Source organism: Roseibium hamelinense, from assembly GCF_007830545.1.
Taxonomy (GTDB): domain Bacteria; phylum Pseudomonadota; class Alphaproteobacteria; order Rhizobiales; family Stappiaceae; genus Roseibium; species Roseibium hamelinense.
In genome coordinates this window covers 55,349-110,728 of the sequence record NZ_VLLF01000012.1, presented here as the reverse complement: position 1 = coordinate 110,728, position 55,380 = coordinate 55,349, and the positions used below count along the sequence as shown (strand labels likewise).

56 protein-coding genes, 1 tRNA gene and 2 pseudogenes (2 of these 59 only partly in view) are annotated in these 55,380 nt (G+C 56.3%); 38 read left to right on the top strand and 21 right to left on the bottom strand.

Going from position 1 to position 55,380, the window contains the following annotated elements; genetic code table 11:
• Together JM93_RS20340 and JM93_RS20335 are read left to right on the top strand one after the other, a co-directional pair.
• A protein-coding gene (locus tag JM93_RS20340; RefSeq protein WP_145347287.1) for an HAD-IA family hydrolase crosses the window boundary here: on the top strand, positions 1–16 show its 3' portion. The gene continues 665 nt to the left of window position 1, outside the view; only the last 16 of its 681 coding nucleotides appear in the window; the start codon falls outside the window, past its left edge; the stop codon is at positions 14–16.
• Positions 16–789, top strand: coding sequence for an ATP12 family chaperone protein (locus JM93_RS20335; protein ID WP_145347285.1), 774 nt, complete (start codon positions 16–18; stop codon positions 787–789). Before JM93_RS20340 ends, JM93_RS20335 begins: the two co-directional genes overlap by 1 nt.
• Positions 790–798: 9 nt before the next feature.
• Here the strand turns inward: JM93_RS20335 and mgtE (JM93_RS20330) are convergent, their stop codons facing one another.
• The 5 genes from mgtE (JM93_RS20330) to JM93_RS20310 form a co-directional block, all read right to left on the bottom strand.
• Positions 799–2,214 (bottom strand): magnesium transporter, encoded by a 1,416-nt coding sequence (gene mgtE, locus JM93_RS20330; protein WP_145347283.1) that lies wholly within the window; start codon positions 2,212–2,214, stop codon positions 799–801.
• Between the two features lie 65 nt (positions 2,215–2,279).
• Positions 2,280–3,011 (bottom strand): proteasome-type protease, encoded by a 732-nt coding sequence (locus tag JM93_RS20325; RefSeq protein WP_145347281.1) that lies wholly within the window; start codon positions 3,009–3,011, stop codon positions 2,280–2,282.
• A gap of 72 nt (positions 3,012–3,083) precedes the next feature.
• On the bottom strand, positions 3,084–3,920 hold the full coding sequence (locus tag JM93_RS20320; protein WP_145347279.1) for a transglutaminase family protein: 837 nt from the start codon (positions 3,918–3,920) through the stop codon (positions 3,084–3,086).
• Between the two features lie 26 nt (positions 3,921–3,946).
• The gene (locus tag JM93_RS20315) at positions 3,947–4,897 is read right to left on the bottom strand and encodes an alpha-E domain-containing protein (RefSeq protein WP_145347277.1); all 951 of its coding nucleotides are present in this window, start codon (positions 4,895–4,897) and stop codon (positions 3,947–3,949) included.
• Between the two features lie 8 nt (positions 4,898–4,905).
• Positions 4,906–6,330, bottom strand: a complete 1,425-nt coding sequence (locus JM93_RS20310; protein WP_145347275.1) for a circularly permuted type 2 ATP-grasp protein — start codon at positions 6,328–6,330, stop codon at positions 4,906–4,908.
• A 199-nt stretch (positions 6,331–6,529) separates the two neighbouring features.
• Between JM93_RS20310 and JM93_RS20305 the strand changes: the two genes are divergently transcribed.
• Positions 6,530–8,062, top strand: a complete 1,533-nt coding sequence (locus JM93_RS20305; protein ID WP_145347273.1) for an acyl-CoA carboxylase subunit beta — start codon at positions 6,530–6,532, stop codon at positions 8,060–8,062.
• 66 nt (positions 8,063–8,128) lie between these two features.
• Here the strand turns inward: JM93_RS20305 and JM93_RS20300 are convergent, their stop codons facing one another.
• Together JM93_RS20300 and JM93_RS20295 are read right to left on the bottom strand one after the other, a co-directional pair.
• Positions 8,129–8,455 carry a hypothetical protein gene (locus JM93_RS20300; RefSeq protein WP_145347270.1) on the bottom strand — a complete coding sequence of 109 codons (327 nt, stop codon included), beginning with the start codon at positions 8,453–8,455 and terminating at the stop codon, positions 8,129–8,131.
• A gap of 81 nt (positions 8,456–8,536) precedes the next feature.
• Positions 8,537–9,001 carry a hypothetical protein gene (locus JM93_RS20295; RefSeq protein ID WP_145347268.1) on the bottom strand — a complete coding sequence of 155 codons (465 nt, stop codon included), beginning with the start codon at positions 8,999–9,001 and terminating at the stop codon, positions 8,537–8,539.
• A gap of 226 nt (positions 9,002–9,227) precedes the next feature.
• Here JM93_RS20295 and JM93_RS20290 point away from each other — a divergent pair, with 226 nt between their 5' ends.
• Positions 9,228–11,240: an acetyl-CoA carboxylase biotin carboxylase subunit gene (locus tag JM93_RS20290; RefSeq protein WP_145347266.1), complete on the top strand. Its 2,013-nt coding sequence runs from the start codon at positions 9,228–9,230 to the stop codon at positions 11,238–11,240.
• Between the two features lie 84 nt (positions 11,241–11,324).
• Here the strand turns inward: JM93_RS20290 and JM93_RS20285 are convergent, their stop codons facing one another.
• Entirely contained in the window at positions 11,325–12,206 is an 882-nt protein-coding gene (locus JM93_RS20285) for an alpha/beta fold hydrolase (RefSeq protein WP_145347264.1), read from the bottom strand.
• Positions 12,207–12,385: 179 nt separating this feature from the next.
• Here JM93_RS20285 and JM93_RS20280 point away from each other — a divergent pair, with 179 nt between their 5' ends.
• The 5 genes from JM93_RS20280 to JM93_RS20260 all read left to right on the top strand — a co-directional run bounded on the left by JM93_RS20280 (position 12,386) and on the right by JM93_RS20260 (position 16,482).
• Positions 12,386–13,039, top strand: a complete 654-nt coding sequence (locus JM93_RS20280) for an HAD hydrolase-like protein (RefSeq protein ID WP_145347262.1) — start codon at positions 12,386–12,388, stop codon at positions 13,037–13,039.
• A gap of 68 nt (positions 13,040–13,107) precedes the next feature.
• Entirely contained in the window at positions 13,108–13,392 is a 285-nt protein-coding gene (locus JM93_RS20275; protein ID WP_145347260.1) for an acylphosphatase, read from the top strand.
• Between the two features lie 145 nt (positions 13,393–13,537).
• Entirely contained in the window at positions 13,538–14,758 is a 1,221-nt protein-coding gene (locus JM93_RS20270) for an NAD-dependent epimerase/dehydratase family protein (protein ID WP_145347258.1), read from the top strand.
• Positions 14,759–14,761: 3 nt separating this feature from the next.
• A complete protein-coding gene (locus JM93_RS20265) occupies positions 14,762–15,622 on the top strand; it encodes a glycosyltransferase (RefSeq protein ID WP_145347255.1) in 861 nt (286 codons plus the stop codon).
• Positions 15,622–16,482 (top strand): NAD-dependent epimerase/dehydratase family protein, encoded by an 861-nt coding sequence (locus JM93_RS20260; RefSeq protein WP_145347253.1) that lies wholly within the window; start codon positions 15,622–15,624, stop codon positions 16,480–16,482. The genes JM93_RS20265 and JM93_RS20260 overlap by 1 nt, the downstream gene beginning before the upstream one ends.
• Before the next feature lie 16 nt (positions 16,483–16,498).
• Here the strand turns inward: JM93_RS20260 and lipB are convergent, their stop codons facing one another.
• The gene (gene lipB, locus JM93_RS20255) at positions 16,499–17,206 is read right to left on the bottom strand and encodes a lipoyl(octanoyl) transferase LipB (RefSeq protein ID WP_145347251.1); all 708 of its coding nucleotides are present in this window, start codon (positions 17,204–17,206) and stop codon (positions 16,499–16,501) included.
• Between the two features lie 114 nt (positions 17,207–17,320).
• Between lipB and JM93_RS20250 the strand changes: the two genes are divergently transcribed.
• From JM93_RS20250 to JM93_RS20240, 3 genes are all read left to right on the top strand, one after another.
• Positions 17,321–17,596, top strand: coding sequence for a FliM/FliN family flagellar motor switch protein (locus JM93_RS20250; RefSeq protein ID WP_145347249.1), 276 nt, complete (start codon positions 17,321–17,323; stop codon positions 17,594–17,596).
• Between the two features lie 125 nt (positions 17,597–17,721).
• A tRNA-Leu gene (locus JM93_RS20245) sits at positions 17,722–17,808 on the top strand.
• Between the two features lie 183 nt (positions 17,809–17,991).
• Entirely contained in the window at positions 17,992–18,795 is an 804-nt protein-coding gene (locus JM93_RS20240) for a matrixin family metalloprotease (RefSeq protein WP_145347247.1), read from the top strand.
• Positions 18,796–18,837: 42 nt separating this feature from the next.
• Here the strand turns inward: JM93_RS20240 and JM93_RS20235 are convergent, their stop codons facing one another.
• A complete protein-coding gene (locus JM93_RS20235) occupies positions 18,838–21,249 on the bottom strand; it encodes a putative bifunctional diguanylate cyclase/phosphodiesterase (RefSeq protein WP_145347245.1) in 2,412 nt (803 codons plus the stop codon).
• A 497-nt stretch (positions 21,250–21,746) separates the two neighbouring features.
• On the opposite strand from JM93_RS20235, the gene mgtE (JM93_RS20230) reads away from it, so the two are divergent.
• The gene (mgtE, locus tag JM93_RS20230; RefSeq protein WP_145347243.1) at positions 21,747–23,162 is read left to right on the top strand and encodes a magnesium transporter; all 1,416 of its coding nucleotides are present in this window, start codon (positions 21,747–21,749) and stop codon (positions 23,160–23,162) included.
• Between the two features lie 202 nt (positions 23,163–23,364).
• Positions 23,365–24,429 carry an ABC transporter substrate-binding protein gene (locus JM93_RS20225; protein ID WP_208995364.1) on the top strand — a complete coding sequence of 355 codons (1,065 nt, stop codon included), beginning with the start codon at positions 23,365–23,367 and terminating at the stop codon, positions 24,427–24,429.
• A gap of 143 nt (positions 24,430–24,572) precedes the next feature.
• Here the strand turns inward: JM93_RS20225 and JM93_RS22220 are convergent, their stop codons facing one another.
• On the bottom strand, positions 24,573–25,208 hold the full coding sequence (locus tag JM93_RS22220; RefSeq protein WP_145347241.1) for a MarR family winged helix-turn-helix transcriptional regulator: 636 nt from the start codon (positions 25,206–25,208) through the stop codon (positions 24,573–24,575).
• A gap of 130 nt (positions 25,209–25,338) precedes the next feature.
• Here JM93_RS22220 and JM93_RS20215 point away from each other — a divergent pair, with 130 nt between their 5' ends.
• A complete protein-coding gene (locus tag JM93_RS20215) occupies positions 25,339–25,764 on the top strand; it encodes an organic hydroperoxide resistance protein (protein WP_145347239.1) in 426 nt (141 codons plus the stop codon).
• Positions 25,765–25,926: 162 nt separating this feature from the next.
• On the opposite strand, the gene JM93_RS20210 is transcribed toward JM93_RS20215, so the two are convergent.
• Positions 25,927–27,828, bottom strand: a complete 1,902-nt coding sequence (locus tag JM93_RS20210; RefSeq protein WP_145347237.1) for a tetratricopeptide repeat protein — start codon at positions 27,826–27,828, stop codon at positions 25,927–25,929.
• A gap of 144 nt (positions 27,829–27,972) precedes the next feature.
• On the opposite strand from JM93_RS20210, the gene JM93_RS20205 reads away from it, so the two are divergent.
• The 9 genes from JM93_RS20205 to JM93_RS20165 all read left to right on the top strand — a co-directional run bounded on the left by JM93_RS20205 (position 27,973) and on the right by JM93_RS20165 (position 33,864).
• A complete protein-coding gene (locus JM93_RS20205; protein WP_145347235.1) occupies positions 27,973–28,401 on the top strand; it encodes a VOC family protein in 429 nt (142 codons plus the stop codon).
• Between the two features lie 40 nt (positions 28,402–28,441).
• Positions 28,442–29,161, top strand: a complete 720-nt coding sequence (locus JM93_RS20200; RefSeq protein WP_155197590.1) for a glycoside hydrolase family 25 protein — start codon at positions 28,442–28,444, stop codon at positions 29,159–29,161.
• 80 nt (positions 29,162–29,241) lie between these two features.
• On the top strand, positions 29,242–29,655 hold the full coding sequence (locus tag JM93_RS20195; protein ID WP_145347233.1) for a MerR family transcriptional regulator: 414 nt from the start codon (positions 29,242–29,244) through the stop codon (positions 29,653–29,655).
• Positions 29,652–30,095 carry a PaaI family thioesterase gene (locus tag JM93_RS20190; protein ID WP_145347231.1) on the top strand — a complete coding sequence of 148 codons (444 nt, stop codon included), beginning with the start codon at positions 29,652–29,654 and terminating at the stop codon, positions 30,093–30,095. Before JM93_RS20195 ends, JM93_RS20190 begins: the two co-directional genes overlap by 4 nt.
• Before the next feature lie 5 nt (positions 30,096–30,100).
• Positions 30,101–30,559: a GNAT family N-acetyltransferase gene (locus tag JM93_RS20185; protein ID WP_145347229.1), complete on the top strand. Its 459-nt coding sequence runs from the start codon at positions 30,101–30,103 to the stop codon at positions 30,557–30,559.
• Positions 30,556–31,728 (top strand): isovaleryl-CoA dehydrogenase, encoded by a 1,173-nt coding sequence (locus JM93_RS20180; protein ID WP_145347227.1) that lies wholly within the window; start codon positions 30,556–30,558, stop codon positions 31,726–31,728. Before JM93_RS20185 ends, JM93_RS20180 begins: the two co-directional genes overlap by 4 nt.
• An 8-nt stretch (positions 31,729–31,736) precedes the next feature.
• Positions 31,737–32,147 carry an ACT domain-containing protein gene (locus JM93_RS20175; protein WP_145347225.1) on the top strand — a complete coding sequence of 137 codons (411 nt, stop codon included), beginning with the start codon at positions 31,737–31,739 and terminating at the stop codon, positions 32,145–32,147.
• 96 nt (positions 32,148–32,243) lie between these two features.
• Positions 32,244–33,095: an adenylate/guanylate cyclase domain-containing protein gene (locus JM93_RS20170; protein WP_145347223.1), complete on the top strand. Its 852-nt coding sequence runs from the start codon at positions 32,244–32,246 to the stop codon at positions 33,093–33,095.
• Between the two features lie 154 nt (positions 33,096–33,249).
• Positions 33,250–33,864 (top strand): ATP-dependent Clp protease proteolytic subunit, encoded by a 615-nt coding sequence (locus tag JM93_RS20165; protein ID WP_145347221.1) that lies wholly within the window; start codon positions 33,250–33,252, stop codon positions 33,862–33,864.
• A 106-nt stretch (positions 33,865–33,970) separates the two neighbouring features.
• On the opposite strand, the pseudogene JM93_RS20155 reads toward JM93_RS20165, so the two are convergent.
• Positions 33,971–34,837, bottom strand: a pseudogene (locus JM93_RS20155) (GGDEF domain-containing protein).
• 64 nt (positions 34,838–34,901) lie between these two features.
• The gene (locus JM93_RS20150) at positions 34,902–35,327 is read right to left on the bottom strand and encodes a methanogen output domain 1-containing protein (protein ID WP_208995363.1); all 426 of its coding nucleotides are present in this window, start codon (positions 35,325–35,327) and stop codon (positions 34,902–34,904) included.
• Positions 35,328–35,777: 450 nt separating this feature from the next.
• Between JM93_RS20150 and JM93_RS20145 the strand changes: the two genes are divergently transcribed.
• The gene (locus JM93_RS20145) at positions 35,778–36,584 is read left to right on the top strand and encodes a YdcF family protein (RefSeq protein ID WP_145347215.1); all 807 of its coding nucleotides are present in this window, start codon (positions 35,778–35,780) and stop codon (positions 36,582–36,584) included.
• Positions 36,585–36,685: 101 nt separating this feature from the next.
• Positions 36,686–37,774, top strand: a pseudogene (locus tag JM93_RS22355) (adenylate/guanylate cyclase domain-containing protein); the annotation flags it as partial.
• Positions 37,775–37,812: 38 nt separating this feature from the next.
• Here the strand turns inward: JM93_RS22355 and JM93_RS20135 are convergent.
• Positions 37,813–38,592 (bottom strand): DUF599 domain-containing protein, encoded by a 780-nt coding sequence (locus JM93_RS20135; RefSeq protein ID WP_145347213.1) that lies wholly within the window; start codon positions 38,590–38,592, stop codon positions 37,813–37,815.
• 256 nt (positions 38,593–38,848) lie between these two features.
• On the opposite strand from JM93_RS20135, the gene JM93_RS22310 reads away from it, so the two are divergent.
• Entirely contained in the window at positions 38,849–38,983 is a 135-nt protein-coding gene (locus JM93_RS22310) for a hypothetical protein (protein ID WP_280114800.1), read from the top strand.
• A gap of 71 nt (positions 38,984–39,054) precedes the next feature.
• On the opposite strand, the gene JM93_RS20130 is transcribed toward JM93_RS22310, so the two are convergent.
• Positions 39,055–39,939 (bottom strand): NAD-dependent epimerase/dehydratase family protein, encoded by an 885-nt coding sequence (locus JM93_RS20130; protein ID WP_145347211.1) that lies wholly within the window; start codon positions 39,937–39,939, stop codon positions 39,055–39,057.
• Positions 39,940–40,059: 120 nt separating this feature from the next.
• Here JM93_RS20130 and JM93_RS20125 point away from each other — a divergent pair, with 120 nt between their 5' ends.
• The 3 genes from JM93_RS20125 to JM93_RS20115 all read left to right on the top strand — a co-directional run bounded on the left by JM93_RS20125 (position 40,060) and on the right by JM93_RS20115 (position 42,089).
• Positions 40,060–40,494: a DUF1489 family protein gene (locus JM93_RS20125; protein ID WP_145347209.1), complete on the top strand. Its 435-nt coding sequence runs from the start codon at positions 40,060–40,062 to the stop codon at positions 40,492–40,494.
• An 82-nt stretch (positions 40,495–40,576) separates the two neighbouring features.
• Complete coding sequence (locus JM93_RS20120) at positions 40,577–41,368, top strand: VWA domain-containing protein (RefSeq protein ID WP_425280839.1); 792 nt, start codon at positions 40,577–40,579, stop codon at positions 41,366–41,368.
• A 4-nt stretch (positions 41,369–41,372) separates the two neighbouring features.
• Positions 41,373–42,089, top strand: a complete 717-nt coding sequence (locus JM93_RS20115) for a DnaJ domain-containing protein (RefSeq protein WP_145347207.1) — start codon at positions 41,373–41,375, stop codon at positions 42,087–42,089.
• Positions 42,090–42,105: 16 nt separating this feature from the next.
• Here JM93_RS20115 and JM93_RS20110 read toward each other — a convergent pair whose 3' ends face one another.
• Positions 42,106–43,521 carry a D-alanyl-D-alanine carboxypeptidase gene (locus tag JM93_RS20110; protein WP_145347205.1) on the bottom strand — a complete coding sequence of 472 codons (1,416 nt, stop codon included), beginning with the start codon at positions 43,519–43,521 and terminating at the stop codon, positions 42,106–42,108.
• Between the two features lie 591 nt (positions 43,522–44,112).
• Here JM93_RS20110 and JM93_RS20105 point away from each other — a divergent pair.
• The 3 genes from JM93_RS20105 (at position 44,113) to clpA (ending at position 47,683) form a co-directional block, all read left to right on the top strand.
• The gene (locus tag JM93_RS20105) at positions 44,113–44,445 is read left to right on the top strand and encodes a phasin family protein (protein WP_145347203.1); all 333 of its coding nucleotides are present in this window, start codon (positions 44,113–44,115) and stop codon (positions 44,443–44,445) included.
• 439 nt (positions 44,446–44,884) lie between these two features.
• Positions 44,885–45,217 carry an ATP-dependent Clp protease adapter ClpS gene (gene clpS, locus JM93_RS20100; RefSeq protein ID WP_145347201.1) on the top strand — a complete coding sequence of 111 codons (333 nt, stop codon included), beginning with the start codon at positions 44,885–44,887 and terminating at the stop codon, positions 45,215–45,217.
• 12 nt (positions 45,218–45,229) lie between these two features.
• The gene (clpA, locus tag JM93_RS20095) at positions 45,230–47,683 is read left to right on the top strand and encodes an ATP-dependent Clp protease ATP-binding subunit ClpA (RefSeq protein ID WP_145347199.1); all 2,454 of its coding nucleotides are present in this window, start codon (positions 45,230–45,232) and stop codon (positions 47,681–47,683) included.
• 115 nt (positions 47,684–47,798) lie between these two features.
• On the opposite strand, the gene JM93_RS20090 is transcribed toward clpA, so the two are convergent.
• The 3 genes from JM93_RS20090 to JM93_RS20080 all read right to left on the bottom strand — a co-directional run bounded on the left by JM93_RS20090 (position 47,799) and on the right by JM93_RS20080 (position 51,530).
• Complete coding sequence (locus JM93_RS20090) at positions 47,799–48,719, bottom strand: substrate-binding domain-containing protein (RefSeq protein WP_145347197.1); 921 nt, start codon at positions 48,717–48,719, stop codon at positions 47,799–47,801.
• Positions 48,720–48,906: 187 nt separating this feature from the next.
• Complete coding sequence (locus JM93_RS20085) at positions 48,907–50,469, bottom strand: cation:proton antiporter family protein (RefSeq protein WP_145347195.1); 1,563 nt, start codon at positions 50,467–50,469, stop codon at positions 48,907–48,909.
• A 155-nt stretch (positions 50,470–50,624) separates the two neighbouring features.
• Positions 50,625–51,530 (bottom strand): LysR substrate-binding domain-containing protein, encoded by a 906-nt coding sequence (locus JM93_RS20080; RefSeq protein ID WP_145347193.1) that lies wholly within the window; start codon positions 51,528–51,530, stop codon positions 50,625–50,627.
• Between the two features lie 108 nt (positions 51,531–51,638).
• Between JM93_RS20080 and JM93_RS20075 the strand changes: the two genes are divergently transcribed.
• The 4 genes from JM93_RS20075 (at position 51,639) to JM93_RS20060 (ending at position 54,264) form a co-directional block, all read left to right on the top strand.
• Positions 51,639–52,343, top strand: a complete 705-nt coding sequence (locus tag JM93_RS20075) for an SDR family oxidoreductase (protein WP_145347191.1) — start codon at positions 51,639–51,641, stop codon at positions 52,341–52,343.
• 89 nt (positions 52,344–52,432) lie between these two features.
• On the top strand, positions 52,433–53,191 hold the full coding sequence (locus JM93_RS20070; protein ID WP_244300963.1) for an AzlC family ABC transporter permease: 759 nt from the start codon (positions 52,433–52,435) through the stop codon (positions 53,189–53,191).
• A complete protein-coding gene (locus JM93_RS20065; RefSeq protein ID WP_145347189.1) occupies positions 53,188–53,544 on the top strand; it encodes an AzlD domain-containing protein in 357 nt (118 codons plus the stop codon). Before JM93_RS20070 ends, JM93_RS20065 begins: the two co-directional genes overlap by 4 nt.
• 72 nt (positions 53,545–53,616) lie before the next feature.
• Positions 53,617–54,264: a glutathione S-transferase family protein gene (locus tag JM93_RS20060; RefSeq protein ID WP_145347187.1), complete on the top strand. Its 648-nt coding sequence runs from the start codon at positions 53,617–53,619 to the stop codon at positions 54,262–54,264.
• A gap of 68 nt (positions 54,265–54,332) precedes the next feature.
• Here JM93_RS20060 and JM93_RS20055 read toward each other — a convergent pair whose 3' ends face one another.
• Complete coding sequence (locus tag JM93_RS20055; RefSeq protein ID WP_145347185.1) at positions 54,333–54,761, bottom strand: HIT family protein; 429 nt, start codon at positions 54,759–54,761, stop codon at positions 54,333–54,335.
• A gap of 160 nt (positions 54,762–54,921) precedes the next feature.
• Between JM93_RS20055 and lhpI the strand changes: the two genes are divergently transcribed.
• Positions 54,922–55,380: the 5' end (the start) of a cis-3-hydroxy-L-proline dehydratase gene (gene lhpI / locus JM93_RS20050; RefSeq protein WP_145347183.1), read on the top strand. 1,230 nt of this gene lie beyond the right edge of the window; 459 of the gene's 1,689 nt are visible here — the first part of the coding sequence; its start codon is at positions 54,922–54,924; the stop codon falls past the right edge of the window.

Here is a 55,380-nt window from a genome sequence, read left to right as displayed (position 1 = left end):
CAGGGAGCCGGCCTGATGCGGGACTTTCTCGAGACACTGCAGGATGAAGCTGCCAAAGACCCGGAACAGCGGGCGCGCGAACTTTCGCGCCGGGAGCTGCCCAAACGGTTTTACAAACAGGCTTTTCATGAAGAAGGTGAGGGCGGTTTTGTCATCAAGCTCGATGGGCGCCCCGTCAAAACACCTTCCAAAAAGCTCCTGCTCCTGCCCAATTCGGAATTGGCCGCGGCTGTGGCGGCCGAATGGGACGCGCAGGAAAAGGAAATCAACCCGGCAGCCATGCCGCTGACCCGGATATCCAACTCCGCGATTGACGCGGTTGCCGAGCGGTTTGCCGAAGTGGCCGACGATCTGGCCAAGTATGCCGGAACCGACGCGCTTTGCTACCGGGCGGATGGTCCGGAGACGCTGGTCGAGCGGCAGAACACTCATTGGGAGCCGGTGCTGCAATGGGCCGAGCAGCGCCTTGGTGGCCGGTTCGTCCGGATTGAAGGACTGATCCACAGCGCTCAGCCGGACAGCCTCCTGTCAGCATATCGCGGTGAACTGGATCAATTGAGCGCACTTCGCCTTGCAGGCCTTCACACGGTGACGACACTGACCGGATCTGCGGTGCTTGCGCTGGCTCTGCTTCACGGTTTGCGCACGCCGGATGAGATCTGGTCGGCCGCGCACCTGGAGGAAGACTGGAATATTGAACAGTGGGGTGAAGACGCCGAGGCAGCCGAAATCCGCGCCTACAAGCGCCGGGAATTCGACGCTGCAGTCCTCATCCTTAAGGCGATCTGAGCCCGCCCGTCAGCCTAGATAAAACGTCGTGGCCATCACGAAGAAGATCAGCACCCCAAGCACGTCGTTCGAGGTGGTGATGAACACGCCGATGGCCATGGCCGGGTCTATGCCGATCCTGTCGAGCAGGAGCGGCATCGTTGCCCCGACCATTGCAGCCAATGTGCACACGCATAAAAGAGACATCGAGGTGGCAAGGGCCAGCCGGAGCGGGTCTTCGATTACGACGACCGTCGATGCGGTCATTACGAGGCAAGCCAGAATTGCGCCTGCCGCCGCGCCGTTTATCATCGCTGCGGCGAGTTCCTTGAGCAGCCGGTAGACAATGTCTCCGGACCACAGCGCACCGGTCGCAAGGCCTTGCACCGCCACGGCAGAGGCCTGCAATCCGGCATTGCCGGCAAGCGACATCGTTACCGGAATAAAGGCGGCGAGAATCGCAGCCTCGGCCAGCTGGTCTTCGTAGGAACCAACCACGGTTGCCGCGATGCTCGAGCCGATAAGTCCTGCCAAGAGCCAGGGCAATCGACCGCGAACAATCCTTGTCACGGTGTCGTCCGCCTTGGCTTCTGCCGACAAACCGCTCATCAGCAGCATGTCCTCATTCGCTTCTTCCGAGGCAATCCAGGTGAGCTGTTTCGGTGTGACACGCCCGACGAGTTTGCCTTCCGCATCGATCACAGGCACCGTGCGCATGTCGCGCTTGCGGGCAATGCGCAGGACCTCTTCCTGGTCCATATCCGCGGAAACCGCGACGACGTCCTTGTTCATGATTTTGCCAAGCTGGTCATTGGCCGGCGCAAGCAACAGTTTACCCACTTCCACCGTGCCGGTCAGCTTGCCGTTGGCATCGACAACATAGACCGTGAAAATCTTCCTGATCCGTGCCGCCTCCGAGCGGATCTGGGTGATGGCAGCGCTGACCAGGCAGGTCTCCGGCAGGGCGACAAACTTGCGCGCCATGATCCTGCCCGCACTGTCGTCGGCAAAGGTCTGCCGGAAGGAAACGTCCTCGACGTCCGGCAAACGCCGTGCAATTTCTTCGGCCACATCCTCGGGAAACTCGTTGAGGATCTCGTTGGCATCTTCCGGGTCCAGTCCGGCCAATATATCGCGGAGCTGCTCGATGGTCGCCTCTTCCATGAGAATGGACCGATATTCGGGCTTGAGCGCTGCAATCACTTTGATGGACGGATTGGCGGGCAACCAGCGGAACAGTTTGCGCGCATGTTTCAGGCGCAAGCGGGTCAGAAGCTGCATGGCATCGACCGGGTCCCAGCGGCGCATAAGCTCGATGAGCTCGTTCTTCTGGCCTGCCTTGATCATGTCGCGGATCAGCACCAGGGTATCGTCGTTTTCCGGCAGAGGCTCGTTGGACGGTTCGCGATGCCAGACGAGATTTGGAGCTTCTGCAGATTTTGTCATGCGTTGCGTTCCTTATGTGCCCATTGGCTTTTAGAGCGCACACATGACAGCAAAACTAACCGGTTTCAAACATCTAGCTCATCGAGGTCGCTGAACGCCTCGCGCAGTTTTTGAGACCAACCATCTGAAAGCTTCCGGAAATAGGCGTCGTTTTGCTCGATCCGCATATGCCGGTCAGTGCTGAAGCTGTCTTTGGTGTAGAGCATCAAGTCGATGGGCATACCAACCGACAAGTTCGAGCGCAGTGTCGAATCAAAAGACAAAAGAACCATTTTGGCGGCTTCTCCGAGCCGCATATCCGCGCGTGTGACCCGATCGAGAATCGGTTTGCCGTATTTGTGTTCGCCGATCTGCAGGAACGGCGTGTCATCGGAGACCTCGATGAAATTCCCGGCAGCATAAATCTGAAACAGCCGTGGCTCTTCCCCCTTGATCTGCCCGCCCATAATGAAGGTGACGAAAAAATTGTCGGCATTTGCGGCGAGGGCTTCACCATCGATGTCTTTCACCTGACGCACGGCGCTGCCGACAAGCCGCGCAACCTGAAACATGGTTTCGGCGTTCATCAGGGTGGTTTTGTTCTCTCCGGTGCCGCTCATGTGTTCCGACAACAGGGAAACGACCGCCTGAGTAACGGCCAGATTTCCGGCTGAGAGCAGGGTGATGACCCGGTCGTCGGCCTTTTCCCAGACATGTAGCTTTTTGAAGACCGCGACGTTGTCGAGACCGGCATTGGTTCGCGTGTCCGCCGCAAATACAAGTCCGCGGTCCAGCTTCAGCGCAACACAATATGTCATCGGACCGATCTCATCTGCAGGTTCACCCGTTTGTCGGGGACCATGACTACATCAGCCTACCAGCGTACCGCATCAGCTGTTAAGCGATTGTTGCTGCTGTTGCTGTTGCATGGCCCCTTGCGCGACATTCACCTCGACATCCAGGTTTTCTTCCCGGCCGCCAAAACGAATTCCGCGTATGGGAGCAGCGGAACGCGAATCCAAGCCCGTGGTCAAGCGAATGTACCGGTCTGTCGGGCATATTTCATTGGATATGTCGAAGGCGACCCATCCAAGGTCCTCTATGAAGACTTCTGCCCAGGCATGGTGCGCCTCTGCGACCTGCTCATCTTCCAAAAGCATGTATCCAGAAACGTAGCGTGCCGGGACACCGATCGAACGCGCTGCCGCAATGAAAATATGCGCATGGTCCTGGCAAACGCCCTCTCCAGCCGCAAGCGCGGATGCTGCGGTTTCATGGGTTTCGGTGACCCCGGTCTTGTAAGCCACCTTTTCCCGGATCGAATGCATCAGCTCATGAAATGCGGGGATCTGGTCTTGCTTTTCTGCAATGGATCCGAGGCGCCGGATCGCCTGGTTCGGTTTCGTGAGTGGAGTAATGCGGGTGTAGATCCGCCGCGGCGGTGCGTACTTGTCCCGTCCTGTGACGCCGTTCGTGTCGACAACATCCAGGGTGCCGTGTGCGGTGATTTCCACGTCGTCGATCACCTCCTGGGTGGACACCATGTGAACCAGGTTGCCGAAAGCGTCGCGGTAGGTCGTCGAGCGGAGAATGCCCGGGGCGTCAATTGTCCAGTCGACGATCTTCTGGGCCTGGTTATTCGGCGGTGTCAGCCGCAATTGCTGCATCGCGTTGGCAATTGGGCTTTCGTATTTGTAGCGGGTCGTGTGTTGGACTGTTAATCGCATGAAGCTAAAGCTCGGTTTTTAATGGATCAGGCGAAGTTGTAGTCTTTCGACAGCTGTGCTGCGAACGCATTGTTCCGGCCGATGAAATCGGTCAGAAAATCATGCAGGCCTGTCTGATAGACTTCTCTCATTTCTGTTTCACGCAGGTCACGCCAGATCCCTGCCGCCATATCAATGCTGGGTTCACGCGAACCGTAAAACTGGGCGAGATCTTCCGTTACGTCGTCGATCCAGTCGTAGCAATGAGCAAGCGAGCGCGGCATTTCTTTTCGCAGGATCAAGAACTCCGCGATGTTGAAGGCTTTCAGTTTGGCGTGCGGATAGGCAAAGCGGTAGCTGCGGTGGCCTGACAGGGCGCGAAGGATGCCCGACCATTGATGCCGCTCCATGGAGCCGTCGCCAATAACGTCATTGTCCGGCAACAACACCCAATATTGGGTATCGAGTACGCGGGCAGTGTTGTCGGCGCGTTCCACGAAGTTGCCGAGCTGGCTGAAATAATAGCCGTCATCGCGTAGAACCGTGTTCAGCAAGGCGCCGCGGAACAGGTGGGCCCGCTGGCTGATCCATGCGAGAAAATCCGGCAGGCGATCCTGGGTGATCGATTGCGGTGAGACATCATTGAACTCTATGAAGGTTGTATTGATGGCTTCCCACAGTTCTGCGGTAATGCCTGTTCGCACCGCACGGGCATTGTTGCGGGCTGTCTCGAGGCAGGTGCGGACCGAAGACGGATTGTCCTTGTCGAAGACCATGTAGGTGATCACCCCTCGCGGGGTGGCTTCACCATGTTTTTCCGAATACCCGAATTCGCACCCGGAACTGGCAAGTGCGAACCGCCAATCCCCCATGTCGTTCTGTCCCGAATGGGGCACCATAGCGGTCCGGTAGGCGACTTCGAGAAGTTTGGCGATGTTTTGGGCACGCTCGTGATAGCGCGACATCCAGAAAAGCGAGGAGGCTGTTCTTCCAAGCATGCTTTTTATTAGTCCTCCAATACCCAAGTGTCTTTCGTGCCGCCGCCCTGGCTGGAGTTCACCACCAGTGACCCCTTCTTCAAAGCGACGCGAGTGAGGCCTCCCGGCGTAATCCGGACCTGATCGCCGATCAGGACGAAGGGACGCAGATCAACGTGGCGTGGGGCGACACCCGAGGCCACGTGGGTCGGGCAGGCCGAAAGGGACAGCGTGGGCTGAGCGATGTAGTTGGACGGGTTCGCAGTCAAAATTTTCCGGAAATCCGCGATTTGGCGTTTTGTTGCCGTCGGGCCAATCAGCATGCCGTAGCCGCCGGATCCGTGAACCTCTTTGACAACGATATCTTCCAGATTGTCGAGCACGTAAGCCAGATCGTCTTCGCGTGAGCAGTTCCAAGTCGGGACGTTGTTCAAGATCGGTTTTTGACCTGTGTAAAACTCAATAATATCAGGCACATAAGCGTAGATCGCCTTGTCGTCGGCAATGCCGGTGCCTGGCGCATTACAGATGGTCACGTTGCCCGCCCGGTAGGCATCAAAAAGGCCGGGTACACCAAGCATGGAGTCCGGATTGAATGTCAGGGGGTCGAGAAATGCATCGTCGATGCGGCGGTAAATGACATCCACTTGCTTGGGTTCGCGTGTGGTGCGCATGAACACTTTGCCTTCGTCGACAAAGAGATCGGGCCCCTCAACAAGCTCGACGCCCATGGAATCCGCGAGAAAGGCATGTTCGAAATAGGCCGAGTTGTAAATACCCGGCGTCAAGACACAGACCGTGACGTCGGAACGCGATTGGTCCGGAGAGACGCTTTCCAAAGTCTGGCGCAACAGTTCTGGATATTGCTCGACCGGGGCCACGCGGTGCGCCTGAAACAGTTCCGGGAACATGCGCATCATGGTCTCACGGTTTTCCATCATGTAGGAAACGCCGGACGGTGTGCGCGTGTTGTCCTCAAGGACGTAGAATTCATTCTCCGACACCCGCACCAAATCAGTGCCGATGATGTGTGAATAGACTTTCCGGGCAGGGGAGTAGCCGACCATCTCAGGCAGGAAGGCGTCGTTTTGGATAATCAGGTCTGCCGGGATGCGGCCGGCTTTGATGATCTCTTGGCGATGGTAGATATCATGCAGGAACGCATTGAGGGCCCGCACGCGTTGGTCGATGCCTGCTGACAATTTGCGCCATTCGGCTGCGGATATTATGCGGGGTATTGGATCAAAAGGTATTAACCGTTCCGTAGCCTCGTCTGCACCGTATACGGCAAATGTAATACCAAGGCGTCGAAATATAGTTTCCGCTTCCCGACTTTTCCGGCTAAGAAAATTCAGTGGTTTATCTTCGAGCCAGCGTGATAAATTTGCGTAGGCGGGCCGGGGATTTCCTGCCTCATCTAGCATTTCATTAAAAAATTTTCTTTCCCCTTGCATAACCTCCCCTTGCGTTTGCTTGGTTGTCCGATCGAAGCATGACAAAAACCAATTTGCAACTGAAGCGCATAGTACAGGCGGTCTTGCCTGTTTCTTGGGCAGTTCCATGCAGCGCAGGCTGATGTTCGCCATTGTGCTGACTTTGACTCGCCAAAGCCTCATGCTACGACCACAGCGGAATTATCTAGCGGAGGCACCCATGAAGGAAATCCTTGCCGAACTTGAAACCCGGCGTGAAACGGCACGGCTGGGCGGAGGCGAGCGGCGGATCGAAGCGCAGCATAACCGCGGCAAGCTGACCGCGCGCGAGCGGATCGAAATCCTTCTGGACGAGGGCTCTTTTGAAGAGTTCGACATGTTCAAGAAGCATCGCTGTACCGATTTTGGCATGGATGAACAGCATATTCCGGGCGATGGTGTCGTCACGGGCTGGGGAACGGTCAACGGCCGCACGATCTACGTGTTTTCGAAGGACTTTACCGTGTTCGGCGGGTCGCTGTCGGAGACCCATGCGGAAAAGATGATCAAAATACAGGATATGGCATTGCGCAACCGAGCGCCGATTATCGGGCTTTTCGATGCGGGCGGCGCGCGGATTCAAGAGGGTGTTGCCGCGCTGGGCGGATATGGTGAGGTGTTCACCCGCAATGTGCTTGCGTCGGGCGTCATTCCGCAAATTTCCCTGATCATGGGACCATGCGCCGGTGGCGATGTCTATTCCCCGGCCATGACAGACTTTATTTTCATGGTTCGCGACACGTCCTACATGTTCGTCACCGGCCCGGATGTCGTGAAAACCGTGACGAACGAAACCGTGACGGCGGAACAGCTCGGTGGTGCCTCGATCCACACGACAAAGTCCTCAATTGCAGATGGTGCTTTCGACAATGATGTCGAAGCCCTTCAAGAGATGCGGCGGCTGATCGACTTCCTGCCGGCAAACAACCAGGCAGATCTTCCGGAAATCTCCTCGCAGGATGACGTTGACCGGTTGGATGACAGCTTGGATACCTTGATCCCGGACAATCCGAACAAGCCCTACGATATGAAGGAGCTGATTCAAAAGACGGTCGATGAAGGCGACTTTTACGAGCTTCAGCCCAGCTTCGCCGCCAATATCATCACCGGTTTTGCGCGGATGGAAGGACGCACCGTTGGCATCGTGGCCAACCAGCCAATGGTCCTTGCCGGGGTTCTCGATTCGGATGCGAGCCGCAAGGCCGCCCGTTTTGTTCGCTTCTGCGATTGCTTCAACATTCCGATTGTGACCTTTGTGGATGTTCCAGGGTTCCTGCCAGGTACCGCTCAGGAATATGGCGGTCTGATCAAGCATGGCGCAAAACTGCTGTTCGCCTTCACCGAGGCCACCGTTCCCAAGGTCACAGTCATTACACGGAAAGCCTATGGTGGAGCCTATGACGTGATGAGCTCCAAACACATCCGCGGCGACATCAATTACGCATGGCCGACGGCGGAAATCGCCGTCATGGGTGCTAAGGGGGCTACGGAGATCCTGTACCGGTCCGAGCTGGGTGACCCGCAGAAGATCGCAAAACGGACCAAGGATTATGAAGACCGGTTTGCAAACCCCTTCGTGGCGGCAGAGCGTGGCTATATTGACGAAGTGATCATGCCGCATTCGACGCGAAAGCGGGTATCAAGAGCCTTGGCGCTTTTGCGCTCGAAAGAAGAAGAGATGCCGTGGAAAAAGCACGACAACATCCCGCTGTAGCGGGGTGAGGAAAATCAAACCGACAGCCCGGCCTGTGTGCCGGGCTTTTTTGTCCCGGCGGATCGTTCAGTTCCAGCGGTTGAACAAATTGCTTTCAAAAAGCGGCTCTTCGCATTTGAAAGCAACCGGACACCTGGGATTGTCTTTTGTCGGACCGTATTGCCGGAAAAGTTGCTGACGCGGATCACAGTAGCTCAGGTTCGAAACAAACTGGGAGTAGGTATACTGCCCGGTGGTGAACACCACAGCGCCCTGTTGGCGCACCATTTGCTGGGCCTGGGCGCAGGTCATTTGCCGAAGATCCGGCCGTGCGAGCACGGTTGTGGCGCTTGCGGACAACGCGGCAATGGCAAGAACCGTCTTGGCAACACTGCTCCTTTTGAAAAAAGTCATGTCTTGGTCTCCGGTCTGTCAGCCTGATCAAGTATCTGCCGGATTTCCGGCAGCAAGATGACGAACAGGAAAACCGCAGACCTACTGCTTGTCAAAGTCTGCCGGGCATGCAATGCCGGGCAGCGCATCCTTGGCGCCGTTCAGCGAAAAACTCGCATAACGCTCGTCCTTGAATTTCACCGCAAGGCCGAAGGAGGATCGCAGCTCGTGCCACAGGATCCTGAAACTGTCAGCTCCAGTGGCTGTGTCGGTCAGTATGTAGCCGCGGCTGTCGGCGGGCAGCTGTACCATGTCCTTGTCGACAATAATGCGCACGCGGCTGTTTGCCGGCGCCCGCTGCCCGTCGATGTGAATATCGACCAGCGTGCCGGAAACTGGCCGGCTCGGATGGCACCAAATGATGAATTTGGCTCCATCATGGTTGTCTACCCAGAATTTGGTGAAGCCATCCACGGTGCTGCTGCGCCAGGACTTGACATCAACGGACAAGGCGGGCGCACACAGAATTGCAAAACAAACCATAAAGGCCGCAAACCGACGCAACATCCCGTCACCGTTGGATAAGATCAAATACACCGGTCAATTATACGTAGATATCTTAAATAAATATTTCGGTATTCCTAAAGTGTTGTACGCGATCCGGGGCTTAGCCATGAGTTTACGTTCGTGACATCACGGACCAGACGTTAGGTTGTCATCCTTTGGCTATATTGCGCCTGCGCCAGCCACCGCCTACAACTCGACAAACAATATTTGTGCGGATGGGAAGTGGATGTTTTCAAAGATTCTGATCGCGAACCGCGGCGAGATTGCATGCCGGGTCATCAAGACCGCGAAACGTATGGGCATAAAGACAGTTGCGGTCTACTCCGATGCCGACCGCGAATCCTTGCATGTCGAGATGGCTGACGAGTCCGTCCATATTGGTCCGGCTACAGCGGCAGAATCCTATTTGGTGGCCGAGAAGATCATTGCTGCCTGCAAGGAGACGGGGGCGGAAGCGGTCCACCCCGGCTATGGCTTCTTGTCCGAGCGCTCCAGCTTTCCCGAGGCTTTGGCGAAAGAGGGGATTGTCTGGATCGGGCCCAATCCACGCGCGATCGAGGCAATGGGTGACAAGATTGAGTCAAAGAAATTCGCCAATGAAGCCAAGGTCAGCACTGTCCCCGGACATTTGGGGGTGATCGAATCATCCGAGGATGCCGTAAAGATCGCGCAAGACATCGGTTATCCGGTAATGATCAAGGCGTCCGCCGGCGGCGGCGGCAAGGGCATGCGGATTGCCTGGAACGATGAGGAAGTACGCGATGGTTATACGCGGTCCAAATCTGAAGCGGCCTCCTCTTTCGGCGACGACCGCGTGTTTATTGAAAAGTTCATCGAAAATCCCCGGCATATTGAAATTCAGGTCCTTGGCGATAAGCACGGCAACGCGATCTATCTCGGAGAACGTGAATGCTCGATCCAAAGGCGGAACCAAAAGGTCATCGAAGAAGCGCCATCCCCGCTTCTTGATGAGGATACCCGCCGCAAGATGGGGGAGCAGGCCGTCGCGCTTGCCAAGGCTGTAGACTATGATTCTGCAGGTACGGTGGAGTTCGTCGCCGGCCAGGACAAGAGCTTCTATTTTCTTGAGATGAACACGCGGCTTCAGGTGGAGCATCCGGTAACGGAAATGATCACCGGGGTCGATCTGGTCGAGCAGATGATCCGGGTTGCCTATGGCGAGAAACTCTCGCTTTCGCAAGCAGATGTGAAACTTGACGGCTGGTCGGTCGAGAGCCGGATCTATGCCGAGGACCCGTACCGCAACTTCCTGCCATCAATCGGCCGCCTGGTGCGGTATCGCGCTCCCGAAGAAAGTTCGGTCGAAGGCGTCGTGGTTCGCAACGATACGGGCGTTGTGGAAGGCTCCGAAATCTCGATGTTCTATGACCCGATGATCTCAAAACTGATTACGCATGCGCCGACACGCGAACAGGCTATCGACGCGATGAGCGATGCGCTTGATGCCTATTATGTCGACGGCATTCAACACAACGTGCCGTTCCTGACAGCCTTGATGAATCACCCGCGCTGGCGGTCGGGCGACCTGTCGACCGGCTTTATCGCCGAAGAGTATCCGGATGGTTTCGCGCCGGCTGAGCCCAGCGAAGAGGCCTATGCGCTGCTGGGCACGGTCGCATTGTCGATGGGTGCGCTGCAAAGGGAGCGCCTTGATCATCTGACAGGCCGTTTGCGGCCTCATAGCGGCGCAATTCGCGAGGATTGGGTCGTCAAACTCGACAAGACCTATCTACCGATCCGCTTGGCTGCAGGCTATCCGGGACACCCGATCGAAATCGACGTCGCGGTAAAGAACGGCCCCATCGTTGCTGTTGAAGCGGATTGGAAACCCGGCGATCTATTGTGGTCCGGCGCAGTTGGCGGCAAGCCGATGACGGTTCAGGTCCGGCCCGTTCTTGGTGGATACCGGCTGGACTGGCAGGGGTACTCGGTCGTGGCAAAGGTTATGACACCGCGCGTTGCCGAACTCGACGCCCTGATGCCCGAAAAGCTGCCGCCGGACACCTCCAAGATGCTGTTGTGCCCAATGCCTGGTCTTGTGGTGTCCATTGCGGTGGAAGAAGGCCAGGAGGTCAAGGCCGGGGAACAATTGGCAATCGTTGAAGCCATGAAGATGGAAAACGTGCTGCGTGCCGAACGCGACTGTACTGTCACAGCCATCAAGGCCCAGGCCGGCGACAGTCTCGCAGTCGATGCGGTGATCATGGAATTCTCATAGGCCTCGGCGATTTTTATCTCTTGGCTGCAAAGGTGCCCCGGACCAAACAGGCCCGGGGTTTGCGTTTGAACGGACCACAAGCATCTACTCAGCCTGTGCGATGAGACCGGCCAGGACCTCGTTGAACCTGTCCGGATACTCCCAAAACATCATATGGCCGCCAAATACGTGAACAGCACTGTTCGGCGTGTGTTTGGCCAAATACGGCTTTGCCTTGTCCGCCCAGTGGCTTGCGACCACAAATGCCGACGGCAATTCCCGGTCGATCTGTTTGGCTGTGTCCATATAGTCGCTGAAATTGCCGGCAGCCCAATAGGCGGCTGCCGCCCATGGCGGAGAGCTGGTCGACTGGTCAATGATCCATTTCGACAGCTCCGGGGTGTAGTCCTGTTCGATCATGATCTCGTCGGCGTACCAGTTGACCACGTCACGGTGACCGGAGGCCGACTGGACCCCGTGATAGAGGCTCGAGATATCCGGTATTGAGCCCTCGACCCAGTCTTCGGCCTGTCCGGTCATGGGGGTCGGCGGAAGATCGATACACATGTGGGCTGCTGCGGCTGAAGTCGACTGGGTCCGGATGAACTCCCAAGTCGTCAGACATCCAAACGACCAGCCAACCAAGACCGGGTTTTTTACCTCCAGATGTTCAAGCAGACGGACAAGGTCCGCCCCTTGCGTGACATAGTTGTTGCCCTCAAGGGTGTCGGTAGACCGTCCATGGCTTCGTGGATCGAAGGTGATGACCCGGTGTTTTTGCGAAAATGCCGGGATCTGATTCTCGAAAACTTCCGTGGTGAATGTCCAGCCGGGGACCAGAACCAGAGGTTTTCCCGCACCGTGGTCCTCGTAGTAGATATCAACTCCGGGTTCGACCTCAAAATATCCGCCGGCAGCTTGAACGGGAATTGGTGATATGGTCATGGCTGCCGCGAACAGGGCGGCGAAATTATGGTGTTTTGTCATGATGCTCTCCTGTTGTTGCTCTTTGCCAATTGAAGGCAAGGGGCAACAACAGGATAGAAAATATAAACTTAAAGTATATATATATAATATATACAACCTTTAAATATCATATTGTGATGGATTGCAAGGCTTAAACTTGATAGCGCTTTCCAGCACAGGATGTACTCGAGGCTGGGCCGATGTTCACGCACGTGTTTTTTGATCTCGACGGGACGTTAATCGATCCGTTTGTCGGGATCACGAGATCAATCCAGCATGCTCTTGAGCGGATGGGTGCTGATGTGCCTCCTGCGGAAGACCTGCGTTGGTGCATTGGACCGCCGCTATGGGGCAGTTTTGAGGTGTTGCTGCAGACCACGGACCGGTCCGTTCAGGACGCAGCGGTGGCTTACTACCGCGAACGGTTTACGGTGAACGGGCTTTATGAATACACCTTGATCGAGGGTGTTTCGGCGCTTGCCCAGAACCTCAAGCAGCGGGGCAAGACCTTGTGTGTGGTCACATCCAAACCGCACGCCTATGCAGGCAAGATCGTTGCTCACGCCGGGCTCATGCCGTTTTTCAAAACCGTTTATGGGTCGGAGCTTGACGGTACGCGGTCCGACAAGTCGGATCTCATCGCGTATGTCCTGGAGTCGGAAGCGGCCAAGGCGTCCTCGTGTGTGATGGTAGGTGATCGGAGACACGATCTGGTCGGCGCGCATGCGAACGGGGTCGCAGGCATCGGAGTGGGCTGGGGCTACGGAAGTCATGAGGAGCTTTTGGGGGAGCAGCCGGCGCTTTTGGCGAAACGCCCCAAAGACATTTTAGACTGGTTTTCTAACGTTGCGTGAGACGTTAGAATTGCGAACAGAATCACCCCAGATCGGGACGGCGGGGTCCCGGTCGTGAGGAGCGGCCTATGGCAGAAGAAAGAGCTGTCCACATAATGGTCATGGGCCGCGTGCAGGGCGTTGGCTATCGAAAGTGGCTTGCGAAGCGGGCTTCTTCGCTCGGTCTTTCCGGCTGGGCTCGCAACTTGAGCGATGGAGCTGTTGAAGCGGTATTGAGCGGGCCGAGTGCCACCGTGAAGGCGCTTTTGATCGCGGCTCGGGAAGGGCCTCCGAATGCTCTGGTTCAAGAGGTCAAGGTGATCGATGAAGTGCCTCTTGTTTATGGATCTTTTGAGGTTCGGGAAACGGTCTGAGCGGACACTTAGATCGTTTCTCCTGTATCAATTGCATTTCAAGTCTTGAAACTGTCACGCTTTTCGGATGCAACTCTCCTTCGACGACTAAATCAATCTGGTGGCGCGGCGTTCAGTTCCGTGCCGAAGCGATGGAGAGATTGCAGTGAAAATCGCTGTTTTGGGCGGAGACGGGTTTGTTGGCTGGCCAACATCCTTGCACTTGTCGGATCTTGGTCATGAGGTTCACATTATCGACAACCTCAGCCGGCGCTGGATCGATGCGGAATTGGGTGTGCAATCCCTGACGCCGATGGATTCCATCCAGGAGCGGACACGCATCTGGAAGCAGGAAACCGGCAACACGATCCATTTCCACCTGATTGACATCGCTGAGGACTATCAGGTTTTCAAGAACTGGCTGTCGGCGAACCGCCCCGACGCGATCATCCATTTTGCGGAACAGCGGGCCGCGCCGTATTCGATGAAATCGGATCAGCACAAGAATTACACGGTCAATAACAACGTAAACGGCACTCACCACCTGCTGAACGCAATGGTCGAGCTCGATTTGGATGCCCATTTGGTGCATTTGGGCACCATGGGTGTCTATGGCTACTCAACCGTTGGTGCGGCCATTCCTGAAGGTTATCTCAATGTCGGCATCGATACTATGGCCGGAGAAACCGTGCGGCAGGAAATTTTGTATCCTGCCAATCCGGGATCCATCTACCATATGACGAAGTGCCTGGATCAGCTGCTGTTCCAGTTCTATGCCAAGAATGACGCGCTGCGGATCACGGATCTCCACCAGGGAATTGTCTGGGGCACGCACACAGATCAGACCCGGCGCCATGACCAGTTGATCAACCGGTTCGATTATGATGGTGACTATGGAACGGTGCTCAACCGGTTTTTGATCCAGGCGGCAATTGACTATCCGCTGACAGTACATGGCACCGGCGGTCAGACCCGCGCATTCATCCATATTCAAGATTCGGTGCGGTGCATCGAATTGGCGCTGAAATCTGCTCCGAAACGCGGCGACCGGGTGAAAGTCTTCAATCAGATGACCGAGACCCACCGGGTCCGCGATCTGGCCGAGATGATTTCGAAAATGACCGGCGCGAAAATCGCCTGGCTGCCCAATCCGCGCAAAGAAGCTCCGGAAAACGATCTGGTGGTGGAAAACAAGCAGTTCCTCGATCTGGGGCTCAATCCAACTACACTTGAAGAAGGGCTGTTGTCCGAGGTTGTCGATGTGGCGAAGAAATTCGCCTACCGCGTCGATCGCAGCCGTGTCCCGGCTGTTTCTGCCTGGACAAAGGACATTGCCGAGGGCGTGGAGCGCGATCCGGAACATCCGCGGCTGCGTTCGGTGTCTTGAAGCATGTCTCGTTTGTCCGATGGCCCGCAACTCGATGGCAGCGCGGGCCACGAAAACGCATATGTCACGCTGGTAACCAATCCGGACTATGTGACCGGAGCAGTCGCGCTTTTGCGCTCGCTCCGCCGCACGCGCCCGCAAGCGGATGTGGTTGTCATGCATCCGACCGCATTGAGCGTTGAAGAACTTGAGCGCTTGGCTGCGTTTTCACCCAGGCTGGCCAGATGTGAGTTGCTTCCGACCTCTGATGCATTCAACGAACGCCATGAGCGCGGCCGCCTGCATGCGGCGGCCCCGTTCACAAAAGGCGGCAAACCCGCATTCCACACGCCGCTCAACAACTTCGTCAAGTTGCGGCTTTGGCAGCTTACCGACTACCGGAATGTCGTCTTTATCGATGCGGATGCCTTGGTGCTGCAAAATTGCGACCGGTTGTTCGCCTATCCGGAGTTCTGCGCAGCCCCCAATGTCTACGAAACGGTGGCAGACTTTCACCGGCTCAACAGCGGTGTCTTCACAGCAAAACCAAACGAGCGGACATTCGCCGACATGCTTGACAAGCTGGATGGGGGGAACGTGTTCTGGCGCCGCACAGATCAGACGTTTCTCGAAACCTATTTTCCGGACTGGCACGGACTGCCGGTCTTTTACAACATGCTGCAGTACGTCTGGTTCAACCTGCCCGGCCTTTGGAATTGGAACGACATCAAGATCCTGCATTTTCAATACGAAAAGCCGTGGGAGACGGGGCACGCCAAGTCCGGAGAGCTTCGGCCGCTGATCGATTTGTGGCAGGCGTTTTACACCGGCGAAGGATTAGAAGATCAGCTTGGCCGTCTTGCCGGTCCGCAAGACGCCGGGTGATGCGTGTCCTGATAACCGGCGGAACCGGGCAGGTCGGCCGGTTCATTGCGCGCGGACTGACGGAAAGCGGCCATAACCTTTTTTACCTCGGACGGCAGCGTCCCTTTGACGACGGCGCACCCGTTGAGCCGTTTGATTTGCTCTCTCCGCCGGCAACGCTGCCCGAAGCCGACGTGCTGGTGCATTGCGCGCTGTTGCATGCTCCGGGGCGTTATAGAGGGGGGGAGGGCGATGATCCGGAGCAATTCTGGGCAGCAAACGCCATCGGAACTGAACGCTTGTTTGAAGCCGCCAAGGCATCCGGTATCAGGTGTGTCGTGTTCCTGTCGAGCCGCGCGGTTTACGGGGACGCATACCGAAACCGGCAGCTAGCCGAGGATATGGATGCCAAGCCGGATACGCTTTATGGTCGCGTGAAGTTGGCGGGCGAACAGGCCTTGGCGTCTCTTGCTGACCACCGAATGCATGGTGTCAGCTTGCGGGCAACGGGTGTTTATGGGTGCTCGCCGGGGCTTGCTGGTCACAAATGGTCCGATTTATTCCGCTCTTTCGAAAATGGCGAGCCGATCGCCTCACGGTGCGGGACCGAGGTGCACGGCGAGGATCTGGCTTCCGCAGTTCGTCTGGTGCTTGAGAAAGCCGAGGATCTTCCTGCGTTTAGCGCGTTCAACGTGTCCGATATCATGCTCGATCGACACGATCTTCTCGCACGGTTTGCCCAAGGGCGATCGTTGCGTGCCCGTCCGCCGCAACCGGTACAAGGCGATTATCCGGCTGTGATGGACTGTTCCCGGCTGCGCGCGCTGGGCTGGTCACCCGGCGGGTTCGAAAAGCTGGCGAGCTTCCTGCAAAACCTCTGACAACGGCGTGGTGGGCTCAAACAAGGTGAGTCGGGCCGAATATTTTTTCGAACTCTGCCCGCATCACGCTGTCGTTTTCGGCCATGGTTACCGGCAAACCCAAGTCGACCAGGCTGGTCACGCCGTGAGCTGTGACACCACACGGAACAATTCCGCCAAAATGATCCAGGTCCGGTTCAACATTGAAGCTGATGCCGTGAAAGGTAACCCACTTGCGCAGCCGGATGCCGATCGCTGCGATCTTGTCCTCCACTTCAGGCCCCTTGTCAGGGCGGCGAACCCAAACGCCGACCCGATCCTCCCGGCGCTCTCCACGCACGTGGTAGTGCCAGAGCGTATTGATGGTCCAGGCTTCCAGCGCCGCGACGAAGGCGCGGACATCCTGCTGACGGCGTTTTAAATCCAGCATGACATAGGCGACCCGCTGGCCCGGGCCATGATAGGTGTGTTGTCCGCCGCGCCCGGTCCTGTAAACCGGGAAGCGGTTGGCATCGATCAAATCTGAATCACTCGCACTGGTTCCAGCGGTGTAGAGCGGCGGGTGCTCCAGCAGCCAGATCCGCTCATGGGCCGTGCCTGCGCTGATTGCAGCGACATGGCGTTCCATCTCTTCAATTGAGTTCTCATAGTCGACGGGTTCATCCGAAATCCGCCATTCGACAGGTGGGGCCGAAACATGGGGATGAAAATCAATGGCAAGGGCTTCGCGATCGGTGGCGGACATGCTTGTTAGTCTTTTGTTAACCATTTGGGTTGCGTATGGTTGTGTAAGGGTTTGTTAACCGGCTTGCGCCGACGGCGCATGGACAAGCGCCTTCACTACAGGCAGAATGAAGATATGACCACCTTTGACGATATCAATGTCGATATTTCAGTTGTGCTGGGCGAATCCGAAATGCCGGTGCACCAGCTTCTGAGAATGGGCCGGGGTGCGGTGATCGACCTTGACGTGAGCGAAGACGACGATGTGCGCATTTTGGCGAACAACACGCTCGTCGCAAAAGGGCAGGTTGTCATGTTGGGAGAGCGTATTGGGATTTCGATCACTGAAGTTCTCATGAGGCCACCTGAGACCCGTCCGATGCGGACAGAGGGGCCGCTTCAGCGCACCTGAACAGGCTGCGTTCGCGCCGCTTGGGGACAGCCCAAATAAGTTTAAAACGCCTCTTGCCACCCCGAATCCGATTTGCTAAATGGGGCGCCTCGACGCTGAGAGGCGCCGGGATCACAACAGAATATGCGGTCGTGGCGGAATTGGTAGACGCGCAGCGTTGAGGTCGCTGTGGGGTAAAACCCGTGGAAGTTCGAGTCTTCTCGACCGCACCATTTTGTTGAGCACGAAAAGAACTGGCCCATGGCCGGTTTTTTTTGTGCGTGGATTCGTCTGCATCGCGCGGCCAGCCTGTCCGAAATTTCCCGCTATAGTCACATTTTGATGATTTGCTACCCCTGAGCGATGCGTGATCCCGATTCGATCGCACGCCTGGAATGTTTGCGAGGCTCAAAGATATGACTGAAAACGATAGTGCAGCCCGTGGGAGTGAGGTCACTTCGACCGGACCCTTATGCTTTTGTCCTGCGGATAAGACGGCTGCAAAGAAAGCGCCGCATATTCACATCTATGGCCCTGCGAAAGCTGTTTGCGACACGGAAAAACGCGGTTTTAAAACACCAGGCAACAGATCACCACTCGAGCTGGTGCTGCATGCCGGGGACGGTTTCGTTCCGCTCTGGGCAGAAGGCGTCACCTTGCACTGGCGGTTTCAGGAACGCTCCCTATTGGCCTTTGAAGACCCGGATGCAGCCCGAGCACGGATCCGGAGCCTGATGGCGAAGGGCCTTGCGCTGTGGGGCGACGCAGTTCCTGTCCGGTTTTCGGAACACAACGACCTTTTGGACTTTGAAGTGGTCGTGCGTGACCAAAGCCGGTGCTCGGCGAATGGCTGTGTCCTGGCTTCCGCGTTCTTTCCAGACGCAGGCCAGCACGAACTGGTGCTGTATCCAACCTTGTTCGAGCAGATTGAAACTGAGCAAATCGAAACCCTGGCCCACGAGTTTGGCCATATATTCGGGCTAAGGCATTTTTTCGCGCAAATCTCCGAGACGGAGTGGGCCAGCGAGACCTTCGGAGAGCAGTGCCGCTTTACCATCATGAATTACGGACCGGAAAGCGTTCTGACCGAAAACGACAGACGCGACTTGAAGACGCTTTATCGGCTTGTCTGGGGCGGGGAGTTGAAAGAGATCAATGGAACACCGGTTCGGCTTGTACAGCCCTTCAGCGCCGCGACAACCGTGCCGCACGTGGCTTGACCCGGTTTTCGGGTGCAGGTGGTCTGGCTTTCTCGCGGAAGCCTAGTGCGCGTTTTGTGGCAGTGCTTCGGCGACCAGAAAAGCGCTCAGATCCTGCGCGCACATGGGTTTTGAAAAGTAGTAGCCCTGGAGAATGTTGCAGCCCAGATCGGCGAGAATCTTTGCGTGAAGCGGGGTTTCAACACCCTCTGCAATCACATTTATGCCGAGAGCCTTGCCAATATCGATGGTCGCGGCAACCAGTTTTTTCGTGCGCGGGTCCGATCCAAGCGGAAGAACGATGCTACGGTCTATCTTCAGCGCGTTCGGCCGGACCTGCATCACACTTTTGATCGATGCGTGGCCGGAGCCAAAGTCGTCTATTTCCAGATCGAAACCCAATTCCCGAAGGCCCTCGATTGCGAACGGGATGATTTGGTCCTCTTCCTCCAGAGAGACGGATTCGAGGATCTCGAAGGAAATCGGCTGCTTGGCCCTGCGATAAAGATCGCTTGCGACCCCGAGAAATGCCGGGTCGGAAAGGGTCTTGGCACTGACGTTGAAAGACGTTTTGGGAACCCGGAAACCGGCGGCCATGAGAACGTCGAGTTCACCCATGGCCTTTGACATTATCGCCGTGTCGATGTCGCCATCGAGTTTCATTTGCTGAGCCGTGTTTAAAAATGCACCCGGGGCAAGCACGCCGAATTCCGGATGCGCCCACCGCGCCAGAACCTCTATTCCGGTGATTGCGTGTGTCTTGGCGTCATGCTGGGTCTGGTAATAGGGAACCAGTTCTCCAGCAGAGATTGCGCGGATCAGGTCATCCGATATTTTGCGGTCTTGCGCGATCCTTTCCTCCATCTCGCGCGAAAAGACCTTGAGATCCCCGCGTCCGGCGGCCTTTGCCTCATAGAGGGCTGCATCGGCATTTTGGAGGATTTCATGGGGGTTGTCCGCCGACACCTCCTTGACTGCAAGGCCGAGGCTGGCACTGAAAACGCAGGGCCTACCTTCGTAGAGAACCGGTTCCAGGGTCGTTGCCAACAAGCGCTGGCCAATTTCGTTGGCGCTGTCAAGATCGGTCCCTTGCGCGCACAGGACGACGAATTCGTCGCCGCCAACACGGGCGACCATATCTGTATCGCGCGTTGCCAATTCCAGCCTGCGGGCAACTGTTTTAAGAACGTGATCACCGGCATCGTGGCCGAGCATATCGTTCACCCGTTTGAAACGGTCGAGGTCAATCCGAATGATAGCGCGCGGTCCCGTGCCAACAGCCGCCCTCAGCGCTTCGTCAAGACACCGGCGATTGGCAATTTCTGTCATCGGGTCTTCCAAAGACCGCTTGCGGTAGCGGGTCTTCGCCGATTCAAGCCGCTGCGTGAGTTCCTGCAGCTTGCGATTTGCCTGGACATAAGACGTTACGTCGGTGCGGATGACAACCTTGTCGCCAACCGCGCTTTCAGTCAGTTTTTCCTGAACATGACGGTCTCCGACGATTTCGAGTCTAATATCGGCGTCCCCCTCTGCAAGCCGTTGAATATGTTGTTGAATAAAGTCGGACCGTTCTTCTTTGGGGATCGCGACATAAAAGCCGTGAGACATGGCATCCCGAATGATGTCTTCTACCGTCATGCCAACTTCCACACGGTCGGGATTTGGATGGGCAAGGCGCCGGTAGGTTTCGTTGCACATCACCAGGCGCCGGTCCTTGTCGAAAAGGGCAAATCCGTCGGACATGCCTTCCATGGCAATACCGAACCGTTGATTGATTTCCTTCAGCCTCTCGCTTGAAGACAAAAGCCGGGTCCAGACCTTCTCCAGTTCTTTCAAGAGAAAGGTCATCACAATCAACATTGCGAAGCTGACAAAGGTCGTGCCGCCGATCACCACGTTGCTCAGTCTGCTTTGTATCAGATCAACTTGCGGCTGAAACGCGACGCTTGCTTCCATCATCTGTTCGATGATTGCGCGTACTTCAAGCGCTCTGGCAAAAGGGCTTTGAGCCGGGTCGCGCATATTCGCGTCCTGTGACTTCATTCTTGCCAGCAATTGCAGGACCATGTCCGCACGGTCCACATCTTCGCGGCACAGGGTAAAGGCGCGGGAAGCCCCGATTTGCTCGATAAGCGCATATTCGACAGCGTTCAGATTGTCCGTACACCATATGGCTTTGGCCCGTGCGGTCTCGATATGGCTCCTGACCTGTTCGATCTGAGGTGCCCGCAATATCGGGCTTTCGATCACGATGTCGCGGGCCGCTTTCGTCTCAACAAGGTGCATAAAGTTCCGCTGGCGATACTCCCCGGAAAGATTGAAATAGTGGTAGCCCAGAAAAGCGACGCCGGTCAGGATGAGCAACAGGATAATGGCAAAGATCGAGGCGCGCGTGTCGGCGCGCAGTTTTCCGCTGGCTGCGAGTCCGCGATCTGTCGCGGTGTTGTGTTTCGGGACCTCAAGAAGATGTTTCATTCCCGGTGCGCAGGCTCCCGTCCTTCGGTATCTTCTATCAAATCTTCCGCTACGAAAAGTTGCATTAATTTGATAATAATTGGTATCTACCCACGGTAAATTATTTAGGTGTAAAAGCACGCATACGGCGAAGTGTTAAGGTGAAACACCGTCGGGCAGCGCTGGTGTATGGCGCTTCTTGTGACATCCCAGCGCTCGTTTGAAGTTGGTTGAACGGAAATAGATCTGGGTCTGCGGCCCATGAGTGACAAAACTCTTTTGACAGGCTGTCTCAAGTGGTTGGATCTTCGCATTCCCTTGACGCGATGCAGGACAATAGACCGCGTTCGGTTTGCGTGATGTCAGCAGCGTGAATAATTGAAAATGCCAGTGGCGTTCGCCAGCTATTCATCTAAATAAACTATTCAGAAATAACGCCTTGTGGTGTGACAACGCGGGCGGAATGGCTTATACAAGTGCGCAATATGTGCGCTTTTTACCGGGGTTGGAGATCTTAAATGGGGCAAGCTGAGAAGGTCGAAATTTTTGAGCATGTCCTCGATGACCTTCCAGTGCGCGATGAAGAAGAGCGGCTCAATCCTGAGTTTATTGCTGCTGTCGAGCAAGCAATCACCGATAACAGCGCCGAGCGGCTGAAGGAACTGGCTGGCAACCTCCATGAAGCCGATACAGGCGACCTGATTGAGGCTTTGGAAGAGGAGGAGCGGGCGCCGTTCGTCCGCCTGCTTGGGGAAGAGTTTGACTACACGGCTTTAACGGAGACCGATGAGGGGATCCGGCTAAAGCTGCTTGAGGAGCTCTCCAACGAGGACATTGCTGAAGGTCTGGGCGAACTCGATTCCGACGATGTCGTTTATATCCTTGAAGATCTCGACGAGGTGGATCAGGCCGAAATCCTTGGCGAAATGCCCTATGCGGACCGGGCCCAGCTGCAAAAAGCGCTGGACTATCCCGAGGACAGCGCCGGCCGGCGCATGCAATCGGAGTTCATCGCCGTTGCACCTTTCTGGACGGTTGGTCAGACAATCGACTACATGCGCGAAGCCAGGGATCTGCCTGATAGCTTTTACCAGATTTACGTCGTCGATCCCGCGTTCAAGCTGCTTGGATCCGTGCACCTCGACAAGATCCTGCGCACCAAACGCCAGGAGAAAGTCACCTCTATCATGGAGGAAACCCGCCAGTCGGTGCTGGCCACGGAGGACCAGGAGGAAGTTGCGCGCCGGTTTGAGCGCTATAACCTGGTGTCGGCCGCGGTTGTTGATGAAAACGAGCGTCTCGTCGGGGTCTTGACGGTCGACGACATCGTTGACGTCATCCAGGAAGAGGCGGAAGAGGATCTCAGGGCGCTTGCCGGCGTTGGCGATGAAGAGATCTCCGACAGTGTGCTCACCATTGCCCGCTCCCGGCTGACCTGGCTGGTGGTCAATCTGGGAACTGCTGTGCTGGCCTCCGTCGTGATCGCGCTGTTTGAAGACACGATCGAGGCGATGGTTGCGCTTGCCGTCTTGATGCCCATCGTGGCGTCCATGGGCGGCAATGCGGGCACCCAAACGATGACGGTTGCTGTGCGCGGCCTGGCGACACAAGAACTGGGGGCCCGCAATATGATGCGGATCTTGAATCGTGAAGTCATAGTCAGTCTCTTAAATGGTGTCGCCTTGGCGGTACTGATTGGCTTGACCGCATGGCTTTGGTTTCAAAGCGCCGGGCTGGGGATCGTCATAGCGGCCGCAATCATCATCAACATGCTTTTTGCCGGGTTGTCCGGTCTGTTGATCCCAATTGCGCTCGATAAGCTGAAAGTTGACCCGGCAATCGCGTCGAGCGTGTTTGTGACCACGGTGACGGATGTCGTCGGGTTTTTCGCCTTTTTGGGAATTGCCGCCTTTTGGTTTGGTTTGCCGCTTTAGCAAGCGTGCGATTTGAAATGCCCCGTGTTCGCGAGATTGCGTTACGCCGGCCGCCCAGTTATTTTGCCGTAATGGTCACTTTGGATTTCAAACAAAATTCATGATGTTTTTGTTTCCCTCCGGGAACGGCGCGGGCGTTATCGATCCTTTATAATGGCGCGATACAGAACTGGCATCTGACTATGATCCCGGGGTGTTGATCATGATGAAGTTTCTCGTTCCTCTCGTCGCCTGCTTCGGTGCGACCTTCGCGCAAGCTGCCGAACCGATAAACGTTTTCACCTGGGACGGTTATGTTCAACCTGAAGAAGTGTCGGCGGTGAATGCGTTGCTGAAAGAGCAGGGATACGACTACGAAATCAAGCTGCTCGAAACACCCGCTGAAGGTCCGGAGCAGATGTTCAACATGCTGAGATCCGGAAAGGTCGACATTTCTTTTTTGACCTTAAACTATATAACGATGGAGAGCGCGTTTTCCGCTCAACTGCTGCAGCCGATTGACACCAGTTCACCGCGTCTGGGCAACTATCAGTTCCTCAACAAAAGCCTCACAAACATCCCGATGGGCATGCAAGGCAACGACGTGCTCTATGTTCCCTGGGGTGGCGGTGCTTATGGGATCTGGGCGGACAAGGATAAGGTCTCGGACCTGCCCAAATCAGTGAATGATTTGTTTGATCCCAAATGGACGGGAAAGTTGTCGCTCTCCAAAGGGCAAATCGAGCCGAATATCGCGATCGCGCTTTTGGCCTTGGACAAGCCGCCATTCCACATCAATGACATTTCTGGTGACAGAGCAACGCTGGCTGCCGCCTCGGCGGCCGATGGAGAAATCCAGCAAAAGCTTACCCAACTGTATGGCCAGGTCGCGGCTTTTTGGGAAGCCGGTCCCGAATTTAGCGACGATCTTCTGTTGGTGGCCTCATACGGGCCGGGGGCTGCTGCTCACAATGCTGCGGGTGGAAATTGGGAACTTGTGCAGTTTGACGAAGGCAACACGGTGTGGCTCGACACAATCAACTTTTCCAAGGGCCTCAGCGGGAAAAAACTGGAAGCTGCTGAGATTTTTGCCAATTATTTCATAGGCAAAGAGGTCCAGGATCGCGTGGTGAATGGACTGGGCATGGTTGCTGCCTCGTCGCTTGCCGGTTCCAACCCTTTGATCGAGCAAAACCCGGATTTTTTTGCTGAAGCCATGTTCTGGCCGCCATACACAAAAACGGCGAGCAATGTGATGCAAAAACTCTCTAAGGCGGCGATGAAGTAAAGTCGGTCTGTTGTCCGGCTGGGATCCGTGAGGATCGGGCTTTAAACGCAAGAACAGGCTGTATCAGCGGCATCATGGGGTGTGCCGGCCGATGACATGGGAAAACGCCGCCTAGCGGGGTTTTGCCAAGATTTTGCGTAACGTTAGTGCCCGGCGGCCCTGAGCTGATCTCTTAAGGTCATGATCCGGCTTTGAAGGTCGATGATTTCCTCCATTTCCAAGCCTGTCGCGGCCATGACGCAGCCAGCGAAATGCGCGCATTTTTGGCGCAGATTTTTACCCCGCCGGGTCAACTTGACTGTCACCTGCCGCTCGTCTTTCTGACTTCGTGTGCGTGTCAGCAAATCCATGCTTTCAAGGCGTTTGAGAAGCGGGGTGACTGTGTTCGTCTCCAGTTGCAGCCGGTCCGTCAATGAATTGACGGGAACATTGTCTTTTTCCCAAAGCGCGACCATCGCGAGATACTGCGGGTAGGTCAGTCCGATTTCCTGAAGCAAGGGTTTGTAGACCCGGTGCATGGCGTGCGTGGCCGAATAGAGCGAAAAGCATAAAAACTGGTCCAGCGTAACAACGTTGCCATCGGCAGCTGTTTTCGGTTCCCGGCGCTTGGGAGCTGACTTTTTTGCCTTGGGCGTTTTACGGTCCGTTTTGTTGGTTCTTTCCGCCTTCTTGACCGAGCGCGCGCTGCCGGGATCTTCAGGTTTTGTCTTTTCTTTTGGTGTCTCTGCATCGACGCCCAACGGGCCCAGCAGGGACATCTGGTGCGGTTGTTTGCTCATCAGCGCTCTATAAATCGCACGCGATAGAATCGCAAGCAGTTGACGGTTGCCGGGCAAACAGATATCTACAACCAAATTATATCGCGCGCGATATAATTTGGTGATTGAGACCTAGATTTGGGAACTGAACATGAGCGTTGATGTAGTTTATTCCACCAAAGCGAAAGCGACCGGCGGCCGTGATGGTCAGGCGGAAACTTTGTCCGGAAGCTTCAAAGTCAAACTGACAACACCAAAAGAGCTGGGTGGTGCCGGTGGTGAAGGAAACAACCCCGAGGAACTCTTTGCGGCCGGCTATGCGGCTTGCTTTATTGGCGCGATGAAGTTCGTCGCCGCTCAGGACAAGGCGGTGCTTCCGGCTGACACCAGCATCACATCAACTGTGGGTATCGGGCCGCAGTCCGAGGGCGGGTTCGGACTTGAGGTTGCTCTTGAAGTGTCCGTCCCAGGAATGGAAAAAGACGCCGCAGAAACGCTTGTTGCCAAGGCGCACGAGGTGTGCCCGTATTCCAACGCAACGCGTGGCAACATCGACGTGAAATTGTCCGTCGTCTGATCTTCGCTGCCGGCCCGCCAAACTCCGGCGGGCCGGCACAGATCCGCATGCAGGGGTTAAAACGGATACCGGGCCCGGCGTGATATCTCGCTGGCCACTGGGAAGATCAGCCAAACATCCTAAAAATCTCTGCCCGGACGCAGTCATTGCCCTTTCGTGTTTCTACGAACCAAAAAGCCGCTCTTTCCGGGTTTGCGGAAATGTCTCCGCAATTTTGGACCGCATCTGCTTGGTGATTTCGGACACCATGTGCGCCGCCGGATATCTTTCGTCAATTTTGATGAATGAGACGCACGGCGACCAGGGCACGTAGTCCTTGCCGAACGTCACCGGCGTCGAACCATTTCCGAAGCGGACACACGGAACGCCCAAAGCCCCTGCCTGCTCAGCGATGCTGGTATTTGCAGAGACAACAACATCGCAGGCCGCTATCAGTGACGCAGTGGACCAAAGATCATCATACAAATCCACGTCATCAAACGTGAGAAAAGGCCTTTGGGACTTTTGGGCCAAAAGGTCTTTTTCGCTTTGTGTGTATTTTGTCTGGAGGTTCACGTAGATCGCGTCATGCGCGTCGAGAATTTCAACGGCTTCATCGGCCGTGAGATAGTAACGCGCTCGGTAGACAGACATATTGTTCGAGCGCCAGCACACTCCGATGATCGGTTTGTTTTCAGGATTTTCGATTTTCGACAAGAATGTCAGCGACTTTTCGCGTTCGAAAGCAAAGGGAGTTGGCACAGCTTCATCGAAGCTCTGCAGGTTTGGCCTGAGATGCCGGGCAATATCCGTGATGTTGCAGCTGAAGTCGAATGACTCGCCCGCTGCGCCCTGTTGCGCATTATTTTCTTGTGTGTCACCCCATGCGCGGCACTTGATGTGCGGGAAAGACTTGGCGAAATAAGCGACAAATCGTTCGTCGACCTCGAGCGTGATGCTTTTTGCGGATTTGATGAGCTCGGGAAACAACGTTGCAGACCTGATTGTGTCGCCCAGCCCCTGATCTTGCCAGACCAACAAATCTTTGCCGGAGAGATCTTCCCCTGACCAGATCGGTGGCGAATAGTCTCTCCAAATGGCCGAAGTATCAAACCCGAACCGGCCGTTGTTGAGCTCCCAAGCTGTTTCCAGGTTGCCCAGGCCAAATTCCACTTCCGACCTGATCATATTCAACTTGGCGGTTTGTTCCTTCACATCTTCTTTCTTCGAGATTTTGTCAAAATGGCGCTCAGCCTCCGCCAGGGATACAAGCGCGTCATCATATTGTCCGAGTGCAAGAAAGAGATTGCCCTTTATCAGGTGGCCCATTTGGTCAAAGGGAACCGCGGCCAAATATTCATTGATCAATTCCAACGCCTCGACGTTTCTTGATTGCCGCATCAAATTGTCGGACTGCTTGAGCAATAAATCGGGGTTGCCTGGAAATGTTTTAAGGGCTGCATCAACCTCTTCGGTTGATGTCTTCAGATCGTCGGCAAGGCCGCGAACCCGCGCTCTTTGAACGTGATAGTCGCTGCAATCTGGAACCAATTCAATCAAGCGATTGAAAACCGTGATGGAATGGTCGTACAGACGCTTGTTTTGAAAAATGACCGCGAAATTGAACAAGAGCTTCAAGTCTGGTGAGGAGGCATTTGCTTCCGTCATGGCAAGCTCAAACGCCTCGTCTGTTTTACCCGACCGGCACAACTGACTCAGCTTCAATAACAGCGCGTCCAGCCGTTTCGGGTCACGGTCCAGGATCCTGTCCACGACATTGATAATGTCAAGTGGGGGATCGCCCACCAGGACCATGTTTTCGGCAAGAAGAAGGTTGTTCGCCACGTTTTGCGGCTCGAGTTGTGATGCTTTCAGAAAATATGTTTTGGCTTTCGCATGGTTGCCAAGATGCTTGTTTGTGACGCCAAGCAGCGTTCTTATCTCAGCCGAATTCTTGAGATGTTTCGCCAGCTTTGTGAATACTTTCTCGGCCTTTGCGTAGTCTTCTGCATCGAAATAGGCCATGCCCTTGTTGTATTGGGCTTGCAAGGGCGAGGTTTTGCGCGGGCTAGACGATTGAAGCACGTAGGATTGTCCTCTCAAATGCGGCACGGCTTGTTTGGGCGAATGCTAGGCTGCAAAGCTGGTGTGAGGCTGTTAAGCCTATCGCAGCCGTGTTTTTTGTGCCGGCGGGCTATTCCAAATGACCTTTGAAACAACGGAAAACCGATGAAACATCCTCCGGGACTTGGCGGAATTCTTGAAACGCCTGTGTATGTCGACGACATGGACGCGGCCCACGCGTTTTATGAGGGGGTCCTGGGTCTAAAGCGCATGGTTAAGGGCGAGCGGCTTTTTGCCTATAACGCGGGACCCGAGCAGACGTTGTTGGTGTTTCACCGCGGTCACACGGGCGAGGACGTGCCGACACCGGGCGGGCTTGTCCCGGGCCATGACACGTCTGGGCCGTCCCATTTTGCGTTCAAGATTGATGCTGAAAGCCTTCAGCCCTGGCGGGATTATCTCGCCGCGGTGAGTGTAGAAATCATCTCGGAAGTTGTGTGGCCTGCCGGGGGGACCAGCCTTTACTTTCGAGATCCCGATGGCAATGTGCTGGAACTGGCGTCGCCGCCGCTCTGGCCCAATTACACGGGTTAGACAGGCTGCGCCGCTTTGGTGGGTCTAATGGGGTTGGGGCATGGTGCAGTGGCTTTATGGCCTGTTGCGGTTCTTGTTCTATTGCGCCGTTGGCGGCGTAATTGTTGTGGCGGGAGTGGCGTATTTTTTCATGACCTGGGAGCCGGACAGGGACGAATACGCCTTTCGCGGCATCGATATCTCGCATCACAACGGGCCCATCGACTGGGCGCGCGTTGCTGATGACGATGTCGCCTTTGTTTATATGAAGGCAAGTGAGGGCGCGGATTTTAAAGACCGCGCGTTTCTGGACAACTGGGCGGGCGCAAAGTCCGTTGGGCTGCCGCATGGCGCCTACCACTTTTTCAGCCTGTGCCGGACCGGCGCAGCCCAGGCGGACAATTTTCTGGCCGCGCTGCCGGACACTGATGGGATGTTGCCGCCGGTTGTAGACCTGGAGTTCGAGGGCAATTGCGCACGCCGGCCGCCGGTCGAAGAGGTCCTGTCTGAGATTTCCGACTATGTCGGCCGCGTTGAGCAGAGCACGGGAAAACCAGTGATTCTCTATGCGCCACAGCCGTTTTACGAAGCCTATTTAAAGGACAACGGGCTGAACCGGCGTTTGTGGGTGCGCTCTTTGTGGAAATCGCCCGATTACAGCGCTGATTGGACCCTGTGGCAATATCACCAGCGCGGCGCGATCCGGGGTATCGATACCGAGGTTGATTTGAATGTGCTTGCGGTTGGCATGACACCTGGAAATCTGATCTCTTTGAATTAAGATACTGTAATAAATGGTATTTATTGTCTCTGTTGACTTTAACGTAAAAAGGCTGGAATGTCCGCCCAAAGGACAGAGGCATGCAGCGTCTATTTACGATCACTCATCTGACCCAGGAATTTGATGTCACGACGCGAACCTTGCGGTTCTACGAGGCGCAAGGCCTTGTGACACCGCAGCGACGGGGCCGGCAACGTTTGTACACGCCAGCCGACCGTACCCGCATCAAGCTGATCCTGCGCGGAAAACGTCTCGGTTTTTCACTCGCTGAGATCAAGGAAATGATCGAGATGTACGGCAAGGCGCCGGGGGAGGCCGGGCAGTTGCGGCTGCTGATGACCAAAATCGCCGACCGGCGGGCTGAACTTCTCGAAAAGCGGAGGGACATTGAGCTTACCCTTGCCGAGCTTGACGACGTAGAGGAGGGGTGCCGCAGCCGCATGGCTGAACTGGGTTTTGAATTGGCACCCGGGGCCGCGGAGAGCGAAACATGAGGTTTGAGCCGAAAGATCAGGATTGGGAGACAAAGACCCGGGCCAGTTTCGCACGCCAAGCGTTCATGTCCCATTTGGGTGCCCGCCTTACCCATGTCATGCCGGGCGAGGCGGATATCGAACTCGATTTGGTTCCCCAATTGACCCAGCAGCACGGCTTTTTCCACGCCGGAGCCACCTCATCCATTGCGGATTCCGCAGCCGGATATGCCGCCCTGACCTTGTTTCCGGCGGATACGGGCGTGTTGACGAGTGAATACAAGATCAATCTTTTAAACCCTGCGCGCCAACCGGTGATCGTTGCACGCGGACGGGTGGTCAAGCCGGGACGGACGCTCACCATCTGCCAGAGTGACGTTTTCGGCCTTGATGCCGGCAACGAAATTCATCTTGCAACCGGTTTGTTCACGCTGATGGCGCTTGCCGGAATGAAGGACTAAGAACCATGACCGAAACATTGATCCGGCCGCTCCATGCCGGCGATCGGGCACAATGGAATACGCTTTGGGCGGACTACCTGACCTTTTATGAAACAGTGCTCGCACCAGAGATCACCGACACATTGTTTGAGCGGCTGCTGGGTGATGGCAATCACGACGCCCTTGTTGCCGAGCGGGACGGCAAGCTGATCGGGTTTGTGCATTATCTGCCGCATCCGACCACTTGGTCGACCGCGCCGACCTGTTATCTGGAAGATCTTTATATCGCCAGCACCGCGCGGGGCGGAGGGGTGGGTGCCAAGTTGATCAATGCCGTCTACGAGGCCGCAGAGCGCGCCGGGTGCACCAATGTGTATTGGCATACGCATGATGACAACACCACAGCGCGCCGGCTGTATGACCGCATCGGTGTGCTGAGCAATTTCGTGCGCTACGACAAGCGCAAATGGGAGGACCAACGATGATCCGCAACGACTTTCCGAGCTTCAATTTCAACCTGGGCGAGACGGCTGACATGCTGCGCGACAGTGTGCGGTCGTACTCGCAGGACCGGATCGCGCCGCTGGCCCACAAGATCGATCAGGACGACTGGTTTCCGCGCGAGCTGTGGCCGGAAATGGGCGAGCTCGGCCTGCATGGTATCACGGTTGAGGAAGACTGGGGCGGATCCGGCCTTGGCTATCTTGAGCACTGCATTGCCATGGAAGAGGTCAGCCGGGCTTCAGCCTCGATTGGCCTGAGCTATGGCGCGCATTCCAACTTGTGCGTCAACCAGCTTCGCCGCTGGGGCAATGAGGATCAAAAGAAGCGGTACCTGGAAAAACTGATCACCGGCGAACATCTGGGGGCGCTGGCCATGTCCGAGCCGGGCGCAGGATCGGACGTTGTTTCGATGAAGCTGAAGGCAGAGAAAAAGGGCGACCGCTATGTGCTCAACGGCTCCAAAATGTGGATCACCAATGGACCGTCCGCCGACACGCTGATTATCTATGCGAAGACCGATCCGGATGCCGGGCCCAAGGGCATCACCGCCTTCCTGGTCGAAAAAGACTTCCCCGGTTTTTCAGTGGCGCAAAAACTCGACAAGCTCGGCATGCGCGGCTCGGAAACAGGCGAACTGGTGTTCCAGGACTGCGAAGTGCCGGAAGAAAACGTGCTCGGCGAGGTCGGCAAGGGCGTGAATGTTCTCATGTCGGGTCTCGACTATGAGCGTGCGGTGCTGGCTGCCGGCGCCGTTGGGATCATGCAGGCCGCGATGGACGTGGTCATGCCCTACGTGCATGAGCGGGAACAGTTCGGCCAGCCGATCGGCACCTTCCAGCTGGTCCAGGGGAAGGTCGCGGACATGTACGTCACGATGAACGCCACCAAGTCCTACGTCTATGCGGTGGCGCAGGCGTGTGACCGTGGTGAAACAACCCGTGAGGACGCCGCTGGCGCAATTCTCTACGCTGCGGAAAACGCAACCAAACTGGCCCTTGACGCAATTCAGCTTCTGGGCGGGAATGGCTACATCAACGAGTACCCGACAGGCCGGCTCCTGCGCGACGCCAAGCTCTACGAGATCGGCGCGGGCACCTCAGAAATCCGCCGGATGTTGATCGGCCGCGAATTGTTCAACAAGACGGCGTGACGGCAACCATGACCGGCGAAACCGATCTCTCGGCGCTCTTGGTGCACATGCAGCCGGAGCTTGACCCGCAACGTTATGTGTTCTGCACCTTTCCCAACCGGACCATGGCCCAGCTTTCGGAGCTGGAACCGGCCGGGCTCATCCGTGAGGTGGAGGGGATCACGGCGATCCTGCCCGTCGAGCGGGCAAAAACTCTCGGGTTTGGTGAAACCGGTCAATTCCGGCGCATCACTTTGACCGTGCATTCCAGTTTGGAGGCGGTCGGTTTGACGGCGGCCATATCGCAGGCCCTCGCCAAAGACGGTATTTCCGCAAATGTTGTCGCCGGTTACTTTCATGATCATGTTTTCGTTCAAGTGGAAAAAGCACAGAACGCTCTCAGCGTCTTGCAAAAGATGTCGGCTACTGCCGGCTCCTGAATTGGCAGGCGGGTCAGGGCATACGGATTTTCACGGTTGCAATTTGGGGCCGGACTTCCCATTCCTTAAGGTGGATACGGACCAGGGGTAGATACCATGCAGCGGGCCAAGCGCCGCCTTGCAGCCGTGATGTGCGCCGATGTCGCGCACTACTCGAGGCTGATGGAGCGCGATGAGGACGGGACCTTGTCGCGATTGCGCGCCTACCGCAGCATCATGAGCGGATTAACCGAGCGCCACAATGGTCGGATCGTCAACACTTGGGGCGATGCGGTCATCATTGAGTTTTCCAGCGTTGTCGAGGCGGTCCAGTGCGCTGTCGATATTCAGAACGAACTCGCCCATAAAAACGCGGAGCTTCCCGAAACCGAGAAAATGGAGTTCCGGATCGGCATTAATCTGGGTGATTTGATGGTGGAGGGTGACGACATTTATGGCGATGGCGTCAATGTCGCCGCGCGGCTTCAGGAACTGGCGCCACGCGGTGGGATCATGCTGTCCCAATCCGTGTTTGATCAGGTGCGCAGCAAATTAGCCCTTGGGTTTGATGCGCTCGGTCAAAAGACCTTTAAAAACGTCAGTGAACCCGTTGGCACCTATTCGGTTCGCCTGGGCGGGCGCAACGCGCCGGAGGCGGCACAGCCGGTGCCGGATGGGGCATCCGGCAAATCAGACAACGACTCACCATACGGGATGCGCGATGCGAATGTGGCCAAGACCGCCAAGGGTGGTTTTGAACAGGCCAGAGACTGGTTCAAGCGACAACCCCGGCGCGTTCGCAGTTGTGTTTTTATGATCGGCTTTTTCTTTGTATTGAATATTTTGACGTCCGGTCTGTCCTCGCTTTGGTTTTATTGGCCATCGCTGCCGTTCATTGTCGCTCTGATCTGGCATCTTATGATGTCCCGCAACGAGAAAGCCGTACCGGCGCCGCGCACCACCGATTGACGCGCGCTTAAGGACGCTTATGTTGCGGGTCTGATAACTCTTTTAAGGGTATTCCTCCGGTCTTTGTTTGCGGACCGCGTTTGCATCGCTTACACAGGGACCAAGAACCGGCCGATGTCCTGTCGGCAGCAAGTCAACGGAGCCAATCCTGCGCATGAAAAACTATACGACAACGGTGCCAGCTCGCCTCGATGACGAGGAAGATGAAAAGACCAAGAGCCAGCCGTCCATCCAGGTCGACAAGCACCTGTTTGAGGCCCGTACGGTCCTGATCACCGGCCCGGTGACACAGGAAATGGCGCGCGATGTGTGCGCACGCCTTCTGGCTCTGGCACAGGTCTCCAACGATCCAATCACCGTGATTGTCTCGTCTCCCGGCGGACACGTTGAATCGGGTGACATGATCCATGACACGATCAAATTTATTTCCCCGGAAGTCCGCATTCTCGGGATGGGCTGGGTCGCAAGTGCGGGGGCACTGATTTACGTGTCCGTTCCGAAGGAAAAGCGCTTCTGCACCCAGAACACCCGTTTCTTGTTGCACCAACCGTCCGGTGGCGCCGGCGGTATGGCAACAGACATCGAGATTCAGGCGAAAGAGATCATCAAGATGCGTGACCGCCTGAACAAGATATTTGCGGATGCCACCGGTCAGCCCATCGAGCGAATCGAGAAGGATACCGATCGCGACTACTGGATGAGCCCGGAAGAAGGCATTGAGTACGGTTTGGTCGGCAAGGTCGTAACGAGTGTGAACGAACTCAGCTGATCGCGGATCGTATTTCCCGAATTGAAGAAGGCGCCTTGATGGGCGCCTTTTTTGTGTCCGGCGTGTACCTAGACACTGCCGGCCCAGCTGCTGGTTCCCTCCGGCTCTAGGCTGCCAAATCCGTATCGTTGATGAAGCAATTCCGGCCGGAGTTTTTCGCCACATACAGATTTTGGTCTGCGCGGTGCAAAAAGGCTTTCGCAGTCTCGTTGTGTTTCAACTCGCAGACACCGGCGCTGACTGTGAAGGAAACGGTGGTGTTCAGGCTTTCGACCACTGTTGCCGCTGTATTCTGCAGGACCCGGGATATGACAATAGAAGCATCGGACAAGTCTGTTTACGGCAGCAGTATTGCAAACTCCTCGCCGCCTATTCGCGCGACCACATCACCGTCTCTGAGCGCATCCTGGCAAATATGCGAAAAATGGCTCAGTACCGCATCGCCAACGGCATGACCGTGCTGGTCATTGATCGACTTGAAATGGTCCAGGTCGAGTACGGCGAGGCTCAGCTTGCGCTGGTACCTGAGGGCGCGCTTGTGTTCGCTTTCGAGAGCTTCGTCGAACCCGCGGCGGTTAAGAACGTGGGTGAGCGGATCGCGGAATGCGTGGACTTCAAGTTCCGACTTTTGCTGGTGCGTGTGTTTGTATTTGGCGGTCAGTGCTTTGAGCTCGGAGTTCAAAGCTGCAAATTTTGTTGCCACATCGACGCGTTGATCGAGGCGAACAACAATGCTCCCGTCGAATGGCGTTTCGGGTAGAGATATCCGGGTGGCATAGGCAATACACTCATTCCCGTGTGGCAGTTTGACCCGAGCTGGAACCGGGGCCGAGGTCGTGCGCGCTGCCGAAATAAGTCTGGCAATCTCCGATGTCTCTGCAAATGGGGAAGCGTTCGCGTCGGCTATCGGCTGGGCGAACAGTGCCGATGCCGAGCCGTTCGACACCACAATCGTGCCGTCAGCGTCAACCATGAACGCGGCATCGGTAAACATTTCGACAAATTGGCGCGCCAATTCCGTTAGGCTGTCCATACTCTCATGCAGTCCTGAAAAATTCGACGCCACCTTCGGTACCGGCAGCGGTTTCGCTCAGATAGACAACAACGCGGCAGCCCGAGGCGCCGGTGGCTATGGCCTGCTCAATGTGAACTTTTGCATATCCAGTGTTGTTAGCCGTTATCCGCCCGAAAACATTGGTCGTCATCATGCAAAGGGAAGGGCGGCCTTTGACTTTTTCCCCAAACGGGCAGCGGGAATTTCGAAGAACGATCTTCTCATCGTCCTCATATTCAACCTCGAAATCGCTGCCGACGCGCCGTTTCAGGTCCACCAGAACACTCGAGACCACATCACGGGGCAGGGCATTTACGCGCATTGCGGTTTTGTATTCATTGTCGATTGCATTGCCGATCCGGCTTCCGACCACCGTGATAAAACCCTCTGCTTCTTTGAGACCGACCACGTCTTACAGCGTTCCTGACAACTCGCGCAGAATTCGGCTGAAGAAGTCTTCGGTGTGCAGTTCAAGCGATGCATCGCGCACCTTTTGCACCTTGCCAGCTTCGTTTTGCATTCCAACGCCTGCCTTTTTGTCAGATGCGTCATAAGATCAATACGTTTGGGCACATGGTATGGTTTCAAAATTTGGTAAGTTGCGTAAGTGGTTTCCGGAGATTGCGTTGATCTGGACCACAGTTTCAGGTTTGTATGTAAACAGACTATTTAAGTGCATGAATACGCTGCGTAAATTGCGGTTTTTCTCGTTGGATCATACGAAATTTGTCAATAGGTGCGGTCGGCAGCTTGCTGGAATAGTATGTTCACCCGCCATGAAACCCGGTGAAACGTTTTTAAGGCACCCGGTTGCGTCTTGTGGCATATGGATCACCAGATCCGCGCCGAAGGTTGAGCAGTGTTTTTTTACATTTCAAAAATCGCATATTTCCTGATCCGCCCATCCAACTTTCTGATTGTTCTGGGAGTTGTAGGCGCGATCCTGTTGTTTACGCGTTTTGGCGGGGTAGGGCGCGCGGCTGTGGTTCTCAGTCTTGCCGGGATGTTGTTGTTGGGACTTTCCCCAGCAGCAAACTGGCTAATTCAACCGCTCGAGGACCGGTTTTCGAGGCCTTCCGAACTCCAAGACATCAGCGGCGTGATCGTTCTGGGAGGCTCGGTTGATACCGTTGTCACCGGGGCCCGAAAGGATACGGCTCTGACTTCGTCTGGAGAGCGGCTGACCATCGCAGCAAGACTGGCGCGTGCGTTGCCCGGCGCAAAGATCATCCATACCGGCGGTCATGGCGTGATCATTCCATCTCAGGCAACAGAAGCCGAAGGGGCAGCGCGGTTGTTTGCCGACTTTGGCATTGATCCAGAACGTGTCGTGCTTGAAGACAAATCCCGCAACACCTGGGAAAACGCGGTTCTGACCAAAGGCGTTCTCCAGCCCCAGCCGGGACAGAAGTGGCTTCTGGTGACTTCAGCCTACCATATGCCACGCGCTGTCGGGGTGTTCGAAGCAGCTGGATGGTCAGGTGTTGTGCCTTATCCGGTAGACTATCGAACACGAGGACCTGAGGATGTGTGGCGTGGTTTTGCCGGCGCGTCCACTGGTATGAGACGGTTCGATATTGCATTCAAAGAATGGATCGGGTTGGCCGTGTACCGCTTGACCGGACGGAGCAGTGCCTTTTTCCCGGGACCTGCGCAAACCGAATAGCAGACTTTCAGAAAAAACATGTGACCGGCACATTGGGACACTTTAATTTGGACTGATTGGTCCCATATACAGGTTGTGGCTCAAAAAAGAAAGATTATCCCATGGTGATGGAAGCCCCGCTGGTCGCTGCGGACGTGGTTCAATGGCTGTATTTGGAAGCCATTGGCATGCAGGACAGCCTCGAGCTTATTGAGGAGCTGGCGGTGCGCTTGCGGGCCGGAGGTGTTCCGGCGGACCGGATTTCCACCGGCATCGTCTTGCTGCATCCAAACGTTCGGGCCGAGGCGGCGGTCTGGACAAGCGATGGCACCCGGGAGCTGAACCGCTATCCGGCCAGTGACGAGCTGGATGAGCGGTATCACAACAGCCCGCTGAAAATTGTCTACACGGAAGGTCAGACCGTCCGGTGCCCGATTGCAGCCGAACGCGAGGAGGGCGAGTTCGGCATCATCGACGATCTTCGCCAGGACGGATATTCCGACTATATCGCGCTGCCTATGCCGTTTTCAGATGGGACGACCAAGGCGCTGACTTTCGCTACGAAAGCGCCTGGCGGCTTTAGCGCCGGGCATGTCGGCGTTTTCGAATCGATTGTCAAACCCGTGGGCCTGGTTTGTGAACTTCGTACATTGCGGCGGACCGCAGAAACGCTGCTCGATACCTATGTGGGCGCGCGTGCCGGAGGCCGGGTGCTGAACGGCTCCATCAAGCGCGGTGACGGAGAATGGATATCGGCGATTGTCAGCTTTGCCGATTTGCGCGGCTTTACCAAATTGTCGAACGAGCTGCCGGCCGACAAATTGGTGCTCTTTCTCAATAAGTATTTTGGTGCCATGACTGATGCTGTGGAGACACATGGCGGCGAGGTGCTGAAATACATTGGCGATGAAGTGATGGCGATCTTTCCTTACGAAACGGAGGAGGGCGCAGTGGATGCGGCGAGGCGGGCCTTGATGGCCGCCCGGGAAACGTCACGCCGAATTCAGGACATCAACCAACACAACACGTGCAGCTGCACGCCTGACATGCGGGTCGGGATCTCATTGCATGCGGGAGATGTGTTCTTCGGCAATGTGGGAAGCGAGAAACGGCTCGATTTCACGGTAATCGGACCGGTTGTGAACCTCGCCGCGCGCATTGCCGAGCTTGCAAAGGACCTCGACAAGGAAATCCTGGTCTCCGATGCCATCGCCGGCATCATGGGGTGCCGAAAGGGAATTTTCGGCAGCTACCGGGTGAAGGGGTTTGAGGATCCCGTCTCAGTGTATTCGCCCGAACTTGTCGGTGACAGACCGGAAGACCGGTGCCCAGGAGCCATCAACTCGCTGGAGTCCAACAGCGCTGCGCGCGCCTTGGAAACGAACTGACGGCGCAACAGCACCGACAACACGGCAAGGGTCGTGATTGAAAAAACGACCGGTCCGGCAAACCATCCCAGAAAGCCGACCGCAAAAAACAACGCGCGTTGGCCGCGGTTGAAATGGCGTCCGGCAAGAACGTTCATGTCGCCGGCTTTCGAAGCAATCATGTTGATGCGTGGCAATTCCGATTGTGTGCGCTCGGGCACCGCGCCCATTACGATGCTGGAATAGTTGAACAATCTGTAGGCCCAGCCGAATTTGAAGAATGCATAGGCCAGAATCAGCATCAGCCCAAGGACCTTGATCTCCCAAAGAGCCCGGCTGGCATCAACTGGGATCGACAGGTCCGCGGCCACCTGCAGTATTCGTTCAGTGGAATCGAGCAAGGCAAAACAGCCGCCTATGGCCAGCAGCGCAGTAGAGGCGAAAAACGCGGTTCCTTGTTGCAGGCCTGATAAAATCGCAGTGTCCATGATCCTCACGTCCCGTGTTGCCATCGCAAGCATCCAGCCGCGCCGGCAACGGTCCATTGCATGGGATAGGGTCCTTTTTCGCAAGGGCGAGAGTTCCACAACAATGTTTAAGCCGAACCATGCAAACAGGAACCAGGCAACAGCGGCCAGATCGATGGGTGTAAGTGGATCCATTTGCGTCATATTCCTTGCAATGCACAGCGCGTATTTAAACCGATTTGTTCGGTAACTGACAGGCCTCTATGTGCCGGAAATGTCAGTCTTTTCAATTGCCGATGATAGAAATGCATCGCGTGCACGGCTGGTGATCAAATTTTGCGCTTGCGAAATGGTAACCGATCATTTACCTCCTCGCCGCAATGAGGCCACATTCGGGCATCGGGGGGCGGAGCCTTTCAAGATGTGGCCGGGCAGACACTAAAGGGTGTTCATGGACGAAAACGTACAAAAGTCCTGTTGGGGCGTAACGGTTTGGACAGTGCTGGCTGTCGGTGGTGCATTGGCACTTCTGGTTCTGTTCAACGATGTCGACGGTGCACAACAGGCAATTGCGGTTGCCAAATAGGTTGGCAGGCAATTTGGATATTTGGGGCGCGGCTTGGCCGCGCCCTTTTTCGTTCTGGGCGAACGACGTGGTTAAACGCAGATCGCGCCGACAAGGTTTTGCAAGGTGTCATGTTCCGCGGACCATCCGGACAGTCGTTTGGCCGCGTTTGTGTTTACGACCTGTGAACGCGCGTAACCGGCCGCCCAATCCACCCGGGGGTCTGCATCGTCGGGCGTTGGCATGGTTTCAACAATCACCTCGAGCCCGCATGCTGCGCTAACGGATCCGGCAATGTCATGCACAGGTGCTCCGGCGACCGGTGCGGCAATAACAGCCACACGGAAGGAGGAATGGGCCAACACCTTCGCGTAAAGCCCTGCTAGGTCATCAACGTGGACAAGCGGCCAGCGCGTTTCAGGTTGCGCCCGCGTCCGAAAGGTCTCTCCCGAGGCTGCAGAGCGCGCCATTTCGAAAACCGGCCCCGCATCCGGCCCGCAAACCAGGCCCGGATGTATCACGGACAGATTAAGGTTTTGCGCATGCAGCAGCGACCGCACCTGTTCTCCTGCCCATTTAAAGGCTGGAACGGGGGAGAAGGCGGTCGTTTGAAGCAGCGGAGATTGAGGTCCTGCAGCGGGAAACAGCCAAATGCCGCCGGTATAGACGAGGCGCAATTTGGTCTGGCGCAACATGGCCGCCTTTTGAAGGGCCTGCATGGCGCGCCTGTCCACCTGCGCCATCTCGGCGTCGAAGGTCGCCCCGGCGTGAACAACAGCGTCACAGGCTGCGGCGCGCTCGGCCCACCCCTCCGGAACCTTGAGGTCTCCCGGATACGCGCTGGCCCCCTTGCGCCTGAGGGCATCGCTTGCCTGTTCGGACCTGGTCAGGCCTATGACGCTGGCGCCATCGGCCACCAGACGTTTGATGACCGCACTGCCGATGGTGCCGGTTCCGCCGGTTACAAATACTTCCATACGTTGAGAAACCCTGTTCGAACGCCCTCTCCAAGAATCGGTACGTGGTGATCTGTGCAAAAACATGGCCGGTCGAGAGGGGAACGTTGACCTTGCACAGAAGATCGCTACCTCAGAGACATGACCTTGCATTTGATGAAATTGTGCGTGGGCGCGGACAGCGTGGAAAGCCTTCAGGCCTGGGTGGATTTCCGGCAGGAACAGCGCCGGCTTGCCGGTGAACCTGCCGAGCAAATTCATACGACGCGCATGGTGCCCACGCGCAAGGACGAACTACTCGATGGAGGGTCGCTCTATTGGGTGATCAAGGGACGAATACAGGTGCGCCAGCACCTGCTCGATATTCGGCCGTTTACCGATCAGGCGGGGGTCAAACGCTGTGATCTCGTGCTCGAACCACGGCTTATCTTGACCCAATACCAGCCAAAGCGCCCGTTTCAGGGCTGGCGGTATCTGAAGGGCGGGGACGCCCCTGCCGATATCAAAGGCGGCAACGAAGCCGCCGCAATGCCCGATGCAATGCGCCGCGACCTGACGGAACTGTGCCTGATTTGATGCCCGAGTTGACGGGTCGTCTTGCGGTAAATCCTGCTTGATCTGCGGCACAAGGTTGCTCAACCTTGCCAAGACCCCCGGAATGGCCCAACTGAAAGGGCAGGGCAATTACTCAGGCAGGGATATGGCGGACAAACCACCGGTACATGCACCCGACACTATGAAAACCGCGGCGAAGGCTGCCGAGGGCCAAGCGCCTGCTGTTTCGAGCGAAAATGATATTTCCGCGTTTCTGCAGCAGGCCGCGGCCATGCCCGGGCCCGCGCAAGGCGGCGGCAAATTGATTTTTGCGCTGGATGCGACCATGAGCCGGCAACCGACCTGGGATCAGGCCTGTCACATCCAGGCGGAGATGTTTAACGAAGCCGGGAAAATCTCCGGGCTGTCGATCAAGCTGGTGTATTTCCGCGGTTTTAGCGAATGCCGCGCTTCAAAATGGTTCTCAAATCCGGCGGAGCTGTCGAAGGCGATGAGTCGGATAGACTGCCGGGGTGGCCGGACTCAGATTCGCAAAGTCCTGACCGCAGCGATCAACGCTTCGCGCGACGAAAAGGTCAGCGCAGTGGTCTATGTCGGCGATTGCATGGAAGAAGATGTCGACGAGTTGTGCCATCGGGCGGGAGAGCTTGCGCTGTTCGGTGTTCCGGTTTTTCTTTTTCAAGAGGGCCGCGAGCCGGTCGCGGAGCAGGCTTTCCGGGAAATCGCCCGTATTACCAAAGGGGCATTTTGCCGGTTCGATGCTGGGGCAGCGCAGCAGCTTGCCGACTTGCTGAAAGCGGTTGCCATCTTTGCATCGGGTGGGCGGCAGGCATTGACCGCTCTTGAGAAGTCAGGCAACGCCGGAGCCCGCCTCCTGATTCAACAGATGAAGTGACTTCATGGTTTTCTTGCTGATTGGCGTTCTTGCCCTGATCCTGTTTCTGTTTGTCGGAAACAGCTTCGTACATGCCAACCCTGCCGACCTTGCCCGTTTGCTGCGCAGAACCGGCGGTGTGGTGTTGATGCTGCTGGCTGCTTTCCTCGCAATAACCGGGCGCATCGCCTTCGCCATTCCGGCGGCCGCGATTGGATTGTCGCTGTTGGGACTGGGCGGTCTGGGACGCATGACCGGTTTTCCCGGTTTGGGATCCGGTCAGCCCTCCGGCGGGCAAAAGTCCCGCGTGCGGTCTGCGATGGTGGAAATGGAGCTGGATCATGACAGCGGTGCCATGAACGGCACCGTGCTGACTGGTATGTTTGAAGGGCGTGAGCTTGACACGCTGAGTGAAGCCGAGCTCAAGGCGTTGTGGCAAGAGGCTGACGCCGACGGCCAGAGCAGGGCTTTAATCGAAGCTTATCTCGACCGCCGGCTTGCCAGCTGGCGTGAAGACTTCGAGGCGGATGGAACAGATCGGCAGGGAGGTCCGGCGAGCGCGGGCCCCATGACAGATGAGGAGGCCTACCAGATCCTGGGGCTTTCGCCCGGCGCCGGGGACGCGGAAGTCCGAGCGGCGCACCGCAGGCTTATGAAGAGGCTCCACCCCGACCATGGCGGAACCACGTTCCTGGCCGCGAAACTCAACGAGGCTAAAGACAGGCTTCTCAGAAGACATTAACAACATCCGTTACGCATTACTGATAGATGGCGAAGCAGGCGAATTTCGCCTTTTTAAGTGTTTTGCAGGCGTTCCAGGCGGCAGTCTTGGTCTCAAATCCAACAAAGCGTGCCCGATAAAGCGTTTGACCATTTGTCTCGACCGGTTCGGTGTGCGGCACCTTTGACCGGAGCGCAGACCCTGTTGCCGCCGACGCCTTTTTCAGCATCTTGATCGCTGCTGTTTCCGTTTCGGCTGCGGCGATCTGGACTTGCCAGCCAGGGATCTGATCCTCGGTGTTGTTCGTTGCTACTGTCACCGACGTGTCTTCGTCACGTTCCGGGCTGCTGCGCGGGACGGGCGCGGTGGCCACTTCAAACGCGGTCGCAACGCGAGATCCGACCGCTTTGGGGGGGACGGGGACGGAACCTGTAACGAGGCTTGTGATGCTGCCGGCACTTCCGCGGGCAGGCGGGGCCGTCATGGCAAGCACCATGGGCGCGCCGGTGGCCGCCGGTTCGTCACCCGGTTTGGCGTTTGGCAGCGGAATGTCGTTCAGCTTCGCGGCGACAAATGTTGGCTGAATGCCTGAAGCCTTTGCGACGAGGGGTGCTGTGCGCGGTCCGGTGCTGGCCTTTCGCAAATGCTCTCCGATCAGCTTGGTCATGAAAGCATTGCGCGATGCGCCGGTCCGTCCGCCCATGACAACGGCAACGATGTGTCGGTTGTCGCGTTTTACCGATGTCACCAGGTTGAAACCCGATGCACGGATATAGCCGGTCTTGATACCATCGACACCCTTTACCCGGCCAAGCAGCTTGTTGTGATTGCCGTACCTGCGTCCCTTGTAGGTGTAAACGCGGGTATTGAAGTACTTGTAGTACTGTGGGAAGCGCTCTTGTACGGCCCGTCCAAGCGTTGCCATATCGCGCGCTGTCGTGCGTTGTCCCGAGTTCGGCAGACCATGCGGGTTTTTGAACGTTGTCTTGGACATGCCCAGTTGGCGGGCTGTGCGTGTCATGCGCCGCGCGAATCCCGCTTCTGAGCCACCGATGTTTTCCGCAACAACCGTCGCGACATCATTGGCGGACTTGGTCACCAAAGCCAGGACGGCGTCTTTCACCTTGATGGTCGAACCTGGTTTCAAGCCGATCTTTGAAGGCGGGCGGCCAGCGGCGTATTTTGAGACCTTAAATCGCGAATCCAGGGTAAGCCGTCCGGCCTCAAGCTCTTCAAAGACAAGGTACAGTGTCATGATCTTTGTGAGCGAAGCCGGATACCGGTATGCATCGGCGGAAGACGCATAGAGAGTCTTGCCTGTTTTGGCATCAACCACGATCCCGGCAAATTTCGGATTGGCGGAGGCTTCAGGAGCTGCTGCTGTCAGCGCTGTTGCCACAAGTGCGGCCTTCACGGCCCAGCTGACTTTTCGACCCACGTTCGTAAGACGCATACTAAACACTACTCTATTCCCGTTTTGGGTCACTTTGGGTGGGGAGACGGGAGGTGCCCGCAGCCGGGCCGCAAGCGAATCCGTATCTCTCCCTGTCAATTTCCTGGGTCAATTTGATAGAAACGCGGTTACGAATGTGTAAAGACAATTCCCGAAATTGACAAAAATTTTTAGACGAATGTTAGTGTTAATAGTTGGTTAAACAGTGGCAGCTTGGCTTATGAAGAATTTCTTAAGTATCTCATTCTTTTAATCGTGGTTTACTCATGAAAAATATATATAATATTTTGTTAAAGGTGCGTTTAATTGAAGAATTTTTGGAAAGATTTGCCGTGAATGCTGATTTTGCTCTGAAAAAAAGCTTTAGGGCCTAGACGCTGCGTGGGTGACGGATCTCGTCCGGTGGGTGTTGGTTGTTTTGTCGTTTCGCTCAAAGGTTGCTGTCAGCGAAAATGTATTTTTTAAGGTGATGTTGCAATGCGAAAAAATGTTGACTTTCATTGTGCACTGCATAATATTTTGTCGCTAGGTCAATTTGCGCAAGGTGGTCTTTAGCGGGGCCCGCGCAGCAATACACAAAGGGCAGGACGAATGCTGAACAACATGGACGAAATCCAAAAGCTGAGCAAAGACCAGATGGACATGGCGATGGAGTCCTTCGGCTCTATGGCGAAGGGATTTCAGGCAATCGCGTCCGAAATGGCCGACTACCAGAAAAAGTCCTTCGAGGAGAGCTCTGCCGCCATGGAAAAGCTGGCGTCTTCCAAGTCGCTCGACAAGGCTTTTGAGGCACAAGCCGATTATGCCAAGACAGCCTATGAGGGCTTTGTTGGCGAGATGACAAAGATCGGTGAAATGGTTACCGACATGTCCAAAGAGGCCTACAAGCCATATGAAGGCCTGATGAGCAAAGTCGGCAAGTAAGCCAACTGATACAATGAGGCTGCCAAGCGGCCTCGTGATCCCATTAGAACCCGGTCTGATCCATCAGGCCGGGTTTTTTGTTCACAGGTGACTTTCGCAGTTTTGAACAAGTCTGTGATCAGTTTTGCGCCCGGCCTCCAGCGTCATGCAAGCTGCGTTTGGCCTATGATCTTTTAAAGAGAATTTCCTGACCTACATGGATGAGTGACGGGGCGCTTCCACTGTTGAGCGCCCTTCCACTCAACACTTGGCCAAATCGACCATTGCGCAGGACGCGCAGGCACGGCAGGATCTAAACTCCAACGGTTCGTTGGCGGGATTAAGGAACGGTTTTCGATTGCACACAGCATCTCGGGAATACAGCAGTTTCCAGACTTTTCCTCGCTCGCCAGCGTTGGTAACATCGTGTCGGTCGTCGACGAAAGGCAAGAGCATAGCAATGTCAGGTGGGGCTGATTATGACGACGCTGGCGGAGACGCCGGAACTGTCGTCGCAACCAGGACCAAAACAGTCACCAAGCGCCCGAATCTATATCGGGTGCTGTTACTGAACGACGACTACACCCCGATGGAATTTGTGATCCATGTGGTGGAGGCGTTCTTCCAGAAGAATAGGGAAGAGGCCACCCGGATCATGCTTCATGTACACCACCACGGTGTCGGGGAGTGCGGGATTTATTCCTATGAGGTCGCCGAAACAAAAGTGACGCAAGTCATGGATTTCGCCCGTAAGCACCAGCATCCTTTGCAGTGCGTTATGGAAAAGAAATGAAGGATATCGCACGTGCCGTCATTTTCCCGCAGTCTTGAAAAAGCACTTCATCAAGCGCTTGCTTTCGCCAATGAGCGACAGCAGGAATACGCGACGCTTGAGCATCTGCTGCTGGCGCTCCTGGACGATCAGGACGCAGCGGCCGTCATGCGCGCCTGCAATGTCGATCTTGATGTGATCCGCCGGAACCTGGTTGAATACATTGAGACCGAGCTGGACAACCTCGTCACTGACAATAACGAGGATTCCAAACCGACCGCCGGTTTTCAGCGCGTGATCCAGCGCGCCGTGATTCATGTTCAATCGTCAGGTCGAGAGGAAGTTACCGGCGCGAATGTGCTGGTCGCGATCTTCGCTGAACGTGAAAGCCATGCGGCCTATTTCCTGCAAGATCAGGACATGACCCGTTATGACGCGGTCAACTACATTTCACATGGGATCGCAAAACGTCCAGGCATGTCGGAAGCCCGACCGGTGGAGGGCGCGGAAGATGAAGACACCGTCACCGGTGCCGAAGGCGAGAAAAAGCCAAAGCAGAAGACAGATGCGCTGGAAGCTTATTGCGTCAATTTGAACGAGAAAGCGACGTCCGGGAAAATTGATCCGCTGATCGGCCGCGACGACGAAATTTCGCGCACGATCCAGATCCTGTGCCGCCGCTCGAAAAACAACCCATTGTTCGTTGGCGATCCCGGGGTTGGCAAGACTGCGATCGCAGAAGGCCTGGCGCATCGCATTGTGAACGGTGACGTGCCGGAGGTCTTGAAAGACGCAACGATTTTCTCGCTCGACATGGGCTCCCTGCTTGCGGGGACGAGATACCGGGGCGACTTTGAAGAGCGCCTGAAACAGGTGGTCAAGGAAGTCGAGGAATATCCTGGTGCGGTGATGTTCATCGACGAGATCCACACCGTCATCGGCGCCGGGGCAACATCGGGCGGCGCCATGGATGCATCCAATCTGTTGAAGCCGGCGCTTGCGTCCGGGGCCATCCGTTGCATTGGCTCGACCACTTACAAGGAATACCGGCAGTTTTTTGAAAAAGACCGCGCCCTGGTGCGCCGGTTCCAGAAGATCGACGTCAACGAGCCGACAATTCCGGATGCCATCGACATCCTGAAGGGATTGAAGCCGTATTTCGAAGACTTCCACAACGTTCGTTACACCAACGATGCGATCAAGACCGCGGTTGAATTGTCGGCGAAATACATCTCCGACCGGAAGCTGCCGGACAAGGCGATCGACGTTTTGGACGAGACCGGCGCCAGCCAGATGCTGGTGCCCGAATCGCGGCGCCGCAAGACGATAGGCGTCAAGGAAATCGAGAACACGATTGCCACCATGGCGCGGATCCCGCCCAAGTCCGTTTCCAAGGATGATGCGGAAGTGCTTTCCAGCCTCGGGGCAGATCTCAAGCGGGTTGTCTATGGTCAGGATACGGCCATTGAGACTTTGTCCTCGGCCATCAAGCTGGCCCGTGCCGGTTTGCGTGAACCGGACAAGCCGATCGGCAGCTATCTGTTCTCGGGCCCCACTGGTGTCGGCAAGACGGAGGTTGCCCGTCAGCTGGCGTCTTCCCTCGGCGTCGAGCTGATCCGGTTCGACATGTCCGAATATATGGAACGGCACACTGTGTCGCGCCTGATCGGTGCGCCTCCAGGCTATGTCGGCTTCGATCAGGGCGGCCTTTTGACCGATGGGGTCGACCAGCATCCGCACAGCGTGCTGTTGCTTGACGAGATTGAAAAGGCACATCCGGATCTGTTCAACATCCTTCTGCAGGTGATGGACCACGGAAAGCTGACTGATCACAACGGTAAACAGGTCGACTTCCGCAATGTCATTTTGATCATGACGACCAATGCGGGTGCGGCCGATATGGCGAAGATGCCGGTCGGCTTCAATCGTGTGAAGCGCGAAGGCGATGATGCGGAGGCGATCAACAAGCTGTTCACGCCGGAATTCCGGAATCGCCTGGATGCGATCATTCCATTCGGAAACCTGCCGATGGAGGTTGTTTACAAGGTCGTTGAGAAGTTCGTCATGCAGCTTGAGGCGCAACTGGCTGACCGGAATGTGACTTTCGAACTGACAGATGGCGCCACCAAGTGGCTGGCCGACAAGGGCTATGACAGTGCAATGGGCGCACGGCCGCTTGGCCGGATCATCCAGGAGCACATCAAACGGCCGCTCGCAGATGAGGTTCTGTTCGGCAAACTTCAAAAGGGCGGCACCGTGAAAGTGTCGGTCTCCGAAGACGAAGCTGGCTTGTTGCTCGAGAGTGTCGAGGAGCGCAAGACCCCTCCGGCAAAACCGAAGGACAAAACCAAGGCGAAGCCGAAACGCAAGCGCAAGCCTGCGACGGCTAAGACTGCGTCTGCAAAAACGTCCAAACCGTCTGACGGCAAGGGCGGTGGCGGTTCGGCCAAGAAGAGCATGGTTCCGAAAGTGCCGCTGGCAGATTGAGGTCCCAAAAGCATCAGTCAATGAAAACGGGAGCCGTAAGGCGCCCGTTTTCATGTTTAAGCCCTATGGACATGTGTCGTGGCCGGAAGCGGCTCGGACCGCTTCGTTCCAAAGCCTACTTGCCGCTGATGATGTCTTGAACCTCTGGGGAGTGCAGATTTGTTTTGTCGACATAGGTGGCCGGAATGTCGATGAATTCGTCCACGCTTTCGCCGTTCAGAATGCGCACAAGCGTCAAGGTGCCTTGATAGCCCATCTCGTAGGGGTTTTGGATCACGACGCCCGAAAGTTCACCGCTTTCGAGTGCCGTGGTCAGTACTGGCGTGAAGTCGAAACCGACATGATGGATCTTGTCGGCAAAGCCTAGCTTTTTCAGGGCCACCAACGCACCAACAGTGGTGGATTCATTGGGCGTAAAAATTCCATCGACATGTGCCCCGTCCGCAAAAAGGACTGACGTGTTTATGCGCGCTTCTCCGACAGTCGAGCCGATGTGAGTTTCGAGCGTCACCTCCAATTCGGTGTCGCGGATCGCATCTAAAAAACCCTGTTCCCGATCCATGGTGGACGATACGCCATCCAGCATGCGCAACAAGGCCACCTTTCCCTTGCCATTGAGGATCTCCGCCAGCTTTTGTCCGGCAAGTTTTCCCGCTGCATAATTGTCAGTCTTGACCGCGCTGATACGCGGCGTGCCGACATCCCTATCGACAAAAACCACGGGGATACTGCCGTTTTGGACTTCCGCAATACCCTTCAGTACCTGGGGTGAGTTCGGGGCAATGACGATTCCAATGCAGCCTTTATCAATTGCCTTTTCGACTATAATTCTTTGGCCTTCCTCATTTGTCTCCGTATTTGGAGAGCGCACATAAACCTCGACATTGGCGTGTGCACCGGCTGCGTTGACGCCGCGGATGAGCTCGCGCCAAAACTGATGTTCGGTGCTTGAGGTGATTGCACCGATGCATGCTGCATTGGCCGGCATTGATCCGGCAACAAGCATGGCAAGGACCGCAAGACATTTGAGCGGCATGAGCGTTTCCCAGTGGATTTCCTTGCCGGGTCCGTTCGACGCAGGCAGGCGTTATATTTGTCGACATAGTTTATTCAACGAGGTTTTACAGCCCGTTAAATAGTATGGCGAACCTAGGGCTATCGAGGCAAAGCCGCTTTCCCCGACTGTAATCCCTCCAAAGTCACAAAGCGTTTCGTTTGCTTTCCTAGCTTGCAACCATGTCATTTCCGGCCAGAGCGCGGGCCGCCAGGCTTTTACCCGCTTCTTGCATGGTCAGGTATGTCTGATCCGCACCTGCTTGCGAGATTTTTTCAACATGATCGGCATGAAGTGCGTGACTGACGATCGGGCCGCTGAACCCCCTCGCGCGCAGCATCCGCGCCGCGACCAGTTTGGCCTCGAGATCATCCATTGCCAGGACGGCGGAGGAGATGCCGCTGAGATCAACTCCGTTCCAGAAGTTGCTGTCTTCCGCGTCCGCGAAGATGACATTGCGCCCGGCATCTGCATGGGCCTTTGCCTTGTAAATGTCTGCATCCAGGCCGACTGGATGCCGTCCCGCGTCCTCAAGTGCTTTGTAGGCGGCCGTGCCCGTGCGCCCCATGCCGAAGATCAGAATGTCGGCCTTGCCGAGGTCTTTCGGTTGTTCATCCGGGTGTCGGGTCACGCGTTCAAAGCGCTGAAGCTGGGGCTCGAACCGCTCATAGAGCGGGTGTGCGAACCGGTTGAGCGGAGCGGCCAGCAGGAAGGACAGGGACACGGCGATTGCGAGCGGCACGAGGTACGGTTCTGCGGCGGGAATGCCGGCCGCCACAATCAATCCAAATTCGCTGTAGGCGGTGAGGGACAAGGCCGTAATGAAAGAGGTCCTGGCCCGCAGCTTAAACGCCAGAAGAATGAAGAAAAACAGCACGCCCTTCAGCGGCAGGAGCAGGGCGAGCACCACGGCAAACCAGATAGAGCCCCAGTCCGGCAGGCCGGACATGCCGATCGACAGGAAGAAGCCGACCAGAAAGACCTCTTTGAGAGACCAGAGCGACTTGGAGAGTTCGCCGGATTTGGGATGTCCGGACAAGAGAAGCCCCATCACCAGCGCGCCAATCTCGCCCTTCAGCCCGATCAGTTCGAAACCGACCCCGCCGACAACGAGACTCAGCATCATGCCGGTAAGCACCAACACCTCATCGTGTCCGGCCATGTCCAGCATCTTGAACAGAACTGGCCGGAGCAAAGGCGCCGCGAAGACGAGAAGTGCCCAGGGGCCGGGCACATCACCGGCAAATACCGCCAGCACCACAAGCGCTATGATGTCTTGAACGATCAATATGCCGATCGCCGTGCGGCCGTGAAAGCTGCCCAACTCGCGTTTGGCTTCCAGCATTTTGGCCGACAGCACGGTTGAAGAAAATGCGAGGGCGATACCCACAAGAAGCGCTGCCATCCACTCCGAAGCGAACAGCAGCCGAATGATCGGAGTAAATATCGCAACTGAAAGCGCAAAATGGAGCAGTGCGCCTCCAACAACTTGCGGCTCTGCAATCTGCTTGAGTTTGAGTTTGAGGCCAATGGTGAAGAGCAGGATCATCACGCCGAGATCGGCGATGTATTCCAATATGGGTCCCGTCTCGGCGGGCATGCCGAAACCCGGCCCGACAAGATTGATGAAGAAGCCCGCGGCGAGGAAGCCAACGAGTGGGGGCAGTCCGATTTGCCGAACCCCAAGACCGAACAAAAAGGCGGCCCCGATGGAAAAAGCCTCAAAAACCATCTTTCCTCCAAGCTGCAGACAAACCGTACTTATTGGAAAGTATTGAAGATATCGTGATTCGGCAGGCGAAGCTCTGCGCAAAGGTTTTGCAACCTGCTGCCAACCGGTTTGAACCGGCCAAAGTCATCAGCGGATCGGTGGCCAAAACAAGTGGTTCAGATCGGTTGCCTGGCTGGCTGTTCCGAATGATGACTGATATCTGCCTGCGCGATTAGCCACTGCAAGACCGCTTGCTCTGAGTCGCCCAGTGCATCCGGTCGCGCGGGATAGACGGCATAGTAACCGCTTTCGGGCTGGATGCGCGCCTGCCAAAGTTCTGCAAGTGCGCCGGTTTGAAGTTGGCCGGCTGCCAGCAGCCGGGGGACGAGCGCGATGCCCTGTCCGTTCGCTGCTGCGTCAATGGCCAGACTTGAGTGGTTGAATTCAAAATGCGGCGTTGGCGGTGTCAAACCCTCGCTGCGGAAGCACTTCTGCCAGTGGCCGTGACCATCGTAAAGCAGCGGCAGGTGCTGAAAGGCAGCTGCTGAGTCCAGTTTGGGCAGACTTGCAGCAAACCCGGAACTTGCAACTGCGATCAAAGACATGTCTGCGAGCAAATGGCAGCTTAGTCCGTCGAAGGGTGGTTTGCCGATGCGCACGGCGAGATCGCTGCCCCCGGAACCGAATGCGGTGAGGGCTTCACTTGCCTGCAAGCGCAGATCGATGGCCGGATAGGCATCCTGAAAACTCTTGAGGCGGGGGACCAGCCATTTTGCTGCTACGGAGGGCGGGACACTGAGCGTGACCATGCGGCCTGAGTTGTCTGCCAGAACCCGCATGGCGCTGTCCAACTGAGCGAGACCCGGGCTGAGCGCTGCGTGAAAGGCAAGGCCGGTCGCGGTCAGTGAAACACCGCGGGCCTTCCGGTCGAACAGCAGAACGCCAGCTTCTGCTTCTAGGGCGCGGATCTGCTGGGCGACTGCGCCCTGTGTCACCAGAAGCTCTTCGGCAGCGCGATGAAAATTGAGATGGCGCGCGGCGGCATCAAAGACGCGCAGCCGGTTGAGATTAGGGATCTTCATGAAATGTCAAAGCCTGTAGATTTCCTGCAGCCTTGCAGGAGAAAGCATGATTGGTCAATCGGTGCTCTGGAGCATTAAAGTCGCGAAGACCGAAAATGGAGACAACGAATGCCTGAACAAAAAGTAGCCATGATCACCGCAGGCGGCAGCGGAATGGGGGCTGAAGCCGCACGCCGTCTGGCCGTTGATGGATTTCATGTTGCGATCCTGTCCTCATCGGGCAAGGGCGAGGCGCTGGCTTCTGAATTGGGTGGCATTGGATTTACAGGATCAAACCTGTCCGCTGATGATCTTGCCGCGTTTGTCGCAAAGACCATGGATGCCTTCGGCCGCATTGATGTTGTGGTGAATTCGGCCGGACATGGGCCCAAAGGCGATATATTGGAAATCTCTGACGAAGATTGGCATCTGGGGATGGAATACTATCTGATGAACGTCATTCGTCCTGCGCGCCTCGTGGCGCCGGCAATGGCCGCGCAGGGGGGCGGTACGATCATCAATATTTCGACATTTGCTGCCTTTGAGCCAGATCCGCTGTTCCCGACCTCAGGCGTGTTTCGGGCTGGTCTGGCGAGTTTTACAAAGCTGTTTTCCGACAAGTTCGCAGCTCAAAATGTGCGCATGAACAATGTGTTGCCCGGGTTCATCGACAGCCTTCCTGAAAAAGAGGATCGCAAGGCGCGCATCCCGATGGGCCGCTACGGCCATGCGCGCGAAGTCTCATCCCTGATTTCCTACCTTGCTTCGGAAGACGCTGCCTATCTCACCGGCCAGAATATCCGGATCGACGGTGGTTTGACCCGTTCGGTGTGAACCTGCCTGCCTACACTGATTGACAGCAGTCCAGCCGGAAGATTAATAAGGGAGCCTTCCTAATTTGATCTTCCAAAACGGCAAGTGCTGTGTCCGCCGATCCAAAACCTGACGCCATAAGAGCAGAGCCCGCCGAACCCGGCCGGGTCTGGATGATGCGCGGCGCGCGCGCTGCCGTCTCCATTCCGGCCTTTATCCTGACGGCTGCGTTCGTGGGTTACGCGGGACTTGCGCGCGAAACAGGGCTGAGCCTGGGTGAAACGCTGGCGATGACCGGCTTTATCTGGGCGCTGCCATCGATTGTCGTTTTGACCGGAGCCTTGTCCTCCGGCATGGGTCTGATCCCGGCAGCGATTGCCGTTGCCCTGGCATCCGTGCGGCTGATGCCGATGACCATGGCCTTGATGCCGATGGTCAAGGTGCCGGGCAAGACAAAAACCTGGCAGCTGCTTATTGCTTCGCATTTTGTTGCGGTGACGGCCTGGGTCTATGCGATGAAAAACCTGCCGGATCTCCCGAGGGTGGGACGGCTGCCGTTCTTCATTGGCTTTGGTGGTACGGTCAGCAGCTTCGTCTTTGTCATGACGGGAATTGCCTACTTGTCCGTCGAGCGTTTGCCGCCGCTTGTGGCCGGGGCTCTGGTTCTGCTGACCCCGGTCTATTTCCTGTGTTCCTTGTGGGGGGCTGCGAAAATTCCGGCCGATAAGGCGGCGATGGTGGCAGGCCTTCTGCTCGGCCCGTTTTTTTTCGTTTATCTCCCTGGCCTTGATCTGCTCTGGACCGGTCTTGCCGGGGGGAGTCTCGCCTACGCCGCGACGGTCTTCTATCGCCGCAGGTTTTTCAGATGAGCGGGGCTGACTTCGCCGGGGCCTGGTGGTGGCCTTACGTCATGATCCTTGTTGCCGGTTGGTTAGCAACCGACATCTGGCGCTGGCTGGGCGTTTTTGCCGGCGGTCGGCTGCGGGAAGACGGTGAGTTCCTGATCTGGGTGCGCTGCGTTGCAACGGCCTTGGTCGCAGGCGTGATTTCAAAACTGATCCTGTTTCCGCAAGGTGTTTTGGAAACCACGCCGGTGTGGCTGCGGATCAGCGCTGCCGCCTTTGGGTTCGTGGTGTTTTTGGGTGTCCGTCAGAAAGTCGTGCTCGGTGTGCTGGCTGCAGAGGTTTTTCTGATTGGCGGCTGGCTGGTGCTCGGTTCCTGACAGCAGGTTGTCAGGAGCGGGTTGCTAAAGGGTTCCGGCCATATGGCCAAATCCAAAAAGCAGGAGCCTCTCATGACCAACCACAAACTGGTCCTTCACTACGCGCCGCGCAGCCGCGCCAGCACCATACGGGTGCTCTTGGATGAGCTCGGCGCTGAATACGACCTGAAAATACACAATGTCAGGGAGAGAGCGTTGGAAACCGAAGCGTTTCTGGCGATCAACCCGCTTGGCAAGGTCCCGGTCCTGCAGGATGGGGAGACGATCATCACCGAATCCGTCGCCATCGCGTTGCATGCCGCTGACCTTTATTCGCAAGCTGGACTCACACCGGCTTCAGGGGATTCGCAACGCGGCAATTACCTCCGCTGGATGGTGTTTTACGCCGAGTCTTTTGAGCCGGCAGTGGTCGACAAGGCAGCCGGTTTCGAAATGCCGCAATTGCTTGCACCCTACTGCAGCTATGACAAGGTTATGGAGGCTTTGGCTGCACAGCTGAGGAATGCGCCGTACATCCTTGGAGACCGGTTCTCTGTGGTAGATATCCTCTGGGGATCGGCGCTGCGCTGGACCTTGATGTTTGATCTGGTTCCGGATTGGCCAGTTTTTGCGGATTATGCTGAGCGCATTACCGGCAGGCCGAGTTTCCAGCGTGTGTTTGAAGAGGAAGCCGCCCTGGCCGCCGTCCAGGATGAGAGTGTAGAAAGCCACCCGGCCTGATTGCGACGGAAGGGGCGGCGAAAAGCAACAGGAGGCGTCCAAAGACGCCTGCTTTGGATGGATTTGTGTTACGCCAATGCTGCTTTGATTTTTTCCGAATGTTCTGCCAGCAGGTCGTTGTCGGCCATTTCGCCTGTGTGCGGTTTCAGGCTGACGCCTTCAAAACGCGGGATGACATGAAAATGCGTGTGGAACACAACCTGTCCGCCCGCAGGTTCTGAAAACTGCTGAATGGTGGTGCCGTCCGCGCCGAATGCCTTTACGACAGCCCGGGCCATTTTTTGAACGGTTGCCATCATAGCGTTGAGATCATCCTCTGCGATGTCGAGAATGTTGCGCGACGGCGCTTTTGGGATCACCAGAACGTGCCCGTCGCCACGCGGCATGATGTCCATGATGACAAGGGTTTTGCTGTCCTCGTAAACCTTGTGGCACGGCATTTCACCGCGCAGAATCTTCGCAAAAATGTTTTGGTCGTCATAAGCCGGTGTCGACATGTTCAAAACAGTCCTTTTTGGGTGGCAGGGCATCTGCCTCTCGAAAATCTTCGCCGGACACTAGACCTTGAACCGGATTTCGCGCAAGGGAGAGCTGATCCGTCTCCGTAAGCTCTGTGTTTGTCAGTGTTGTCGGGGCGCCCGGCCGCCAGGAGTTTGCATGTCTGTCATCCGCTGCCTTATCCCCGGAACGGCTGAAGGCCCGGTTTTGGCGAGCGAAATCGGGCTCAGTTTTTGGGGTGGTGTCGATCCGGACAACGGCCTTGTTATCGATGCGCATCACCCCCTGCGCGGCCAAAAGATCTCAGGTAAAATCCTTATGCTCCCCACCAGCCGCGGATCCTGTTCGGGCAGCGGCGTCCTTTTGGAGTTGATCCACAATGGACATGCGCCCGCCGCGCTCATCTTCCGTGAACCGGAAGAGGTTTTGACGCTTGGTGCGTTGGTGTCTCAGAAGGTGTTTGGTGCGGGCGTGCCTGTCTTGCGCGCTTCTCCAGAGGTTTTTGCGCGGCTCGCGAAGGCTGAGAATGCTGAGGTCACTGGCACGCATTTAAAGTTCCTCAATGAAAAGCATCCAATGAATGCTGAGGCAGCCGCCGTTGCAAAGTCACCGGAAGAC

Bases quoted from the DNA above. Each gene is read 5' to 3' on its own strand.
- JM93_RS20335 (WP_145347285.1), top strand. From the start codon at position 16: ATGCGGGACTTTCTCGAGACACTGCAGGATGAAGCTGCCAAAGACCCG.
- mgtE (WP_145347283.1), bottom strand. From the start codon at position 2,214: ATGACAAAATCTGCAGAAGCTCCAAATCTCGTCTGGCATCGCGAACCG.
- JM93_RS20325 (WP_145347281.1), bottom strand. From the start codon at position 3,011: ATGACATATTGTGTTGCGCTGAAGCTGGACCGCGGACTTGTATTTGCG.
- JM93_RS20320 (WP_145347279.1), bottom strand. From the start codon at position 3,920: ATGCGATTAACAGTCCAACACACGACCCGCTACAAATACGAAAGCCCA.
- JM93_RS20315 (WP_145347277.1), bottom strand. From the start codon at position 4,897: ATGCTTGGAAGAACAGCCTCCTCGCTTTTCTGGATGTCGCGCTATCAC.
- JM93_RS20310 (WP_145347275.1), bottom strand. From the start codon at position 6,330: ATGCAAGGGGAAAGAAAATTTTTTAATGAAATGCTAGATGAGGCAGGA.
- JM93_RS20305 (WP_145347273.1), top strand. From the start codon at position 6,530: ATGAAGGAAATCCTTGCCGAACTTGAAACCCGGCGTGAAACGGCACGG.
- JM93_RS20300 (WP_145347270.1), bottom strand. From the start codon at position 8,455: ATGACTTTTTTCAAAAGGAGCAGTGTTGCCAAGACGGTTCTTGCCATT.
- JM93_RS20295 (WP_145347268.1), bottom strand. From the start codon at position 9,001: ATGTTGCGTCGGTTTGCGGCCTTTATGGTTTGTTTTGCAATTCTGTGT.
- JM93_RS20290 (WP_145347266.1), top strand. From the start codon at position 9,228: ATGTTTTCAAAGATTCTGATCGCGAACCGCGGCGAGATTGCATGCCGG.
- JM93_RS20285 (WP_145347264.1), bottom strand. From the start codon at position 12,206: ATGACAAAACACCATAATTTCGCCGCCCTGTTCGCGGCAGCCATGACC.
- JM93_RS20280 (WP_145347262.1), top strand. From the start codon at position 12,386: ATGTTCACGCACGTGTTTTTTGATCTCGACGGGACGTTAATCGATCCG.
- JM93_RS20275 (WP_145347260.1), top strand. From the start codon at position 13,108: ATGGCAGAAGAAAGAGCTGTCCACATAATGGTCATGGGCCGCGTGCAG.
- JM93_RS20265 (WP_145347255.1), top strand. From the start codon at position 14,762: ATGTCTCGTTTGTCCGATGGCCCGCAACTCGATGGCAGCGCGGGCCAC.
- JM93_RS20260 (WP_145347253.1), top strand. From the start codon at position 15,622: ATGCGTGTCCTGATAACCGGCGGAACCGGGCAGGTCGGCCGGTTCATT.
- lipB (WP_145347251.1), bottom strand. From the start codon at position 17,206: ATGTCCGCCACCGATCGCGAAGCCCTTGCCATTGATTTTCATCCCCAT.
- JM93_RS20250 (WP_145347249.1), top strand. From the start codon at position 17,321: ATGACCACCTTTGACGATATCAATGTCGATATTTCAGTTGTGCTGGGC.
- JM93_RS20240 (WP_145347247.1), top strand. From the start codon at position 17,992: ATGACTGAAAACGATAGTGCAGCCCGTGGGAGTGAGGTCACTTCGACC.
- JM93_RS20235 (WP_145347245.1), bottom strand. From the start codon at position 21,249: ATGAAACATCTTCTTGAGGTCCCGAAACACAACACCGCGACAGATCGC.
- mgtE (WP_145347243.1), top strand. From the start codon at position 21,747: ATGGGGCAAGCTGAGAAGGTCGAAATTTTTGAGCATGTCCTCGATGAC.
- JM93_RS20225 (WP_208995364.1), top strand. From the start codon at position 23,365: ATGATGAAGTTTCTCGTTCCTCTCGTCGCCTGCTTCGGTGCGACCTTC.
- JM93_RS22220 (WP_145347241.1), bottom strand. From the start codon at position 25,208: ATGAGCAAACAACCGCACCAGATGTCCCTGCTGGGCCCGTTGGGCGTC.
- JM93_RS20215 (WP_145347239.1), top strand. From the start codon at position 25,339: ATGAGCGTTGATGTAGTTTATTCCACCAAAGCGAAAGCGACCGGCGGC.
- JM93_RS20205 (WP_145347235.1), top strand. From the start codon at position 27,973: ATGAAACATCCTCCGGGACTTGGCGGAATTCTTGAAACGCCTGTGTAT.
- JM93_RS20200 (WP_155197590.1), top strand. From the start codon at position 28,442: ATGGTGCAGTGGCTTTATGGCCTGTTGCGGTTCTTGTTCTATTGCGCC.
- JM93_RS20195 (WP_145347233.1), top strand. From the start codon at position 29,242: ATGCAGCGTCTATTTACGATCACTCATCTGACCCAGGAATTTGATGTC.
- JM93_RS20190 (WP_145347231.1), top strand. From the start codon at position 29,652: ATGAGGTTTGAGCCGAAAGATCAGGATTGGGAGACAAAGACCCGGGCC.
- JM93_RS20185 (WP_145347229.1), top strand. From the start codon at position 30,101: ATGACCGAAACATTGATCCGGCCGCTCCATGCCGGCGATCGGGCACAA.
- JM93_RS20180 (WP_145347227.1), top strand. From the start codon at position 30,556: ATGATCCGCAACGACTTTCCGAGCTTCAATTTCAACCTGGGCGAGACG.
- JM93_RS20175 (WP_145347225.1), top strand. From the start codon at position 31,737: ATGACCGGCGAAACCGATCTCTCGGCGCTCTTGGTGCACATGCAGCCG.
- JM93_RS20170 (WP_145347223.1), top strand. From the start codon at position 32,244: ATGCAGCGGGCCAAGCGCCGCCTTGCAGCCGTGATGTGCGCCGATGTC.
- JM93_RS20165 (WP_145347221.1), top strand. From the start codon at position 33,250: ATGAAAAACTATACGACAACGGTGCCAGCTCGCCTCGATGACGAGGAA.
- JM93_RS20135 (WP_145347213.1), bottom strand. From the start codon at position 38,592: ATGGATCCACTTACACCCATCGATCTGGCCGCTGTTGCCTGGTTCCTG.
- JM93_RS22310 (WP_280114800.1), top strand. From the start codon at position 38,849: ATGGACGAAAACGTACAAAAGTCCTGTTGGGGCGTAACGGTTTGGACA.
- JM93_RS20130 (WP_145347211.1), bottom strand. From the start codon at position 39,939: ATGGAAGTATTTGTAACCGGCGGAACCGGCACCATCGGCAGTGCGGTC.
- JM93_RS20125 (WP_145347209.1), top strand. From the start codon at position 40,060: ATGACCTTGCATTTGATGAAATTGTGCGTGGGCGCGGACAGCGTGGAA.
- JM93_RS20120 (WP_425280839.1), top strand. From the start codon at position 40,577: ATGGCCCAACTGAAAGGGCAGGGCAATTACTCAGGCAGGGATATGGCG.
- JM93_RS20115 (WP_145347207.1), top strand. From the start codon at position 41,373: ATGGTTTTCTTGCTGATTGGCGTTCTTGCCCTGATCCTGTTTCTGTTT.
- JM93_RS20110 (WP_145347205.1), bottom strand. From the start codon at position 43,521: ATGCGTCTTACGAACGTGGGTCGAAAAGTCAGCTGGGCCGTGAAGGCC.
- JM93_RS20105 (WP_145347203.1), top strand. From the start codon at position 44,113: ATGCTGAACAACATGGACGAAATCCAAAAGCTGAGCAAAGACCAGATG.
- clpS (WP_145347201.1), top strand. From the start codon at position 44,885: ATGTCAGGTGGGGCTGATTATGACGACGCTGGCGGAGACGCCGGAACT.
- JM93_RS20090 (WP_145347197.1), bottom strand. From the start codon at position 48,719: ATGCCGCTCAAATGTCTTGCGGTCCTTGCCATGCTTGTTGCCGGATCA.
- JM93_RS20085 (WP_145347195.1), bottom strand. From the start codon at position 50,469: ATGGTTTTTGAGGCTTTTTCCATCGGGGCCGCCTTTTTGTTCGGTCTT.
- JM93_RS20080 (WP_145347193.1), bottom strand. From the start codon at position 51,530: ATGAAGATCCCTAATCTCAACCGGCTGCGCGTCTTTGATGCCGCCGCG.
- JM93_RS20075 (WP_145347191.1), top strand. From the start codon at position 51,639: ATGCCTGAACAAAAAGTAGCCATGATCACCGCAGGCGGCAGCGGAATG.
- JM93_RS20065 (WP_145347189.1), top strand. From the start codon at position 53,188: ATGAGCGGGGCTGACTTCGCCGGGGCCTGGTGGTGGCCTTACGTCATG.
- JM93_RS20060 (WP_145347187.1), top strand. From the start codon at position 53,617: ATGACCAACCACAAACTGGTCCTTCACTACGCGCCGCGCAGCCGCGCC.
- JM93_RS20055 (WP_145347185.1), bottom strand. From the start codon at position 54,761: ATGTCGACACCGGCTTATGACGACCAAAACATTTTTGCGAAGATTCTG.